The following is a 55,643-nucleotide window of genomic DNA, read 5'->3' as shown; positions in this document are numbered from 1 at the left end:
ACCGCGCCGGATTGCCTGCGGTCCTGAGCACATGTCGCGAGCGTAGGGATCTGGCTCCGGGAGGGGTCCCCACGCGCCCCAGGCTGTGTCCAGCCATGGAACCAACCTCCCGAGACAGCACACCTAGCTGTGCCATCTCATGACATTGGTTCCTCGCTGTCAGGCTTGGCGGGCGTAGGACGCGAGGCGATCGGCGAGCTCGATGACGAGGTCGCGCAGCTCAGCGGGGCGCTCGATGACGAACGGCCGGTCGAGTGAGGCGAGTACCGGAGGCAACCAGTCGAGCCGCTCCGCCCGCAGTTCGACGCGCAGCCAGCGCTCGGTTGCCCGGTCCTCGCCTGCCGCTGGCTCGTGCTCCTCCAGGCTCGCTACGCTGGCGGGAAGGTGGGCGCGGATCTGCCCGACCGTCCCGTGGATCCGCAAGGTCACCTCATGCTGGTACTCAGCCGTGGCGAAGCCTGACAACACGCGCTGTGCCGGACCGGGGCCCGCCGGCGCTTCGAATGAGCCGGGCAGGGTCCGCGCGTCTGCGATGCGATCGAGCCGGAAGGTTCGGTCCTCGCCGGTCCGGGCGTCCTTGCCCGTGACGTACCACCGGCCCGCATGGGCGACGATCCCGTATGCGTGCAGCGTGCGTTCGATGCGCCGTCCGTCGCGGTCGGTGTAGCGGATCGAGATCGGTCGGCGGTGGCGCACCGCATCGGCGATGGTGAGCAGGACCCCGGCGTCCGGGGTGTCGAACTCTCCGGGCTGTTCCGTGAAGGCGAGGGATTCCAGGAGTGTGTCGAGCCGGCGGGCGATGTGCTTGGGCAGCACCCTCCGGATCTTGGCCGATGCCGTCTCGTTTGCCGTGTGCTGCGTCGTTATCAGCCCTGCCCGGCGGCCGGCGACCAGGCCGAGCAGCACGGCCAGCGCCTCGTCGTCGCTGAGCATGAGCGGAGGCAAGCGGTACCCGGGGGCGAGCCGGTACCCGCCGTAGCGGCCGCGCACCGATTCCACGGGCACGTCGAGGTCGATCAGATGGTCCACATACCGCCGCACGGTGCGCCCTTCGACGCCGAGCCGGCCGGCGAGTTCGGCCACCGTCCGGGTGCCGCCCGACTGCAGCAGCTCCAGGAGTGTCAGCACGCGGCCAGTGGGTCGAGGCATGTGCACAACCTAACGCGAATACAGGACCGATTCTGTCCACTATTTCTCCTAGCCTGCGCAGTGCACGCCTCCAGCACAGCCAAGGAGATCCCCATGGACTTCGTCTCGATCCGCATCATCACCAGCGACGTAGCGCGTCTCGTCGAGTTCTACGAGCGAGCCACAGGAGTGCGGGCGACGTGGGCCACCGAGGACTTCGCCGAACTCAAGACCCCGGGCGCCACCCTTGCGATCGCCGGCACCCGCACCGTCCCGCTGTTCGCCCCGGGCTCTGCCCGCCCGGCGGAAAACCACAGCGTGATCACCGAGTTCCTCGTCGACGACGTGGACCGCGTTCACCAGAACCTGACCGGCTTCGTCACCGACTTCGTCAACGAGCCCACCACGATGCCCTGGGGCAACCGGTCGCTGCTGTTCCGCGACCCCGACGGTAACCTCGTCAACTTCTTCACCCCCGTCACCCCGGCGGCTGTCGAAAAGTTCGCACGCTGACGCCACGCACATCCGCTCACGCGGGAGCCCTGAGATCCCAGGGCTCCCGGTGAACGCGGCCGCCGAGTCCAGGAGCGCCACCAGCAGGGGGCACCGGAACGCACCGCTGACCCCCGAAGGACGTCTGCGCTTGTGTCTGCGGATCGACGCCGGACGTCCGATCGCGCACGTGGCTGCGGAGGCCGGGATCTCCCGCCACTGCCTGGCCAAGTGGTACGCCCGCTGGCGGGCGCACGGCGAGAACGGACTGCTCGACCACTCCTGCCGCCCGCTACCAGCCCCGCCCGCACCCCCGGGGACATCGCCGACCTGGTGGAGGCGCTGCGGCGGCAGACCAAGCACGGGCCAGCCCGGCTCGCCGCCGACCTACAGCGGCTGCACGGCGTCACACTCGCGCCGGCAACCGTCCACCGCATCCTGGTGAGGCGAGGACGTGGGCCAGCTCCGGGACCTCGATCCACCGACCGGCGAGCAGCTGCGCGAGGTCATCCGCTACGAGCACGACCGGGTCGGCGACCTGGTCCACGTCGACGTCAAGAAGCTCGGACGCATCCCGACCGGCGGCGGCTGGCGGATGCACGGCATCGGCACCGAGTCCGCCCGCGCCTCCAAACGCACCGGTCCCGGCACCGGCAAGGTCGGATACATGTACCTGCATTCGGCGATCGACGACCACTCCCGGCTGGTCTACGACCTGGGCTGACGCGCTCGCGGCGACCGGTACGAAGCACAAGCGGACCAGGCCGTACACGCCGCGCACGAACGGGAAGGTGGAGAGGTATAACGGGACGCTCTCCCGCGAGTGGGCGTACGTCCGCGACTACACAACCGAGCGTGAACGCCGCGTCGCGCTCGCGGAGTTCGTGAACTACTACAACCGCGAGCGGCCGCACGCCGCGCTCGGCGGCCGACCGCCCATCAGCCGGACCGCCGGGAGCGACTACCGGATCGTCTTTGACCAGCCGCCCGAACCACTCGCGGACATCCCGCAGCAGCTCACCTTCGAGGACTTCGTGTAACCAAGGTCCCGAGACACCACACCTAGGCCCGCAGGCGTCGTAATGCCCCGGGGTACCGCTTACTACATCCGCTGGGGTATGCCCTGTGTCATCCCGAGACTGACGATTTCAACCGCGTCGCGCGTGCACCATCAACGGCATGTACGTACCTCACCTCGGACAGGCCACGGCGGCCGGCTGCATGCAGGCGGCCCCGGGGTGGTCGGACGTCACCACGGCTCCCACCCGGTGCGCACCCGCCCCCGTACAGGTGCACCTGCGCCGGACGAGCGCGGCCGTACACGCTGCGCACCGGGTGATTCGCTGACTCGGCATGCCTGCTGCCACGCACGGCGCCTGAACCTGTACCTGTCTGACCACCTCGCCCGCCCGGAGGAACCACGCATGTTCCGTCCCTTGCACGCGGTGCTCGCGTCCATGGACCGCCTGACGGACAGGGGCGAGAGCGCGTCCATCCGCACGCCTCCTACCCGCACTGTCATCCTGGCCATGGTGGCGGCGACCGCCGTGGTGGTCGCCGTGGGCCTGCTGACCGCGAACCCAGTGTTCCTCCTCGGCCTGCTCGTGTTCCTGCCGGCATTCGCCGCGGCACTGTGCACCCCACGCCAGACGACGCTGGTCTCCGCCTGGGTGAGCGCCGTGGTCCTTGTACCCGTGGTGCTCCAGCCCGGGGGAGCACTGATCGACGATGCGGTCCTGGCACTGCTCGTCGTCGCCTTCGACGCGATGGCCGTCTACGGCTCCCGGGTGCGGATCACGCGGGAAGAGGAACTGGTGCGACTGCGGTCCTCCGCGGCCGCAATGCAACGGCAGATCCTGCAGCCGCTGCCGGTGCTCACCGACGACGTTCTGATAGACGGCGTGTACGAGCCGGTGCAGCAGGACGAGCTCGTCGGCGGCGACATCTACGAGGTCGCCGCCACCCCCTGGGGCACCCGGGTGCTGATCGGCGACGTCCAGGGGAAGGGGCTCGCCGCCATCGGTGCGGCCATCGCCGTCGTCGGCGCCTTCCGCGAAGCCGCGCATCGCGAGCCGACGCTGACCGCGCTCGTCGACACCCTTGAGGCAGCGGTCGTCCGCCACAACGACCACAGCGGACAACGCGGTGAGCCGGAGCGATTCGTCAGCGCTCTGGTCGTCGGGGTGGACAAGGGTGCCGAGGCTCAGATCGTCGTCTGCGGTCACCCCCCGCCCTATGTGCTGCACGACGAAGCCGTCACTACCGTCGCCACACAGCAGGAGCACGTGCCGCTCGGCCTGGGAGCCCTGGTTGACGAGCCGCGCACGGTCAGCTGGTTCGCCTTCCCCGCCGGGTCCACGCTGCTGCTGTGCACCGACGGCCTGACCGAGGCCCGCGCGCCCGGAGGCGGCTTCTATCCGCTGGGAGCGCGCCTCGGCGGCCGCACCGACATCACGGCCAGCCGACTCACCCGCTCTCTCGTCGCCGACATGCGCGACTTCACCGCCGGCACGCAGCAGGACGACGTCGCGGTCCTTGCCGTACGCCGCTCCCCGCATCAGCTACCGGAGCTGCAGTCTGACGGCGCTCTTCCGGTAGACGCCCTGCGATGACGCGCTGACCGCGCGCTGCAGACAGTCAGGAGTCCAGCGAATCCAGCCCGCGCCACCGGCGGACCGCCCCCACATGCCGTGGGGAGCTCAGTGCCGGCGAGCCGGCTGCCGAGCATGCTTTAGCCGAAGCACCCTGACGCCTCGACCATCCGGCCGCCATGCCCAGGACAGCGGCCGCGACCGCGCCGGACCAGCCAGTGATCACCGCCGGCCAATCAGGGCTGGTCAGCATGGGCCGACCCGATTGACGTCCGCCCGTGGGCGCCACCCTACTTCCGGGGTACCGCGTCACATACATCCGCTGGGGTACGCCTGGTGTCGTCCCGGGACTGACGATTTGGGCCTGGTCGCGCATGCACGATCAACGGCATGAACGCACCTCGCTCTTCCGGACGGGTCACGACCGCGATCGTCGGCGCTCTCGTAGGAGCTGCCGCCGGAATTCTGCTGGTCTCGGCTGCCGGGGCCCTGGCCTTGGAGATCGACGGCCTGTTCGCCGGCCTGGCGATCGGCGTGCCTGCCCTGTGCGGCGCCGTGGTGGGCGCGTTCCTCATGCCCGGCAACTCAAGCTCGAATCCGAGGTAGTCACGATGTCTCCCAACCGCGGCGCACCCGCGCCCCTTGCCCCGCCTGCACCACCAGGCCGAGGAGGCCGACGAGCCAAAGCGCGCGTCGGCCGGTTCGGCGCCCTGGCCGAGTGGGCCCAGCGTCACCGTTGGGCCGCCCTGCTGCTCTGGGTGGCCGTCCTGGCCGCCGTCACGTTGGGCTCGACGGCCGCCGGCGCCGCATACAAGAACAACTTCGCGCTGCCGGGTACCGACTCGCAGACGGCCACCGACCTGTTCACGAAGCACGGTTCGAGCCAGGCCGGGGACAGCGTCGAGATCGTCCTCAAGGACACCCAGGGCATCGACCAGCCCAAGGCCGCCGTGGAGAAGATGCTGGCCGAGGTCGAGCAGCTGCCGGGTGTCGCCGAGGTGCGCAGCCCCTACGCCGACGCCGCAGCCGTGTCCAAGGACGGCACGATCGGCTACGCCACCGTCACGCTCGACGGCAAGACCGAGGCCGTGCCGAAGGCGCAGGTCGCCAAGATCATCGAAACCGCCCAGGACATCGAGTCAGGGAGTCTCCAGGTCGAGCTCGGTGGCGAGGCCGTGCGCGGTGCCGAGGAGAAGGAAGCCCCGATCGCGGAAATGGCCGGCATCGTGGCCGCTGTGATCATCCTCGGGCTGCTCTTCGGCTCCCTGGTGGCGGCCGCCGTGCCGCTGGTCACTGCCCTCTTCGCGGTCGGCTCGGCCCTCGGGCTGATCATTTTCGCCTCGCACGTCTTCACCATCGCCGACTTCACGCCGCCCATCACGATGCTCGTCGGGCTCGGCGTCGGCATCGACTACGCCCTGCTGATCTTCTACCGCTACCGGCAGGAACTCACCGACGGCGCCGAGCCGGCCCAAGCCACCCGTAAGGCCCTGGACGCCGCAGGACGTACGGTGTTCTTCGCCGGCTGCACGGTGATCATTGCCCTGCTGGGGCTGGTCGCGCTCGGTCTCGGCTCGCTGCAGGGTGTGGCCCTTTCCCTGGCGCTGACCGTGCTGACCACCATGGCCGCCTCGCTGGTCCTGCTGCCCGCACTCCTTGCGATCCTCGGCAAGCGCATCCAGCGCCATGTGCTCAAGCACGCGGCCAAGACCGAGGCCAAGGGCAAGGCCGAAGGACGCCGTTGGAGGGCTCTGGCCTCGGCGGTACAGCGTCGGCCGTTGCCGGCTCTGGTGGCCGCCACCATCGCCCTGCTGGCGCTGTCCGCACCGGCTCTGAGCATGCGGCTCGGCTTCGCCGACGCGGGCAACGACCCGAAGACCACGACGTCCCGGCAGGCGTACGACCTGCTCACCGAGGGCTTCGGCCCGGGTTTCAACGGTCCGCTGATCGTCCTCGCGCAAGGAGACGCGGCAGCCGGCAAAACCGTGTCGGCCGCACTGGCCAAGACCGAGGGTGTGGCGGCGGCCAGCCCCGCGGTGCCCTCCGAGGATGGCGCCCTGTCCACCGTGTTCGTCTACCCGACGACGTCACCGCAGGACAAGGGCACCGCTGACCTGGTGCACCACCTGCGCGAGGACGTGGCCCCGAAGCTCGAGCAGGACACCGGTGCCAATGTCCTGGTGGGCGGCGCCGTCGCAGGCTCCCAGGACTTCTCGGAGACCGTCGCCAAGCGGATGCCGATCTTCATCGCCGTCGTGGTCGGGCTGTCGTCCCTGCTCCTGATGATGGTCTTCCGGTCGATCCTGATCCCCCTCAAGGCAGCGCTGCTGAACCTGATCTCGATCGCCGCCGCGCTCGGCGCCATGACCCTGGTGTTCCAGCACGGTTTGTTCGGGGTGCAGCCGGGCCCGATCGAAGCCTTCCTGCCCGTACTGATCTTCGCGATCGTGTTCGGGCTCTCCATGGACTACGAGGTGTTCCTCGTCGGGCGAATGCACGAGGAGTGGGAACGTACGAAGGACCATTCCCTCGCGGTACGGGAAGGACTGGCCTCCACCGGCAAGGTGATCACGGCGGCCGGGGCCATCATGATCGTGGTGTTCGGCGCCTTCATGCTGAGCGCCGACCGGATGCTCCAACAGTTCGGCCTGGGTCTCGCGGTGGCGATTTTGATGGACGCGCTGGTCATCCGCTGCCTGATGGTTCCGGCCCTCATGCAGCTGATGGGCAAGTGGGCCTGGTGGCTGCCCGCCCCGCTCGCCCGGTGGCTGCCCAAGGTGACGCTCGAAGCCCCTGCGGACAGCCCACCAGCGGCCAAGGAGACCGCCGCTGTTTGATCGGCAGATTGCCTTGATCGCCGCTACACGTTGATCAGGCTGCGCCACGTCCACGCGCTGGGCCCGGGCGGAAACCCGTCCGAGCCCAGCGCGTGCACGGGAGAGGTGCACAGCCGAACCCGGGCGCCGTGCGCTCCCAACGACACGGACATCGCGGCAGCAGGAGCGGCCTGCCGCCGGGCGAGTTCCCCGCTGTCGCGCTCGTGCGCGATCACTTGCCATGCGAGGCCGTGCCCCGCACCAAGGGTCCATCACAGGAGGACGGTCGCACATGGCCATCACCAGCCGGCACATCGCTGCCATCGCCAACTTCTTCGACGCCCGGTTGTTCCGCGACAGCGGCGGCCACGCACGCCACGATGCAGCCGCTCCCGGCGCGTCCTTCATACAAGTCGCATCAACCGGCTCGCCCACGCCACATCACGGCGCTGGTGTGGTGCGGCCGATGAACGCAAGACACGTTTCCCGCGTTCTTGCGGCCACCACCCAGGCGGGGGTGGCCGCTTGCCTGGTCGGGGCCACTGCCCTGCATGTGGGGTGGGCCCACAAATTCGACGCGGTCCGGCAGACGGTGAGCGATTACGCGCTCGACGATGATGCCAACCAGGTTTTTACAGCCACGGCGGCCTGCCTGTCAGTGGGATCGATGTCGCTCCTTGCCTCGGCGGTGCATTCCCGCTTCCCGGTGGGGGGAGCTCCGACGGTGCTGCTGGGCACCTGGTGCGCTGGTCTTGCACTGTGCGCAGCCTTCAGGACCGACCCGATCGACAGCCCGACCACGGTCGGCGGCCTGGTGCACAACTGCGCCTGTGCCGCCGCAGTCACAGCACTGCCGGCCGGCGGGCTGCTCATCGCGCGGCGGCTCGGTCGCCTCCCCGCCTTGAAGGCCAGGGCCCGCTCGCTGCGGCTGATGTCCTGGGCAAGCACCGCGGCCGGTGCATCGTTCCTGGCCACGTATCTGTGCGCCCAGGCCCCGGCCAACCCGGCTGCCCGCTGGATGGCCGGCCGGCAAGGTCTTGCCGAGCGGGTGACCCTTGCCCTGGAGCTGGGCGTGCTGTGCACCCTCGCCGACGCGGTGCGAGCCGGCCAGGCACGCACGTGACCTGGTTCGCGATCGCACTGGCGGTGCTGAACTCCTGGCTCTTCGCCGAGGGGACGCGGCTGCAGCACAGCACGTGCGCAGCGCCGCTGCCGCTGACCTCCGCGTGCCGTGAACCCCGCTGGCTCGCCGGCCTCGCTCTGATCGCCACGGGGGCGGGGCTCCAGGTCGCCGCGCTGCAGCTGGCGCCGGTGACGGTGGTACAGCCGGCCGGGGTGCTGGGGCTCGCGGGGAGCGTTGCCTGGCAGCTCAGGATGCGGGGCACGTGGCCGGGCCGACGCACCGTTGGCGCCCTGGTGGCGATCGTCGTCGGAGCCGGTGCCTTCGCTGTGCTCGCCGCCACGCACACCGTGCCCACCACGATCACCACCGTCGCGCAGGTCCAGGCCGGGGTGGGGGTCGGTGCCGTAGCGCTCACCTGCCTTCTGGCCGCACGGGTGCTCGGCGGGCGGCGCCGGTGTCTGGTGCTGAGCGTGGGCGCGGGCGCCGCCTACGGCTATGCGTCAGTCCTGGGCCGGGCCGCAATCGAGCACTACAGCGAGAAGGGCCTGTCCCTCGGCCTGCTCGGCACACTCGCCGGTGCCGTCGCGGCGGTCCTCACCGGGTTCGGGCTGCTGCAGCGTGCCTATGCCGACGGGCCGCCGGAAACCACCACGGCGAGCGTCACCATCACCGATCCGTTGGTCGCCGTCGTGATCGGTGTCGCACTGCTGGGGGAGGCCCCCGCGCTGACGGCGTCGGTCGCCGGGTCGGCACTGGCCTGCGCCGCCCTGGCGGTGGCCGGTGTGATCGCCCTCTCCCGTGACCTGCACGCCGCTGTGTTCACCCCTCACGCCCCTCCGCCAGTTGCCCACCCCCCTGCTCAGGAGCCCCGCATGTCCTTTCCTCCCCGACGACGCGTCGTCATCGCCGCGGATACCTATCCACCGGACGTGAACGGCGCCGCGAACTTCGCCCACCGCCTGGCGGCCGGTCTGGCCGGCCGGGGCCACGATGTCCACGTCATCTGCCCCGCGCCGCATGCCGGTGCCCGGGAGGTCACGGCCGATGGTGTGACCGTGCACCGGCTTGTCTCGCACCGCATTCCGTTCCATCCCACCATCCGGGTCTGTCTTCCCTGGCAGGTCCGCACACGGGTCTCCGAGCTGCTGAACCAGCTGGCGCCCGACGTAGTCCATGCGCAGTCGCACTTCTGCGTGGGCCGCACCGTGATCTCCGTTGCCCGTGCCCAGGGCGCCCCGGTCGTGGCCACCAACCACTTCATGCCGGAGAATCTGATCGGCTTCACCCGCCTGCGCGGCAGACTCGCCGCATCCGCGTGCGCATGGGCCTGGCGTGATCTGGCGCGTGTCTTTCGGCACGCGCAGATCGTCACCGCTCCCACCCCCCGCGCCGCGCGCCTGTTGGCGGAGCGCGAGCTGGGCCACACTGCGCTGGCGGTGTCGTGCGGTCTGGATCTCGCCCGGTTCGCCCAGCCCACCAGGCCCAAGTCCGATGACACCCTGCGGGTGCTGTTCGTGGGGCGGCTGGATGCGGAGAAGAATGTGCATGAGCTGTTGCGCGCCGTGGCACTGCTACCTGCCCATCACAGGGTCCGGGCTGAGATCGTCGGCGACGGCTCCTGCCGCGCCGAGCTGCAGAACCTGGCCCGCACGCTGTGCATCACCGACCGGGTCACCTTTCACGGGCTGATCAGCGACCAGGAGGTGCTGGAGGCGTACGCCCGCTGTGATGTGTTTTGTATGCCAGGCACGGCAGAACTGCAGAGCCTGGTCACCATGGAGGCCATGGCCGCCGGCAAGCCGGTGGTCGCCGCCGCTGCTATGGCGTTGCCCCATCTAGTGCATCACGGACATAACGGCCGTCTTTATCCTCCCGGTGATATATCGGCCCTGACCGCAGCTCTCGCCTCTGTCCTGGACGATGCCGAGGAGCGAGTGCGGATGGGCGAGGCAAGCCGGACCCTCATCGCCGAGCACGACATCACCCACACTCTGACCGCTTTCGAGGGTCTCTATGAGCAGGCGGTTCGAGTCCTGCGCGGCCTTCCCACGCCCCGCCTCCCCGCCACCGCTCACCCGGACCCGCATGGATACGCAGCGCATTCCGATCGTTGGTGATGAACCGAGGAGGGCTGGTGCTGCCGCCGCCACTCTTCGTCGTGGCCGGCCAGCACCCTCGGGGAAGTGCACGCGACGGTCGTTCTCCTGCTGGCGTTGGCTCACTGGTACCTCAGTACCAGTGAGCCCTCGAAGAGTGGCCCGCGGTCCCAGTGATTCGGCCTTTCCCGCCCGTAGCGTCGAAAGCAGAGGTCACGGCCCTTCCGTGGCCGTGATCGGAGTGGAGAAAGGGTGACCTCGATGATCGAAGCGCGCGAGCTGACCAAGCGCTACGGCGACAAGACGGCCGTGGACCGTCTGAGTTTTTCTGTCAAACCTGGTGAAGTGACCGGCTTCCTCGGCCCCAACGGCGCGGGCAAGTCGACAACCATGCGCATGATTGCCGGTCTCGATGCCCCGACCGGGGGCTCAGTCACCGTCAATGGGCGCGCCTACGCGGAGCACCCGGCGCCGCTGCACGAGATCGGCACTCTGCTCGAGGCCAAGTCCGTCCACCCGGGGCGCAGCGCACGTAACCATCTGATGGCGCTGGCACACACGCACGGCATCGCGCGCCGCCGGGTGGACGAAGTGATCGAGCTGGCCGGGTTGACCAGTGTGGCAGGCAAGCGGGTGGGCGCCTTCTCGCTCGGCATGGGGCAGCGGCTCGGCATCGCCGCGGCACTCCTTGGCGATCCGGAGATCGTCATGCTGGACGAGCCGGTCAACGGCCTGGATCCGGAGGGCGTGCTGTGGGTGCGCAACCTTCTTCGCGGGATGGCTGACGAGGGCCGGGCGGTGATGCTCTCCTCGCACCTGATGAGCGAAATGGCGCTGATCGCCGACCACTTGGTCATCGTCGGCCGCGGACGACTGCTCGCGGACACCACGCTGGACGATTTCACGCGGACGGCCGCCGGAGGTGGCGTGAAGGTCGTCACCGACCAGGTGGAGCGGCTGCGCCCGCTCATCGCCGGCCCGGATGTGGTGATCACCTCCGACTCCGCCGAGGAGTTGGTGATCTCCGGGCGCACCGCGCGGGAGATCGGAATGATCGCCGCCGCGCACGGGGTGCCGCTGTATGAGCTGACCCCGCAGGCCGCTTCCCTGGAGACGGCCTTCATGGACCTCACCCGCGACGCTGTGGAGTACCACAGCGCACCCGCCGACCACGCGGCCACCGACCGAAAGGCGGCATGATGACTACCTCTTCTCTTTCCGAGGCACCTGCCGCGGCGACGCCGGTGGGCAAGGTGACGCCCCGCGGGGTCGTGCGTTCGGAGTGGCTCAAGTTCTGGTCGCTGCGCTCCAGTTGCATCGCCCTGGCTGCCTCCCTGGTCGTGCTGCTCCTTTTCGCGGTGATCGCTTCCGCCACCTACAGTCCCCCCACGGCAGGGAACTCCGATCAGGGCATGTCCGACGGTTCCAGTGACGCGGTCAGCCTGGCCCTGATGGGCACGCCGTTGGTGTCGCTGGTCGTGGGCTCGCTGGGAGTGCTGCTGTTCGCGGGCGAGTACAGCACGGGCATGATCCGCTCCACGCTTACTGCGGTCCCCAGGCGGCTGCCGGTGCTGTTCTCCAAGAGTGCCGTGGTGGCGCTGCTGGTGCTGGTCCTTACCACGATCGGCGCGCTGATGGCGTTCGCGCTGGGCACGATCGGCCTGGACGGCGAGAAGATCTCCCTGTCGCTGGGGGATGAGGGTGTGCTGCGCAGCCTGCTCGGTTTCGGGGTCTATATGGCTCTCGTGGCAGTGTTCGGTGTGGCTCTGGGCGCGCTGCTGCGCTCTCCTGCCGGGGGTATCTCCTCCCTGCTCGGCATCCTGATGATCCTGCCCAATCTGACCTCGCTGCTGCCCGACTCGATGGCCGACGTGCTCGAGCCGCGCTTCCCCAGCACGGCTGGAGAGGCCATGTTCTCCCTACACCAGTCGGCTGATTCCCTCTCGCCCGGTGGCGGGTTCGTGGTCTTCGCCGGCTGGGTGGCTCTCGCACTCGCCGCGGCGGCCTTCCGGCTGAAGCGGACCGACGCCTGAGCAGGTAGGAGACATACGAACTCATGAGCCGGCACCGCGCGGTCCTTGCCGCGAACCGGGTCCGGGGGGCGGCTTCCTCGCCGCCTCCCGGACCCGAGTCCGGCGGGGGACATCCCCTGCTGGACTGGCTGCTGCGCCGCCAGCGCCGCCTCAAGCAGCTGGGCCAGCAGTATCCCTGGCTGCTCGACACGGCCGTGGTGCTGATCGTCGCGGTGATCGGCCTGACCGACCTGTTCTCCGACGGCGGCAGAGACGGCCCCTTCGGGGTGACCGATGGCCGCGACGACCTGCCGGCCGCCCTCTCCTACGTGGTGTCCGCCGCGCTGATCGTGCCGCTGTGGTGGCGCCGCCGCGCCCCGGCCCCCGTGTATTTCGTGATCGCACTGGTCGCCCTCGTCCAAGGGGTGCTGGGCCTGCAATTGGCGGCCAGCATCGCCGCGTTCATCGCTCTGTACACCATGGCCCGCTACGGTTCCCTGCGGCTGCTGGGCTGGGTCGCCGCCGTGGCCGTCGCGCAGGAAACGGTTCCGGTTCTCGTCCTGCTGCCGGCTGAACGCTGGCTGCAGAGCCTGTTCTTCGAGCTGGGGACGATGACTGCCGCTGCCGCCGTCGGGCTGATGCTCCGTACCCGCCAGCTGTATCTGACCGCGCTGGAAGACCGTGCCCGACGGCTGGAGATCGAACGCGACCAGCGTGAACAGCTCACCGTCGCCGCCGAACGTTCCCGCGTCGCCCGCGAGATGCACGACATCGTCGGCCACAATCTCTCCGTCATGATCAGTGTCGCCGACGGCGCCGCCACCCTCGCCGCCAACAGCGGCGAGCAGTCCGAACAGTCCCTGCGCATCCTCGGCGACACCGGCCGCCAGGCCATGAGCGAACTACGGCGCGTCCTGGGCGTCCTGCGCGAGAACCAGCACGGCGACCGGCCGCTCAGCCCGCAGCCCGGCATCCGCGATCTGGACGCCCTGCTGGCCCGGGTCCGCACCGCGGGACTGGGCGTCACCTACCGGAGCGTGGGCAACCTCGACACACTCGGCAGCAGCGTCCAGCTGACCGTCTACCGCATCGTCCAGGAAGCCCTGACCAACACCCTCAAGCACGCCGGTGCAGGCTCCACCGCCGAGGTCGCCGTGACCGCGGACGCCGGACAGGTCCGCATCCGGATCGCCGACACCGGAGCCCCACTGGAGGTACCCGGGCCGGGGCCGCAGCCCGACGACTCCGGGCACGGCCTGGTCGGCATCCGCCAGCGGGCCGCCCTGTACGGCGGCACCGCCACCATCGGCCCGCGCGACGACCGGCCCGGCTGGATCGTCGACGTCGTACTTCACGCATCCGACGAGCCCGCCCCGCCGGCACCAGGAGAAGAACCGCTGCCATGACCACTGTGCTGATCGCGGACGACCAGCCCCTGCAGCGCATGGGCTTCCGCATGCTCATCGAGGGCACCCCCGGCCTGACCTGTGTCGGCGAGGCCGAGCACGGCGCGGGGGCCGTCCGCATGGCAGCCGAACTGCGCCCCGACGTCGTCCTGATGGACATCCGCATGCCCGGCATGGACGGCCTGGAGGCAACCCGCCGGATCACCGCCGCCGGGGGCGGCCGGACCCGCATCCTCATCGTGACCACCTTCGACCTCGACGAGTACGCCCACGACGGACTGCGCGCCGGAGCCAGCGGCTTCCTGCTCAAGGACGCCCGCCCCGAGGAGATCGTCGCCGGCATCCACGCGGTCGCCACCGGCGACGCCGTCGTGGCCCCCAGCCTGACCCGGCGCCTACTGGACGCCTACGCCCACCAGGTCCTCGCCCCGAGCAACACCCCTGCCACCGAAGACCCCCGGCTGGCCACCCTCAGCGGCCGTGAACGGGAGGTGCTCATGGCCATCGGACGGGGCTGGAACAACACAGAGATCGCCGAACGGCTCGTCCTCACCGAATCCACCGTGAAGAAGCACGTCGGCCGGGTCCTCGCCAAGATCGGAGCCAGGGACCGCATCCAGGCCGTGATCATCGCGTACGACGCGGGACTGGTTCGGACAAAGCCGTAGCAGTCGTCACATGGTGATGACGGGTGGCAGGACGTCGGTTCTTCGAACCAATTGGCCTTCGTGGCCCGGGTGCTGAAGGTCCCGGCGCACCGGCTGGGCAGTGCGGGTGCGGGCGGAGGTGACGAAACCCGCGCTGGACACGGGCCAGGTTGAACCGGGCAGGTGGTGATCACCTCACTGCCCGATCAGCATGCCACGGTGTGTCAAACTACTTGACATGCATGACGATGAAGATCAGCCGTTGGGCTTCCTGCTCTACCAGGTGATGGCCGCACTGCGTCCGCTAGTGGCGGCGGAGCTCCAGCCGCTCGGCATCGGATTGCCGGAGTTCGTGTGCATGCGCAACTTGTCCATGTTCCCGTCTCAGTCCAACGCCGAGCTGGCCCGCCATGCCGGCGTGTCGCCGCAGGCGATGAACAAGGTCGTGCGGGACCTGCAGGAGATGGGCGCGATCGCGCGGCCGGCCACCGTGCCGTCGGGCAGGAGCCTGCCCGCCAAGCTGACACCCAAGGGCAGGGCCCTGTTCAAGCGGGCCGAAGCAGCGGTACGCGTCGCCGATGACCGCCTGATGGCCCAACTCGAGTCCGGCGAGCGCCATGAGCTCAAGAAGCTGCTCCACGCGATCGATGCGCGCAACGTCGGGGCTGGGGAATCGGCGGTTCGATCACGCCGGAACGGAACGAAGTAGCGGACCGGCGTCGCGAGTGAAGCGAGGCGTCGAGCAGACGCTTGCGGAGATCGGCTGGCCGAGGCCGCGCGACGGACGACCACGCGGTCGCGCGCTGGTCGGGCGTCGGCCAGGCGGTCTGCCGGGCCCAGAAGCGGATCGGTGTGGTGGACTCCGCTGGTAGACGCGGAGGTGAGGCGCGGGAGTGTTACTTCTTCGGGTTCTTTTCCGGTGTCACGACCTCGCCGCGGGTGAGAAGGCTTGCCTGATCAGAGTTTCCGGTCCGGGTTCGGCCGGTGAGTGTCCGATGACGCATCGGCGGGCAGTGGTTCGCGGTGGTCGGCGCGCAGGCCGTCGAGGGAGATTCGCAGCAGCCTGTTCCACATCTGCGGGCGGCACTTGTCGGTGATCTGGACGGCGTGGCCGAGTGAGACCAGCAGAAGCAGTAGGTCGTCGGTGGTCACGCCCGGGCGCAGCTGCTCCGTGGCGCGGGCGCGCAGTTGCTCGAGGACGAGGCGAAGCTGCTGGATGCCCTCCAGGTCGGGTTCCGACCAGGTCAATTCGAAGTGTTCCACGATGACGCGGTGGCGCGCGTAGCCGGTCAGTGCCTGCTGGTAGAAGTCGGTCAGTGCCGCCCAGGGGTCTTCGGCCTCGACCGCCGCCTGGCGAGCGGACTCCGCCCACCTGGAGAAGTCCCTCCGTAGGACCGTTTGGACGAGATCTTCCTTTTTCGGGAAGTGACGGTAGAGGGTGCCCATGCCCACACCGCTGCGGCGGGCAATCTCGCGCACGTCCACCGAAGCGCCCTGTGAGGCCATTGCTTCGGAGGCGACATCGAGGATCACCTCCCGGTTGCGCATCGCGTCCACACGCGGCGCGCGGCGCCTGATGGCGCCTTGCGGTCCAGTTGTAGCCATGCGACCGACCCTACCCCCTTATCCGGAGCGCTTGCTCCGGACTGGTGATACCGTGTGGAGCAAGTGCTCCGGGTAGCGAAGGGGATGTCATGACTGACGCATCCACGCCCAGTGCCAACGAGGCCGAGTCCCCTGGCATCAACGACTGGAACGAGCGGATCATCGCCGAGGTCCGGGCCAGTGGCGGGTACGCGGCTTGGAGCAGTGAGGAAGAGTTCGCTGCGGGCCGTCCCGTCCCACCTCGAGTTCCTGGCTTCGAAGAACGCCCCGGCATGCCCCTGATCCTGGTGCATAACACCGGGGCCAAGACTGGGCGTGAACGGATCAACCCATTGTTTTATCTGCCGGTTGGTGACAGCTGGGCCGTCTTTGGTACTCATGGCGGCAGTCCCGATCACCCTGCGTGGTATCGCAATCTGATGGCGAATCCGCAGACAACGGTCGAGGTGGGCAAGGAGATCGTGCCAGTCGTGGCGCGGCTCGCGCAGGGCACGGAGCGGGAGCGGATCTGGGCGCAAGAGATCGCCCTTGTGCCGAAGTTTGCCGAGTTCGAGGAAGTCTCAGGCAGGCAGATCCCCGTCGTCGTGCTGGAGCGTGTGCAGGGACAAGCCTCCACTCCGTCCAGCCGCGAGAAATGACCCCACGGCCTGATGAACCAACTGGCCAAGTCCGGCACCAACCTGCTCGCCTTGACGACTGCGGCTCGCGAACCCTCGTCGCTCCGAGGCCAGCTTGCCCGCCCGCACGACATCATGCCGACAAGGTCACTAACACCTGTGTGACGGAGACCGGTGCGTGTCACGTGCGCTGGGGCCCCGCTGTCACGCTTGGTCGACGACGGTCAGCTCGCGCCGTCGGGTTCCCAGCCGCTCGGCGCCCGTCTCGGTCACGACGACGGTGTCGCCCCACGTGACATCGTGGGTTCGCGGGGAAGGGACGGGAGCCTCGGGTACCTCAAGGAACGGCTTGAGGATGAATGTGGTGTTCGCCGTGATCGGCAACTCGGCCACGTGGGACCGGTCGCGGTTGGGAATGAGCAGTGGTCCGTCATTGCCGAGTCCACGGCCGTGGAGGAGGGTGAGCATGTGTCCGTCGTCCGCGCCCGCAACGGACTCCACGGCTGAGAAGACGTCACCCCACCGTTTCCCCGGCCGCATCGTTTCCAGGGCGATGTCGAACGCCGCTGCGTTGCGCTCGAAGATGTCGCGCGCCCGGGCCGAGGGGGAACCGACCACCAAGGGCTGGGCGACCTGGGCCTGGTAGCCCCGGATCTCGGGCATCAGCTCCGTGGCGACGTACGTGCCCCGCTCGAGGACTCCCGGCGGCGGGGTTACGTATCGATGCCGCATTGCGCCCCAGGGGCCGGGTGCCCAGGCGATGTGCAGTACGTCCGCGCCGGCCCGGACTTGCGCCAACAGCATCTGCCCGAACACCTCGGCCTGGGCTACGCCCTCTCGGGCCGAGGCCGCCATGGCAGCGAGTGATGCCTCGCCCACGTGCACGCTGGCGGCCAGGCGGGCGATCTCCTCAACGCCCTTGACGTACCGTGCGCGTCCAAGGATCGCGGTCCCGTCGACGATGTTCTCGCCGCCGACGGCTTCTGCGATGCGTGACACCGTGGTGTGTGCGGCATACCCCTCGGGCTGCCGCACTGACGAGTACTCGTCGCCGCGTAGCCCGGCGATCGCCGTACGTCGGCCGACGAGGCCGCGTCGGCGAAGCACCTCGGCGGTGACCAGCCCGTACTCGGGAGCGGTCGAGCCGAACGGTGTCGCGCTCATCCGGTCGTCGATCCAGTGTGGACGCTCCACGGCGTAGTTGCTGTGCTCACCGCCGAGGATCAGGATCGGGTCGCCCTCTCGCGGAAAGATGGTGACGCCGATCGTGTCGGCAATGTAGAGCGAGTCCGAGGTGACCCAGGCGGGCAGGACGATCAGCAGCTCCACGCCCTCCTCGTCCATCAAGGCCCGCAGGCGACCCCAGCGCCGATCCCGCTCCACCGTGCTGAACATCGGTTCGTTGATAGGTGCGGGGATACCCAAGACCCCTTGGACGCCACGCATAGCCTGCACGGTTGTCTCCTCACTTCCGGATCTGCTGACCGTCGGGTTCTGCCGCCAGTGCCGTCAGAACACTAACATTATTGTCAACAATCCTGTGGGTGATTGCACAGGAGAGATCTAGCGGGACTTTGGTCGCTCGCTCGGCTACTGCGAGAGCAGTAGGTCAAAGCCTGCTGTGAGGGGACGCGTGGGGCGTGTCCGCCGACGACCATGCATCTATAGAGGGTCTGCCCGTCTGGCCCGAGCCGCCTCCTGTTGCCCCTCCGGTTCGCCGGGAGGGGCACCCGCAGCAGCGAGTATCAACCTCGTTGACATATGTCAGTAACGTTGATAGGTCTGGAGCGTGGCCGGCGCCGCACCGCGTTGCGAATCACCCAGCCGCTACGAGAGGAAACCCCTCAATGCCCGAAAAGCCTCATGTCGATTTCTGGTTCGACTCACTGTGTCCGTGGAGCTGGATCACCTCCCGATGGCTCCTCGAGGCGCAGAAGGTCCGCGACCTCGAAGTGACGTGGCACGTGATGAGCCTGGTCGTGCTCAATGAAGGCGACCTGCCCCACCAGCTGAATGACCCGGAGATGCTGCGCAAGGTGTACGCGCCGGTGCGCGTGGCCGCGGCGGTGGAGGACGCCTACGGCCGTGAGATGCTCGGCCCGCTCTACACCGCGATCGGCTCGCGGATCCACCACGCCGGCAACAAGGGATTCAAGGACGTCGTCGCGCGCGACTTCGATGTCCTGATCGCGGACGCCCTCGCCGAGGTCGGTCTGCCCGCCGCGCTGGCGCAGGCGGCGGCGGACCCCACGTGGGACGCCGCGCTGAAGAAGAGCAACAGTGAGGGCATGGACGTGCCCGGCGGTGGTATCGGCACCCCGACCCTCCACATCAACGGTGTGGCGTTCTTCGGGCCGGTGATCGGCCGGATCGTCCCGTCGGGGGAAGAGGCCGGCAAGCTGTGGGACGCCGTCCTGACGCTCGCTTCCTGTCCGGACTTCTGGGAGCTCAAGCGCGACCGCGCAGACCTCGAGCCGGACTTCGGCTGAGCTGCGGGCCTGGGCGACTCGGAACTTGGTGGCTGAGGGCCTCCGGTAACCGAGGTGCGGAGCCTCAGCCAGTCCGCGTTCGCGTGCACGATCGTGCGCCCGCGTTGCGCCGCCGCACCGGCGGTGAAGGCGCTGACCTGCAAAACCATCCACTCGAGCACGGTCTGAACCCGACTCAAGACGTTGGGGGAGCGACCCGTGACTCGATCCCCATCGCACCCGATTTCATCTCACCGAGAGGTATGCCATGTCCGACAAGGCCCGTGCCGACTTCTGGTTCGACCCGTTCTGCCCGTGGAGCTGGATCACGTCCCGCTGGCTCCTGGAGGCGAGGGCGGTCCGTGACTTCGAGGTGTCGTTTCACCTCCTGAGCCTCGCGATCCTCAATGAGGATGACCTTCCTAAGCAGTTCAGCAACCCGAAGATCATGGCGAAGGCGTGGGCGCCGGTCCGGGTGTTGGCGGCCGCCGAGCGCGCGCACGGCGCGGAGATCGTGGAGCCGCTCTACGCCGCGTTGGGCTCGCGCATCCACAACGGCGACAACAAGGCCTTCGGCGACCTGCTGAAGAAGGACTTCGAAAAGATCATCGCGGAGGCGCTGGTCGAGGTCGATCTGCCGGCCGAGCTGGCTGACGCCGCCACCTCGGAGGAGTACCAGGAGTCGCTGCGCGCGAGTACTGACCAGGGCGTGAAGGCGCCCGGCGCCATCGCCGGCGTCCCGACCATCCACATCAACGGTGTCGCGGTGTTCGGTCCGGTGCTCTCTCGCATCCCTCGGGGCGAAGAGGCCGGCAAGCTGTGGGATGCCGTCCTCACACTCGCTTCCTATCCGGATTTCTGGGAGATCAAGCGCAAGCAGCCCGAGGACCTGACGCCTGACGTCAGCTGAAGCGGAGGGGGCTGCGAACATGAAGACTGAAGTGCTCCGGCGAACCGGGCCGCTGCAACCAGCCGAACTCGCGCACGCGGCGGTGATGGCCGCCCTCTGTAGCGCCATCGTAGTCCCCGCCACCGCGCTGCCGTTCGCAGCCCCGCTTCTGACGCTCGGCACCGTGCCGATGGCTCTGCTGGCGTTCCGCCACCGTCTTCGGGTGCTCGGAGCAGCGGCGGTCGCCAGCACCATCGTCACGTTCCTCGTCGTCAGCCTGGCAGGTCCCTGCTCGATAGTGATCTGTGTCTACATCGGTGGCCTGGTCGGCTTCGTGAAACGTCGGGGCGGAGGTATCTGGAGCATCTCCGTCGCCGCTGTCACGGCGGGCGCCGTCTTTGGTGTCGGTGTCGCAGCCCTGGTGGCAGTGCTCTCGGCATTCCGGAAGGTGATCTTCGAGCTCGTCACCGGCTACGCCGACGGTGTCGCGAACATCCTCAGCGTGGTGCCCGCGCTGGAGCCGGTCGGCGACTGGGTGCGCGACGCCGCGGCGACGCTGATCGACTACTGGCCGATCTTCGTCATCTCGACCTCGATGGTCATCATGACCATCATCAACATGGTCGCCTGGTGGGCCGTGTCGCGAGTGTTCGCCCGACTCGGCAGCGTTCCAGACGTCCACCAACTGGACTTCGTCCACGACGACCGCCCGGTCGCACCCCTGCCGGTCACCTTGCGCGACGCCTGCTTCCGCTACCCCGGTACGGTCCAGGACGCTGTCGGCCCGCTGAACCTGACCATCACGTCGGGGGAGCACGTGGCCGTCACCGGCGCCAACGGGTCCGGCAAGACGACTCTCATGCTGATGCTCTCCGGTCGTGAGGCCACCTCAGGCGCCCTCGACCGCCCCGGGGCGGTCGGTCTCGGCCAGTTCGGTGGGACCGCAGTGGTCATGCAGCACCCGGAGAGCCAGGTTCTCGGTACCCGCGTCGTCGACGACGTCGTGTGGGGTCTCCCGTGCGGCGTCTCCGTCGACGTTGACCGCTTGCTCGCCGAGGTAGGTCTTGCGGATCTGGGCGAACGCGACACCGGCGCGCTGTCCGGCGGCGAGCTCCAACGTCTTGCGATCGCTGCAGCGCTTGCTCGGGAGCCGCGACTCTTGATCGCCGACGAGATCACCAGCATGGTCGACCAGCCTGGCCGCGACACGCTCATCGACATGTTGACAGGGCTCACCCAGCGCCACGACATGGCGATCGTCCACATCACCCACTTCAACGACGAGGCCTGCACCGCCGATCGCATCGTCAACCTGACTGGCAACGAGGACAACGTCGACATGGTGATCTCGGCGCCCGTCCCGGCGGCCATGCGCGCGCCGAGCCACCACAGCGGTCAGCCACTGCTCGAGCTGCGGGGGGTCGGACACGAGTACGGCAGCGGCACCCCGTGGGCATCGACGGCCCTCCACGACATCGACCTTACGATCGGCGAAGGTGACGGCGTGCTGATCCACGGGCTGAACGGCTCGGGAAAGTCGACACTCGCGTGGATCATGGCTGGACTCGTGGAGCCGACGAAGGGCAGCTGCCTGCTGGACGGCAATCCGGTGTCAGACCAAGTGGGTGCGGTCGCTATGTCGTTCCAGGCCGCTCGACTCCAGCTGATGCGCGCCACTGTCGAAGCTGAGATCGCCTCGGCGTCCGGGTTCGACCCTGGCGACCACGGCCGCGTGGAGCGCGCCCTGGTCACCGTCGGTCTGGACCCCGCGTTGGCGAATCGCCGTATCGACCAGCTCAGCGGCGGTCAGATGCGGCGTGTGGTGCTCGCCAGCCTACTGGCCCGTGAACCGCGCGCGATCATCCTCGACGAACCACTTGCCGGCCTCGACGCCGCGAGCTCGCGCGGCCTGTTGGCGCTGCTCACCGAGCTGCGCCGGGACACAGGACTCACGGTGATCGTCATCTCCCACGACTTCTCCGGACTCGACGAGCTGTGTCCGCGCGCCCTGCAGCTGCACAAGGGCACACTCGTGCCGGCGCCCACTCACACCGGAGGCGCTCGATGACCGCGGCACAGACCGAATCCATCCGGAAGCGCAGGCGCACCAAGCCGCTGGTGCTGCTGCGTCCGGTTCCCGGGAACTCACCCGTCCACCGCTTGTGGGCAGGCACCAAGCTGATCGTCGTGGCGGTCTTCTCGGTGCTGATGGTGTCCTTCCCTACCTGGACGACGATCGGACTGCTCACCGTGTTCGTGCTGGCCGTGGGCAGGCTGGCCGGCGTCACGCGCGGAGTGCTGCCCACGATGCCGCCCCTGTTGTGGGTGCTCCTGCTCATCGGCGGCGTGGCGTTCGGCGCCGCAGGCGGTGACCCGGCCGGTCTCGGTGGCCTGCTCGGCTACCTGCAGCTCCTCCTGCTGACCGCCTCGCTGATGGGGATCTGCGCACTGGTGTCGTGGACGACCAACGTCTCGGAGGTCGCGCCCGCTGTCTCGAAGCTGGGCCGTCCGTTCAAGGCGCTGGGACTTCCGGTTGATGACTGGGCGGTGACCCTCGCGCTGACCCTGCGGGCGTTCCCGATCCTGAGCCAGGAATTCCGTGTGCTCTTCGCTGCACGGCGGTTGCGCCCACGTATTGCTGCGACGACCCGGCGGGAGCGCTGGCGCCGACGCAGAAGCGAGATGATCGACATGCTGGCCACCGCGATGACGGCCTCGCTCAGGCGCGCCGACGAGATGGGCGACGCGATCACGGCCCGGGGGGGCTCGGGCCAGATTTCAGCCCAGCCGTCGCGGCCGACGTCGAGAGACGCCGTCGCCTTCGCCGTGGTGCTGGCCGTGTGCGTGGTGCCCGCCCTGGTCCAGGGCACGACTGGCAATTGAAGGCGGTCTCGGGTTCGAGCGGATCCGGATGGCGGAAACCTGTGCCGGGCCCCCGGGCGCGTTCGAAGGAGGTTCGACCAGATGAATGTTGTTGCCGACGTCGTGAGCGCCAGCCGCGCACTCGCGACCGCTGGCCTGTCCGACATGGTGTGGGGCCACGCCTCAGTCCGCGATCCTGAGGGTCGGGGCGCCTGGATGAAAGCTTCGGGATTCGGCTTCGACGAGATCAACGAGGACCGGGTTGTCCTGGTCTCGCCGGAGGGCAAGGTGCTGCGGGGGAGCGGGGCCCGACATCTGGAGTTCCCCATCCATACCGAGATTTTCGCTCGCCGTGCAGGTGTCGGGGCAGTGGTGCACACGCACGCTCCTGCGCTGAGCGCCTTCTCCTCGCTCCAGCGCGAGCTCCTGCCCATCTCTCACGATGCAGTGCCGTTCGCCTATCCGCAGTTGCCGCGGTTCACGGTCACAGGAGCATTGATCGCGACCAGGGACCTGGGCCGAGAGCTTGCCGAGGGACTCGGCGACGCCAACGCGATACTCATGCCGCACCACGGCGCCGTGACAGTCGGCCCGGACATCGCGACGGCCGTCATGTACGCGGTGCTGCTCGAGCGCGCCTGCCACACCCAGCTCCTCGCTGAGGCTGCCGGCGGCGTACTCACCGCATCGAACGAGGCCGAGACCCGGTTCAAGCGTGAGCAGATCTGGAACCCACACCAGATCAGAGCCGGGTGGGAGTACTTGGTGCGCCGTGCGCACAGCTAGGCGGCGATGGTGACACCGGTCTGAGCACACATGCGACGGCCGTACAGGGGTCCCTGCGCCGTGGCTCCGCCAGCACTTGGTCGCCGAGATCGCAGGGCCCCCATCCCGGCCTGGTCGACCGCCTGATCCACGGTACCCACAAGCACACGACCCTCCGCGCAGACGAGTTGGCTGCCGCCATCGCCCATGTCCCTCGCGACTCGGGCCTGGAGCAAAGCCGCACGTGCCCAGGGACAGGCTTGAGGACTGCGGACCATCGAGTCGTTCCACCCGCATGGAACCCCGACAGCAGAGGAACTGGCCTCCCTCGGCGAAGGAGACAGCAATCAACATAGAGGCGCAGGATACGGGCCGGGTCGTCAGAAAACTCGGGCAGGTCCGTCGGCTGGTCGTCCATGTCGCGGCCAAGTCCTGGGCCGACTCGATCTTCATGCGCTCGGCCGCTGCCGCATTCTGGCAGATGCTGTCCTTGGCGCCGCTCCTGCTTGTCCTGCTCGGCAGCCTCGGTTACGTCGGCCACTGGTTCGGCCCGGACACCGTCGCGGTCGTGGAGTCCAAGATCATCACCTTCTCCCGAAGGCTGATCAGCCCGAGCGTAGGCGACGACCTGGTGGCGCCGACGGTCGCTGACGTTCTTCAACCGGGCCACGGCGGCGTGCTCTCGATCGGTTTCGTACTGTCCTTGTGGGCCGGTTCGTCAGCAATAGCCGCGTTCGTGGACGCCATCACCGCGGCACACGGGCAAGCATCTGCGCGTCACCCGGTCTGGCAGCGCATCTTCGCCCTGCTCCTCTGCATCGGGTTCCTCATCGCAGCTGTGCTGATTCTGCCTGTGGTGGCCCTTGGCCCCTCGCTCGCGGGCCGCGTGCTGCCGGTGGAGTGGCGCGAACCCGGCCTGCGTCTCATCGACATCTTCTACTATCCCGGGACAGGCTTGCTGCTGATCGTCGCGCTCACCACCCTGTACAAGCTGGCTCTGCAGCACACGCTGCGGTGGCGTCGCCTTTTCGGAGGCGCACTCGTCGCGGGCGTGTTCTTCATGGCTGCAAGCGAGGGCCTGCGCCGCTATCTCAGCTGGACCGCGCAGGCCGGCATCAGTTACGGCGCCCTGGCAACGGCCATCGCCTTCTTGCTCTTCAACTTCTTCCTCGGCTTCGCGGTCATCCTCGGGGCGGAGTTCAACGCGGGCGTCCAGGAGTTCTGGCCTTCTCCCGAGACTCGCTGGCCACATCCGCTGACTTGGTGGAGAACGCGCCATGAGCTCACGCCAGTTCGCAACCTGCAGACGCGTCTTCGCCGAGCGCGGGGACGGTGAACGGTGAACGGTGTGAACGTAGCCCGGCCGAGTCCAACGAGGCGCGCCGCGCTGCTGTGGTCACGACGACCTCGGCCACGGCGTGGCGCGCCTGAGCCGATCCTCTGCCGGGAGCTCGATGGCACTCCGGGGGCAAGACCTCTGATCCATCGCTCCGGGCGCAGCTGCGCTCCTCTGTGGCAGGCGACGCGAGGCGACAAGCGTCAAGTACGTAGACATATATCAACCAGGTTGATAATAATGGTGTGGGGCTCTCGCCGCGCACCGTCGCACCCCGGTGGCACGTCGTGGGTGGGGTCAGGCGGGGTCCTGGAGGCGCGCGCTCGGCGCTGAATCGCAGAGCTGCCACATCGGAGCGTCGTCCCGGCGTCACGGGGATGCTGCCGCGACGCCACCCATATTCCGAGACGAGGAGGTCTCCATGAGGGTCGTCGAAGACGTGATGACCATCGGATCTGATCGGCCGCTGCGCAGCATCGATCGTGACGAGGATCTGCTCCTCGCGTCTCCTTACCCGAGCAAGCTACCGATCAAGCTGTGGAATGATCACGAGCTCCTGCCCGTCGTTCACTTTCCGCAGAAGTACGTCGAGCAAAGGTTCGCGCCCCCGCGCGGCGTGTACGAGAACGACCAACTCCGCGTCGAGTGGCAGGTCATGAACGGTCGTCAGCCGTTCTACCACCGCAACTGTGATGTCGATGAGATCTCGTACCAGATCGATGGTGAACGGACGCTGATGACCGAGCTCGGGGTCATCGAGCACCGGCCGGGCGAGTTCTCCCGGATCCCGTGTGGGGTCGGCCACGACAACTACGGTCGGCAGGAGAGCCACCTGGTCTTGTACCTGCCCGCGCCGGTCGCCGAGCTGGTCGAGCCGATTCGGACGTCGCAGCCGGTAATGCCGCCGTTCCCCGGCTGGGAGCCGGGCGAGGTCAACGAGGCCGTCACCCAGTGCATGGGGGCGGTCGGCCACGACATCGCGGTGTTCCCCGCGGACGAGACGTGGCTCCTCGAGCGCGTGCACGCCGAGCCTGAGCGGATGCGGGTGCACTCGATCGGTGACGGTGCCGGCGCCACGTGGATCTACGCCACACCGACGATTCGACTCGGATACGCCAACACGACGGCCGGTGACGGGAGTCGGCGCTACCGGCGGATGCTCGACGCCGACGAGATCCAGTACCAGGTCTCTGGCATCCGCACCCTCGCGACGCAGCGGGGCATCGTTGAGCTGCATCCGGGCGACTTCGTGCGGATTCCGCTCGGCCTGGCCCACGCCAGCATCCCGCGCGAGCAGTCGACCCACGTCTCGCTCTTGTCGCACCTCGAACTTCCGCAGGTCATCGATACCACGCGCACTGCCGATCCCTACTCGCCTGAGCGGCTGGGTGCAGCCGTCGAAAGGAGCCAGGCATGAGCACCATGCTGGCAACGCGGGCCCACGACGCCGAGAGTGCCCTTGTCCTTGAGGAGGTCCCGGTTCCCGAACCGGCTTCAGGTGAAGTGATCGTCAAGGTCGAGTCCGCCGGCCTTGCCCCCGGGATGATGTCGCTGCTCAAGATGGGGGCCTTCAAGCAGCTGCCAACGATCCTCGGGCACGAGATGGCAGGCACTGTTTCGGAGGTGGGACCCGATGTACCGGGCTTCACCGGAGGCGAGCGCGTCCGAGTCCACCCCCAGCTCAGCTGTGGTCACTGTGTCCACTGCCGATCCGACCGCGAGAACATGTGTGCTCAGTACGCGATGATCGGCCACGCGGCGTTCAGCGATGGTCCGTTGCCGCTGTACGAGCGCTACCACGACGGAGGGCTGGCCGAGTACGTTCGCGTCCCGTTCTGGCTGCTCGACAGATTGCCCAACAACGTCAGCTTCGACGTCGGGGCGAAGGTCCACGACCTGGGTAACGCCGTTCGGATACTGAAGGAGTGCCACCTGCCACAGGCTGCGACCGTGGTCATCACCGCGGCGACCGGCACGATGGGCACCGCGAGCGTCAAGTTCGCCAAGCAGTTCGGCATTGGGCGGCTGATATTGGTGGGCCGCAGCGGCGAGCGGCTCAAGGACGTCGAGAAGCTGGCGGAGGCCGACGGCATCGCCGTCGACTCCATTGCGACCGAGAATCTACCCGAGGGCTGGGAGGCCAGCAGCGGCCTCACCGGGGCGATCCGGCGTCTGGTTCCGCAGGGCGTCGACGCTGTCCTCGACTATGTGCCGTCCAGCCCGATCACCGCTCACGCCATGGCGTCCATGACTACAGGCGGCGTTCTGGCGCACATGGGCGGCAACACCGTTCCGGTGCCCATCCCGCCGATCGCGATCATGGGTAACTGCTGGCGATTCGTCGGCACCAGGGGCGACACGCGCAACGACGTGGTGGACGTGCTGAAGCTTCTCGAGATCGGTGCCGTCACCGCAGACGACCTGATCACGCACCACTTCCCGCTCGCCGAGACCGTCACGGCGATCCAGGACATGCAGCAGCGCAGGAAGCCCATGTGGATGACGATCGTCCACCCGTAGTGGACAGCCGGCAAGGAATCTCACAATGAAGCTGACGCACTACGGGCACGCGTGCGTGCTGGTGGAGCTCTCGGGCGATGACGGCATCATTCGCTTTCTGCTCGACCCCGGTGGCTATTCCCGGGACTTCGAGCAGGTGGTCGACCTCGATGCGGTCTTCCTCACCCACGCGCATGCGGACCACGTCGACGGCGAGCGCCTCGGCAAGCTACTGGCCGACAACCCTGCGGCCGAGCTCGTGCTCAACGCTCACACACAGGCAGCCCTCGCGGGACGCTGGGACATCGCACCAAGCCGGATGCGAATCGTTGGTCCCGGGAGCACATTCGTCCTTCGACGGGTCAGGGTCGAGGTCGTCGGCGGTGACCACGCGTGTATCCACGCCGCACTCCCGATCGTGCCGAACAACGGGTACATCATCGACGGCAGCCTGCTGCACCCTGGTGACGCCTTGGATGCTCCGGCCGGATCGGTCGACGTCTTGCTGCTTCCCATCGGCGGGCCGTGGATGAAGATCGGCGAGGCGGTCGACTACCTGCGGACGGTGGCGCCCCGGCTCGCCGTGCCGATCCACCAGGCCGGCCTCGCCCCGGTCCACCAGAAGATGCATTGCGGACTGCTCCGCGACCTGGCACCGGAGGGGACCGAGATCGCGGTCCTCGAGCACGGGGTCTCTCAGGACGTCAGGACGTCGCAGTGAGCAGCTCCGTGGCGCGCAGGCTCCATGCAGCCCGATCTCGCCAAACCGTGGGGCAGACAGGGCTCGGAGCGCTGGTACGACGAAGATCACCACAATTAGCGGTTCGCCGGTCGACCAGCGTCGATCGCCACAGAATGAGGAAGACCGCCGATGATCACACTGAACGACTTCGACGCTCGGGCGCCGTTCATGGCTCAGTTGAATGAGTCCGGAGACGAGCCCGTCACGATTGTGAACACCTTCGTCACGCCTCCCGGCCTGGAGGAAGACGTCATCGAGGTATGGCGCCTGGACTCGGAGGTCATGAAGACGAAGGCGGGGAACATCTCCCAGCAGCTGTACCGCGGAGCGGCCGGCCGCATCGTCACCAACGTCGCCGACTGGGAGTCGGCGAAGGACCTGCACAACGCCTTCATGAGTCCCGAGTTCCAGGCACTGCTCCCGACCTACCCGGACGGATCGGCGGCATACCCCCACCTGGTGCGGCCGGTGGAAGTGCCCGGGGTCTGCCTGGGCGCACCGTGGGAGCAGGAGCCCGCCCAGGCGGCGGGGGAACCGGCTGTCGGCCCATCTGCGATCGAGTACGTCGACTTGTGTTCCGACGTTCCGCTCGCCGAACAGTTCCAGGCCACCCATGGCGCCTTCACGCTGCTGGACATCTTCGTCGTTCCGGATGGCGCGGTCGACCAAGCCATCCACGCGTACCAGAAGACCGCTGCCTACATGAAGGGCCGCAACGGGTTCATCCAGGCCCAGCTCTACCGCGGCATCGGGAGCAGCAACGTTCTCGTCAACCTGGCTGTCTGGGAAACCGTGCGTGCCCTGCAGGACACCTTCTTCGACCTGGACTTCCTGGACGCTCTCGCCCACTACCCAGCCGGAATACGTTGCTTCCGACAAGTGCTCCGCCGCGTCGCCGTGCCCAACATCTGTGTCGACTAGCCCAGTACAAGGAGCGACCATGTCCAAACCTGAACCGACCGTGGCGGAGATCGAGACCGAGATCATTGAGCTGCTGCGCACCGAGGAGCTCTCAAGCCTGGCCACGATCGACGCCGACGGGTTTCCGTCCTCGGCGAGGATGCACCTCGCAGGCGACGGGCTGATCGTGTACATGCACACCTTCAAGAACACACGCAAGCACGCCCACATCCAGCGCAATCCCCATGTCAGCTACGACATCGCCTACCTGCCGCCCGACGGCTTCTACGGTCGCTTCACGACCCGGTCGCTGCAGATGCAGGGGATCGCCACTGTCGTCACTGACATCGAGGAGATCCGTCACGCGTCGAAGATCAGCCTGGACCAGTTCCCCTGGGCGGCAGACACCTCCCTGTTCAACAACATCAAGCCGCCGGACCAGGGAATGCAGGTCTTCTACCGCATCCAGCCGGTGCGCGGGATGTGGGCCGATGCCCGAGTCAGCCTGGCCTACCGAGCGCTGCTCGAGTTCAGCGAGGACGGTAAGGAGATCGCCCAGGTGTCCGGCTACAAGATGGCGGCCGCGCCTCCGGCGTGAGTTGCCGGCAGCCGGACGGAGACCCGAGGGCGGGTCACAGCAGTCGGCCCCTGGCCGCTGAGTGGGCGCCGTCGCACGACGGGACTCGCTCGCGAGAGGATGGGCGCCAGAGCCGTTACCTTCGAGGCGCGGGGAGGTGGAGCCAATGGCGGCTCGCCTGGATCAGTATGCCGACCGGCGTCCATGGCTGACAGACGGGGCCATCGTGCTCGCGCTGTTGGGCGGTGCGATCCTCGGAGCCAATCTCGCCACTCCGGACGGCGACAGGCCAAAGAACGTCTGGGTCGCCGAGGTGCTGGCTGTGGTGGCGTGCCTGGCGCTGTTCAGGGCGCGTCAGCACCCACGCATCACCGTTGTCGTGACGACCGCATGTGTCGTCACCACTGGTGGGATGGGCTACCTCATGACCCCCCTGTTGCTTGCCCCGCTGATGGTCGCCCTCTACTGGCTGGCCGCCAGGACAAGCAGCGCGACGGCCTGGACGTATGGAGGTGCTGCCACGGCGCTGGTGGTGGCAGTTGCGATCGGGTTCCATATCGATGGATCGGTGCTCCTGCGCACCGTGGGACCGGCACTTTGGCTGTTGCTCCCCTTGGCCCTCGGGAGCCGATCCCAACTTCACCAGGCTTACCTGGACGCCGTCCGCGCGCGGGCCGAGTACGCCGAGCGCACGCGCGACGAGGAAGCACGGCTCCGAGTGGCCGGGGAGCGCATGCGCATCGCCCGCGAGTTGCACGACGTCGTCGCGCACCACATGGCAGTGGCCAACGCACAGGCGGGCACGGCAGCCCACATGCTCGACATCAGCACGGAGACGTCCAGAAAGCTCCTGGCCGACCTACAAGGCACCACTTCGAACGGCATGCTCGAACTGCGTGCGACCATCGGTGTCCTACGTCACGCCGACGACGCAGACGCCGACACGTTGGAACCGGCCCCAGGGCTGGCCCAACTCCCGGCCCTCTTGGAAGCCTGCCGCTCTGCTGGGCTCATCGTCGATCTGCAAACCGCAGGAGCGGCTCGAAAACTGCCGCCCGGAGTCGACCTCACCGCCTTCCGCATCATCCAAGAGGCGCTCACGAACGCGACCAAGCACTCCGCGACACCGAAAGCATCTCTGCAGCTCTCCTACGACGCTTCCCGCTTGACGATCCGCGTCTCGAACGAGACCAGCGACGCCTACTCTCGCCGGGAGGACCACGGCGGCTACGGCATCATCGGAATGCGGGAGCGTGCTCAAGCTGTGGGGGGCCACTTGGAGATCAATGGCAGCAGCACCGGTTTCGAGGTTCTCACCAGTCTTCCTCTACACATCGGACCGCCTGCACTTCCGCACATCGCAACCGAACCGGGCCGGTGACGCCAACATGACGACGAGGATCCTCCTCGCTGACGACCAAGCCCTGTTGCGAGGGACCTTCAAGATATTGATCGACTCCTGCGACGACCTTGAGGTCGTCGCCGAGGCCGAGGACGGAGCCGAGGCAATCCGCCTGGCTCGCGCCCACCAACCCGATGTCGTCGTGATGGACGTGCGGATGCCGGGCATGGACGGGTTGGCGGCCACCGAGGCCATCTGTGCCGACCCGGCCTTGACCAACACCCGCGTGCTCATTCTCACGACCTTCGAGAACGATGAGCATGTCGCCCGTGCACTGCGCGCAGGCGCCAGTGGCTTCTTGGGAAAATACGTCACGACCGACGCGCTGCTCGAAGGCATACGGATCGTCGCCGCGGGCGAGAGCATGCTGTCCCCGGGGGCGACCAAAGCCCTCATCGCGCAGTTCGTCGCCATCCCGTCGCCGGGCCAGCCGGCCGCGACGATCACAACCCCCGGCCTCGCAGATCTGACGAATCGTGAGGTAGAGGTGATGAAGTTGGCCGCCGACGGCAAGTCGAACGACGAGATCGCGGCTGAGCTGCACCTGAGCGTCCTCACCGTGCGAACCCACGTGCAACGTGCGATGGCCAAACTCGGTGCCCGCGATCGCGCCCAGTTCGTCGTCATCGCGTACAAGAACGGATTGATGTCCCCTCTACCGGCACTGTCGGCCCGGCGGGATGGTGTTCGTGAACCCGTTGATCGCCACGGCGAAGACTAGCGTCGGCGTGGCCACGGCAAAGACCTTGGTGAGGCATTTAGACATGGCGTTGAAGGCGTCACTACCGGCGACGGTCTTAGGACGGTCTTGATCACGCCGCGACGGACGGACCGCCTGCGTCGACGTGCTCGCTGAGCACCTGGCCGGACTGACCATGGTGGAGGTCGAGTTCGGCACCGGACTGCCGCCGATGAGCGCACACACCGGTTCACTGAGCCTCTTTCATCCTGTACGGCAGGGGTGCAATGGGCTGGTAAGTGAGGTCGTAACGTGGCAGAGCCCAACGCCGCCAGAGGCTATGGATCAAACTGAGAGCCGGGCCTGCCGCAGCTTCTGCGATTCCTGTCTCAACTCTGTACGGCTGCCCGACCTTCGAGGTAACTTCTTCTCGCCATCTCCATATGAAACGTTTCAGCGCTCCTTCATTTCCTTCAAGAGGCTTGACGGTGCGCCGCAGGACAGGGGCGAATGATCGCCAACCCGCCACCTCTCTTTCGAACGATTCAGCCTTGAACTCACTGATAACAGGCCCTTCCTGATCCCTGGCGAGATGTCGGCCGCCCGCAGTCACTGACAGCAGAGAGGCAGAAACATGGTGTCCCGATCAAGACATGCGCTCCCTGACTGGGGGCGCCGACAGAGCCTGGTGTTCCTGATCGTCACGGCAGTGCTCGTCTCTGGGTTCCTCGCCGCGCCCTCTGTCGGCGCTGCGACCAGTGCCAAGCCGAACAGCCAGGAACTCTCCGTGCGCCGCCTCCAGGTGAATGGTGACGCCAATCCGTTGGCCGTCACCAGTCAGCACCCAGCCTTCAGTTGGCAGTTGGCTGCATCTCGACGAAGCGTGCTGCAGTCTGCATACCGGATCCTCGTCGCTACACGTGCGGACAAGCTCTCCGCCGGCGCATCCGACGTCTGGGACAGCGGAAAGGTGGCCAGCGAAGAGTCAGTAGGTGTGCCGTACCGAGGCCGGGCGTTGAGAGCAGGGCATCGGTACTACTGGAAAGTGAAGATCTGGGACAACCACGGTAAGTCGTCGGACTGGAGCGCGCCCGCTTACTGGGAAGCCGCTCTCGGTTCCGCGGCTGACTGGAAGGGCGCCCAGTGGATCACCCCGAAGCACGGGGAGCAAGACTGGTCCGATTTCACACTGGATACCGACGTCACGATCAAGAGTGCTGCGGCTTCTGTCGTCTTCCGGGCCAAGGACAGCTCCAATTACTACCTGTGGCAGATCAACACGGTCAGTGCTGCCGACAAGGTACTGCTACGCCCTCACAAGAATGTCGGCGGCTCCTTCACCACCTTGAAGGAGGTCGACATCAGCTCCCTCATTCCGCCGGATGATGCTTCCACACAGCACCATCTGAGAATCAGGGCGGACGGCGACACCTTCACCACCTGGGTCGACGGTCAGCAGGTCGACACACTTACAGACGAGTCTCTGACCAGCGGCACCATTGGGTTCCGTGCCTCGAGCACGAACGGGGTACAAGAACGTGCCCTGTATGACAACCTGGCGGTCCATGACCTCGACGGCAAGCTGCTTTTCAGTGACGACTTCTCCGTGTCACCCGACCCGTCCTTCCCCGGCGCGCCTGTCAGTTCCGGTCAACTGGAACCGACTGGCGATCCAGTGTTGCTGAGCAATGAGAGCAACGCGCCGCTACTGCGCAAGAGCTTCACCTTGGACAAGCCGGTCGCCTCCGCCCGTGCCTACGTTTACGGTCTCGGCTTTTACGAACTGCACCTCAACGGCGGAAAAGTGGGCGACCATGTCCTCACGCCGGCCAGCACGCCGTACCAGCAGCGGAACCTGTACGACACCTACGACATCACCCGCTCTCTGCAGACGGGCTCCAATGCGGTCGGCCTGTGGCTGGGCAACGGCTACGGCCCCCGCTTCAGCCCGTACGGGTTCCGCTGGACAGGGCCGAAGCAGGCAATCATGCTGATCGACGTCGCCTTTACCGACGGCAGCCACAAGAGCATCACCTCGAACACCTCCTGGAAGTGGTCCAAGGGCCCCATCGTCGCCAACGACATCTACGACGGCGAGTTTTACGACGCACGCGCGGAACAGCGCGGCTGGGACACCGGATCATTCAACGATGCCTCCTGGCACGCGGTGACCACCGCTGATGCCCCAAGCGACACGCTCGCCGCGAACACCATGACCCCGATGCGAGTCACACAGAACCTCTCGCCAGTGCGGATCACTCAGCCCAAGCCCGGAACGTACATCTACGACTTCGGCCAGAACTTCGCGGGCTGGGCGCGGCTGACCGCCCAAGGGCAGGCCGGCACGGTCATCACCATGACAACCGCCGAGGAGCTGAACACAGACGGGACCCTGGACACAGCCACCAATCGCAACGCGGCCTCCACGGACACCTACGTGCTCGCCGGAACGCGAAAGCCAGAGGTTTACGAACCGCGCTTCACCTATCACGGTTTTCGCTACCTCCAGGTCACGGGATACCCCGGACGCCCTACCACCCAGAGCATCATCGGACGCGTCGTCCACGCAGATGTGGCTTCACTCGCCGCTTTCAAATCCTCCAGCACGCTGCTGAACCGTATCTGGCAGAACAACCGCTGGAGCATCCTGAACAACTCAATGAGCATCCCCACGGACAACCCCGTGCGGGACGAACGGACCCCGCCCGGCATGGATGTCCAGGCCTACCACGACGCATCAGTCGTGGCCTTCGACATGGATACCTTCTATGCGAAGTACCTGCAGGACATGCCGCCTGGCACGGCACTGCCCAACGACAGCCACAACGCCCAGCAGCCGGACATGGGCGGCAACCAGATCGGTCTTGCCTGGGCCCTGTACGAGCAGTACGGCGACAAGGAACCCCTCAAAGCCGCGTACGCGAAGATGAAGACCTTCGTCGACACCAATGCGGCCACGTACCCAGATCACATCTGGCCCGAGAACAAGGGGTTCGGAGACTGGTGCCCACCCTTCTACGGCCCAGGCACCAACGACGGCATGGGGAGCCCCAACGCCGGCAGTTGCACGAGCGAGGTGTCACTCGTCAACACGGCTCTGTCCTATCGCCAAGCCTCCGTCGTGGCCAAGGCCGCCCAGGCTCTGGGAGAACAAGGCGACGCCGCGCACTTTGCCGAACTGGCCGACTCCATCAAACAGGCATTTAACGACCACTTCCTGAACGCGGCAGGCGACGCGTATGGCGACGGACGCCAGACGACGAGCATCCTGCCTATCGCGTTCGGCATGGTTCCGGCCGACAGGCTCAAAGCCGTGGGCGACAGACTCATCGACACCATCGTCAATAGGAACAACTCGCATCTGGACACCGGTATCTTCGGCACCCGGTACCTGATGGACGCCCTGAAGGCCATCGGTCGTACTGATCTGGCCATCACCATGCTCAGCCAGACCACCTACCCTGGATTCGGGTTCCAGATCAGCCAAGGTGCCACCAGTTCCTGGGAGCAGTGGCTCTACGCGTCTTCGATGGAGACGCATGATCACGCGATGTTCGCGGGAATCAATGCCTCATTCATTACCGTGCTGGGGGGCATCCGACCGACGTCAGCCGGCTACCGAACCTTCCTGGTTGACCCCGAGGTGCCGAGAGGGCTCAACCAGGTCGCGGCAAGCGTCGACACGGTTCGCGGAAGGATTTCCTGTAAGTGGAATCGCAGCCGTGACGGAGGACTGCAACTGACGGTCACGGTCCCGCCAGGCTCCTCCGCCGTCGTCCGAGTTCCACTGCTCTCACCGAACGCCAAGGTCCAAGCGCCTCCTGGTGCAGCGCCTGCGCCACATGAAGGCCCCACGGCTTACGCGTTGGGTTCGGGGGAGTGGGCTTTCACCGCACGCTGACGGCGGCTGACGTGCTGTACGGCCCTGAGCCGCAAGCCTCGTGACCTTGGCCCGGGGGAGGGCGGGCAGGATTCCCAATGTGTCCCAGGACCCGGGCCTCGGTGCTCATCAGTAACCGACGCTGCCGCTCGTCCAGATGCGGGAACAACACCCCGGACTTCTCTGCGAGCCCTTACGACTCGGTCGGCGATTGGTGATCGGTGCTGGGTCGTGAAATGAGGACGGCCGAAACGGGGCCGTCGGTCTCAAGGGCAGCACGTTGGGAGCACGCATTAACGTGGTCGCATGGTGTTAAGAATCGATGTGCCGATGACCCTTGTCCGCGGCGCCGTGGATGAGGGTTACGGTGCCGTCGCGGACGCGTTCCGGCGAAACTTCGCCGACGGCCGAGAGGTCGGTGCCGCGTGTGCCGTCTACCGGGACGGGGTCAAGGTCGTAGACCTCTGGGGTGGTTACCGCAACGGCCTGACGCGAGAGCCGTGGCAGGAGAACACGCTGGTGCCGGTGTACTCCACCACCAAGGGGGTCGCGTCTCTGGCGGTCGCAGTCGCCCACGCCCGCGGACTGCTGAGCTACGACGAACGGGTGGCCGCCTACTGGCCCGAGTTCGCCGAGGCCGGCAAGAGTGACGTCACCGTGCGCCAATTGCTGTCGCACCAAGCCGGGCTGCCGGTCATCGACCGGCCGTTGAAGCTGGCGGACCTGGCGGATCCGCATGTGTTGTCCGCGGCACTGGCCGAGCAGCGCCCGGCGTGGACACCGGGGACACGGCACGGCTACCACGGCCAGTCACTGGGCTACTACGAGAGCGAACTGATCCGCCGGGTGGACCCCCGAGGACGCAGCCTGGGCCGTTACTTCGCCGAAGAGATCGCCGCCCCGCTCGACGCGGAGTTCCACATCGGCCTGCCCTCGACGGTGGATCCGGAGCTGATCGCGCACATCCACGGCTTCGCCGGTTTCGAGATGCTCCTGCACGTCGGCGAGATGCCGTTGCCGTTCGTGCTGGCGTTCAGCAATCCGCGCAGCCTCTCCGCCCGGGCGTTCAGCAATCCCCGGGAGCTGAGCAAGGTTGAGGCCTTCAACCGCCCGGAGGTGCACGCCCTGGAGATACCCGCTGTCAACGGCATCGGCGAGGTGCGTTCGATTGCCAAGCTGTACGGCGATGCCGCGACCGGAGGCAAGGCCCTCGGCCTGGACCCGGCCACGGTGGAGGCCCTCACCCGTGCCGCCCGGCCTCCTTCCGAAGGGCTGCGGGACCAGGTGCTGCGCGTCGACACCCAGTACTCCCTCGGTTACATGAAGCCCTTTCCCCGATTCCGCTTCGGTTCCTCCGCGGGCACGGCGTTCGGCACGATGGGGTTGGGTGGATCGTTCGCCTTCGCCGACCCGGACACCGGTGTCGGGTTCGCCTACGCCATGAACCGCTGCGGCTTCCACCTGTGGGACGACCCGCGTGAGGTGGCGCTCCGCGACGCGCTGTTCGCCACCGTCCTGGGCGAGGCGCCGCAGCGTCCGGACGCACGCGGACGGTAGTCCGCTGTGCCGGCCATGGCTGATCGCGGCCCGGCCGTGACATGAGGACGGCCGCGCGGGTTCATCGAGGGTGACCAAGAAGTGGGCCCGCGCAGCCTGAGTCGGCCGGCACCCACCGGAGGCGAAGTCGAACTCGTGCTCTCGGCACTGTCGGAGAACGGCGAGCGCATCGACCACGTCACACTGGCGCGAACCGGTTTCTGACGGCGCGGCCCCAGGCAACTTCCGCCGGATGGGGCCGAATTGTCGGGACATCGACCGCATGTGCTCTTGATCGGAAGGCGGGTGTCTGAGTTGGTGCCGTCCGGCTTGGTCGTCGTCAAGAGTGCAGCCCGTCGCGACCGGGGAGGCCGACACTGCGTCACTCTCGATCGCGATCGAGAGCAGCGCGGAAAACATCGACCGCCGGAGTCGCTGGGTGGCCTATGAGTCCGGCGAGGTCGCCGCTGTCGATGAACAGAGCGTCCTCGGCGATGCGCAGGTCGGCGTCGGTCAGCACCTGCGCGAATCCGGTCGGCACGCCGGCCCGCTCCAGGGCGGCGGTGAAGTCCTCCGGTGGAAGGTCTTGGTACCGCACCGGCTTGCCGGCTGCGTCAGACATGGCTGCTGCCAAGCCTGCATACGTGACGGCATCGCCCCCGAGCTCGTAGACGCGTCCGGCGTGGCCCTGCGTCGTGAGCACGGTGGCGGCCGCCGCTGCGAGGTCGGCGCGGGCGGCGCCGGAGACGCGACCGTCGCGGGCGGCACCGTACATGACACCGGTCTCCACGGCACGCGCCAGGTTCGGTATGTAGTTCTCCCAGTACCAGCCGTTGCGCAAGAACGTGTGCGGCACGTCGGCGTCGACGAGCGTCGCCTCGGTTGCCTTGTGGTCCTGAGCCATGACCATCGGGTTGCGATGCGCATTCGGGATGCTGGTGTAGGCGAGAAGCTCTAGATGCGCGCGCTCGGCGGCTCGAATGACGTTGACGTGCTGACCGACCCGGACGCCGAAGTCGCTGCCCGAGACAAGCAGGAGTCTCTGGACGCCCGCGAGTGCCTTGTCGAGCAGTCCGGGGTCGTCGTACGTCGCTTGTCGGACGTCCACGCCCCGTTCTGCCAGCTTGGCGGCACTGGCACGGTTTCGAACGATGGCTACTACCGGCGTATCCGTGAGCAGAAGCGCCTCGACGACGAGGCGTCCCAGCTGTCCGCTGGCACCGGTTACCGCGACAGTCATTACTTCCTCCATGGTGAACCGCGCTGATGTGCAGGGGCGCAGGGGGAGGGGTCTGGCTCGCGCACCAACCTGCGATCAGGGCCCCGCAAGACGGGTGGCGCCACTGTTGGAAGTGTTTCGGAGTCGGGCTTATAAATCAACCAACTTGACATGTGTGGGTGAAGCCCTTGACATGCGGCCACCGCCGCCGGGAGCATCAACAAGGTTGATATGCGGCGTGTGGATGGGAGTGGCCATGATCGACCAGCAGCAGTTCCGCGACGTGATGTCTGGTGTGTGCACTCCGGTCACGATCGTCACCTCCGCTGTCGACGGTGTCCCCTTCGGGACGACGGTGGGTTCATTCGCCTCCCTGTCGCTGGATCCGCCGCTGATCAGCCTCGCCCTGGACCGTCGCTCGTCGCTCCTCGCTCCGATCCAGACCGCCGGGCGCTTCGCGGTCAACATCCTCGGCCAGACGCAGGACGACCTCGCGGCGGTGTTCGCACGCCGGGACGTCGACCGATTCGGCGCGACTGACTGGTACTTCGAGCGCGGGCTCCCGCGACTGACCGACGCTCCCAGCTGGATGGAGTGCGGCCTGCACCAGACGGTGGAGGCCGGTGACCACTTGCTGCTGCTCGGCCTGGTGCGGTCGGCCAGGAGTCGCGGCGCCGTCGCCCCGCTCGTCTACGCGAACCGCACTTTCGGCACCCACTCACGCTTCTGCGAGCGGTCACGCCCGGACATCGTCGACCTCATCGCCGCGTGCGCCCGCTGACATCACCAACCAGCCCATCAGATCGACCGCGGGCCGACCTCGCATCCCGACTCGACGGCGTCAAAGGAGACACCTTCATGACCACTGTGACCGACCGTTCCTTCGGCACCGGTGGCGTCCCGACCACAGCCGAGCTTCTCGCGCGCATCGCCGAGATCCAGCCGCTGATACGCAAGAACGCCGCTCAAGGTGAGCAGGACCGCCGGGTCGTCGAGGAGAGCATCCAGGCTTGTCGCGACGCCGGCCTGTTCAAGATTGCGCAGCCCAAGCGCTACGGCGGGTACGAGACGTCGATGCGCACGATGCTCGACGTTTCGGCCGCCGTTGGGGAGGCTGACGGCGGAACCGCCTGGGTGGTCGCCCTGCTCAACGTGTGCGCATGGATGACGGGGCTCTTCCCGCAACAGGCCCAGGACGACGTGTGGGCCGATGATCCCGACGCTCTGGTCTCGGGCGTGCTCACTCCGTCCTCCGAGTCCCGCCGGGTGGAGGGCGGCTACCAGGTCACCGGACGTTGGTTCTGGAACTCCGGTTCGTTCCACGCCTCGTGGGCCGTGCTCGGCATCCCGGTCACCGATGACCAGGGTGAGGTCGTCGACCAGGGGCTGGTCCTGGTCCCGCGCAGCGACCTCTCGTTCGAGGAGACCTGGTTCGTCGCCGGGATGAAGTCCACTGGCAGCAACTGCCTGACCGCCACGGACGTTTTCGTACCTGACCACCGCGTGATCTCGGTGCCACAGGCGATCGAAGGCAACTACGGCACCGAGCGGACCGAGGAGGTGATGTTCAGGTCGCCGTTCGTCCCCTTCCTCGCCCTCGTGCTGACCGGCACGCAGCTCGGCCTGGGCCGCGCGGCGCTGGACATCGTCCGAGCGAATGCCGCGAAGAAGCCTGTTTCGTACACCTTCTACACCACGCAGGCGGACTCGGTCGCCTTCCAGCTCCAGCTGGCCGAAGCCGCCATGATGATCGACACCGCGCACCTCCACGCCTACCGGGCAGCTGACGACATCGACCGGGCGGCCGCGGCCGGCGAGTACCCCGACTACCTTGCCCGCGCCCGCGTCCGTGCCGACACCGGATGGATCGTCGACCACATCACGAAGGCGATCGACATCCTGCTCACCGCGCACGGCGCGGGGAGCTTTGCCGAGGCCAACCCGCTCCAGCGGATCTGGCGCGACTCCGCGGTCGCCGCCCGCCACGCCGTGGCCACCCCCGCCATCGGCTACGAGGTCTACGGCAAAGCCCTGCTCGACCGCGACGACCACATCACCCCGCTGGTCTGAGACACCACTCCCCACTCGACCTGGAGTCGTCCGCATGCGCGTTGCCAACCTGAAGGGCCGTCTCGTCGTCGTCACCGGCGATCCCGGGCACGAGATTGCCCACGACGTCGAAAAGGCCAGTGGAGGCCGGTTCGGCCCCGACCCGCAAGGCGTCTACCAGGACTGGGGTGCCTTTACCGCTTGGGCGGCGACGGCCGGCTGGGAGGAGGGCTCCCCGTTCTCGGCCGACGACCTTGGCTCGCCAGTGCCCGCACCGAGACAGGTCTTCGCGATCGGGCTCAACTACAGCGAGCACGCGGCGGAGGCCGGGTACGACGCGCCCACGACGGCGCCGCCGGTGTTCACCAAGTTCCCCAGCTGCATCACCGGACCCCGAGCCGACATCGAGATTCCGCAAGGGGGTCATGTCGACTGGGAGGTCGAGCTCGTAGTCGTCATCGGTCGCCATGCCCATCGTGTGTCTGCCGGGGATGCGTTCGACTGCGTCGCGGGCTACTCGGTGGGGCAGGACATCTCCGAGCGGGTTCTGCAGATGGCGGCAACGCCGCCGCAGTTCAGCATGGGCAAGTCACTGCCCGGCTTCGGACCCGTCGGGCCATGGCTGGTGACCTTGGACGAGCTCGCCGACCCGGACGACCTCGAGCTGGGTTGCGCGATCAACGGGGAGCCGGTGCAGCTCGGCCGTACCAGCAACCTGATCTTCTCCGTCCCGGCGCTGGTCGCCACCCTCTCGGCGAGCACTCCGCTGCTGCCCGGTGACGTCATATTCACCGGCACGCCGTCCGGTGTCGGCATCGGTCGTGATCCGCAGCGCTGGCTGGCTGACGGTGACGTACTCACCAGCCACGTAGAAGGCATCGGCGAGCTGCGGAATCGCATGGTCGCTGCCACACCGAGCACCACCTGAGTCGCACCTCTGAGAGGAGAGACCCCGATGGCTCTGCACCGCCTGACGTCCATCACCATGGGCGTCCCACGTGTGGACGAGGTCGCCACGTACTACGAGGAGTTCGGGCTCATCCCCGAGGACGTCTCGGAGGGGGAACGCTGGTTCGCCACCCGGGACGGTGGCCGGCAGCTGCACATCGTCCATGCCCCGACTCGGCGACTGGTCGACGTGCACGTCGGTGTCGACGACGAGGACGACCTCGCACGCGCCACACACAATCTGCAACGCATGGGGATCACGGTCGACCGGGGCCCTTGCTGGATCAGCGCTGTCGAGCGGGCTACAGGGACGCGCGCGTTCCTCGAGGTCGCACCCCGGGTCGTGCAGGACAGTCACCCCGCCACTCCGTACAACGGGCCCGGACGCTACGAACGCACCGGAGACCGTGCGCCGGGCGTGCTGCGGACCGATCGGGTCAGGCCTCGAAAGCTCGGCCATGCTGTGCTCGGCACAACCGACTACGCCGTCACCCAGGCGTTTTTCGTCGACGGCCTCGGCTTCAGGATCAGCGACCACATCAAGGATGCCGGCACCTTCATGCGCTGCTCGACCGATCACCACAACATCCTCGTGCTCTCCGCGCCAGTGCCGTTCCTGCACCACACCTCATGGCAAGTCGACGACATCGACGACGTCGGCCGCGGTGCGCACGCCATGCTCGAGGACCATCCCGAACGGCATGTCTGGGGGCTCGGGCGCCACTACGGGGGCTCCAACTTCTTCTGGTACCTCAAGGATCCAGCGGGCAACTTCAGCGAGTACTACTCCGACATGGACTGCATCGTCGAGGACCAACTGTGGACACCGCAGGACCTCGAGGGTGCCCAGGGCCTCTACTCGTGGGGACCGCCACCACCGCCGTCGTTCCTGCACCCGGATGACCTCGCAGCCCTGATGACCGGAGCCCACTCCGGCTGACAGTGATGGTCGACTCCGACTATGGAGCCGTGCCCTCGAAGGACGAACCGTCTTGCGTGTACTGCCACGGCAGTAGGCGACTGCCATCAGCGGCACGACGACAGGAAGGGTCCTGCTCGGGAAGCCTGATGAGGTATTCGAGACAGGCTGTGCCATGCCTTTGGCCAAGGCCTCGTGTGTCGGTTGCGCCTGGCGTCCGGCAACGGCCGACCGCTGTTCACGTGCCCGCGTGAGCTGCTCCACCTGCCTTCGCTCGGATTCCCGCACCAGGAGGCAGAACCTCAGATGAGAACTCGTACATGGCTCGGAGTGGGGACGGCCTTCGCGTGCGCCGCGCTGCTGACCGCGGTCGGAATCGGTTGGGGCGAGGGCGGTGCCGCCTCGTCGCTCTTCACACCCCCGAACGGGCCCTACGTGGCGCTGGGTGACTCTTACACGGCCGGCCCGAAGATCCCCGGCCAGACGGGGGAGCCCGCGGGCTGTGGCCGCTCCGATCGGAACTATCCGGCGTTGGTCGCGGACGGGCTCGGTCTGGAAGCGGCCGAGTTCCGCGACGTGAGCTGCAGCGGGGCCACCATGGGCGACCTGTTCGCGCCGCAGTCCACGGGCAACGGGATCAACCCGGCCCAGCTGTCGGCTGTTTCCACCTCGACCCGGCTGGTCACCCTCGGAATCGGTGGCAACGACATCGGATTCAGCTCGCTGATCACGACGTGCGTCACGGCCGGTGTCCGGGACCAGGTGGAGAACTGGCTGGGGGACAGGAAGGCGAACGAAGCGCCATGCCGGGAGCGGTACGTCTCCGCCGGTACCGACGAGGTCGGGGTGAAGATCAAGGCAGCGGGCGAGCGGCTGTCCGGCGCGCTGAACGACATCAGGCGGCGTGCGCCGAAGGCCCGGGTGTACGTCGTCGGATACCCCGCGATTCTGCCGGCCAAGGATGCCGCCTGCGGACCGGCGATGGGGCTGGTGCCGGGCGATGTGGGTTTCCTTCGACAGAAGCAGCAGCAGCTCAACGCCATCCTGCGCGCCACCGCACGCGCCGCCGGAGCCGTGTACGTCGACACCTACACACCCTCCGTGGGCCGAGACGCCTGCTCGGACCCGGACACACGCTGGGTCGAGCCTCTGATCCCGATGGCCCCGGCGGCGCCGGTGCACCCCAATGAGCTCGGCGAACGCGGGATGGCGCACGCCGTGCTGCGCGCGGTCGGGGTACAGAGCTGACGGGGCATCACGTTTCGCCAACGCTCCTTCCGTGCCTTACTTCACGTGATCTGCAAGGAAGCAGTCATCAGGGGTCAGGGAAGCAGCACGGTGAAGCGGGCACCTTCGCCGGGCGCCGTTCTGAGTTCGACGCGGCCGCCGTGGGCCTCCAGGATCGCGGCGGTGATGGCCAGGCCGAGTCCGGTGCCGCCGCGGGTGCGGGAGCGGGCCTCGTCGACCCGGTAGAACCGGTCGAAGATGTTCGGCGCGGCCTCCAACGGCACGCCAGGCCCTTCGTCGATCACTTCCAGCACGACGCGGCCGCGCGATTCCAGACTTCCCGCCACGGCCACAGGAGGTTCTGGCCGTTCGGCTGGCATGCCTACGCGGACGTGCACGGGCCTGCTGGGCGGGGTGTGGGCCATGGCGTTGCTGACGAGGTTCGTGATCACTTGGCGCATCCGGTGTTCGTCCACCGTGACCCGGATCGGTTTTTCGGCGCTTTCGAGGATCAGTGGCCGCTGCGGGTCGCGGACCTTTGCGTCGTGCACGGCGTCCTCGACGAGTGTGCGAAGGTCGAGTTCGGCCAGATCCAGGGCGCGTTCCTGGTCGAGGCGGGCCAGCAGCAGCATGTCGTCCACAAGGCGGCTCATCCGGATCGCCTCGCCCTCGATCCGGCCCATCAGCCGATCCACATCGGCCCGGTCCGGCGCGCCGCCGCAGCGGTTCAGCTCGGCGAAGCCACGGATCGACGTCAGCGGGGTGCACAGTTCGTGCGAGGCGTCCGCCACGAACCTGCGCAGCCGCTCCTCGGACCGTTCCCGTTGGCGCAGCGCAGAGGAAAGCCTTCCCACCATGGTGTTCAGCGCGCCCCCGAGCCGACCGACCTCGGTACGTGAATCAGACGCAACCCGCAGATCGAGGTGGCCGCCGGCGATGTCCTCCACGGTCTTCTCGATCTTGGTCAGGGGGCGCAGCCCCAGGAGTACCAGCAGGAACCCGACCCCACCGAGGACGAGCAGCAGAGCGACTCCGACCCCGACCTCGATCCAGATCAGCTGCGTCACGGTCGCCTCGGTGGTCTCCGTCGACTGGGCGGCCACGATGATCCGCAGTTCGTCCGACATCATCTGCTGCGTCACCATGACCCGCCAGTCGGCACCGCCCTGCTTGTCGTGGACCATGAACGGGCGCGCGTCGTACTGGTCGACGTTGGTCGAGTTGATCTCTGGCCATACCGGCCCAACCTCGCCGGCCGGGGCGGACATCTGCGGCTTCCCGTTGCCGTAGAGCACCTGGATCGCGAAATCCGTGGGCAGACCGTCAGAGTTGCGCCCTGGATCCTCCGGCGACGGCGTCGACTGTTCCGGGCGGCCGTCCAATTGGCGCACGAGGTCCCTGAGCTGGTCGTCCATCCGGGCGATCATCGACTGGCGGATCAGCACGACGCTCGTGACCGCGATGCTGCCCAGGCCGAGGGCGGCCAGCACGAGCAACGCCATGATCAGGCGCGCCCGTAGAGTCCACGGTCTGCGCTGGCGGTTCTTGCTCATCGTTCTTCCCTGGGCAGCCGCAGTGAGTAGCCGATGCCCCGGATGGTGTGGATCAGCGGCGGTTCCACCGAATCGATCTTCCGGCGCAGATAGCTGATGTACGACTCGACGATCCGGCCGTCCCCGCCGAATTCATAGCTCCACACCCGGTCGAGGATCTGCGGTTTGCTGACCACCCGCTCGGCATTGACCATCAGGTACCGCAGCAGGTTGAACTCGGTGGGCGACAGCCGGACCAGCCGGCCGGCCCGGTGGACCTCGTGGGCGTCCTCGTCGAGCACGAGATCGGCGTACCGGAGGGTGGCGTCGTCCTGCGGGACGTCGGTGCCGCTGCCTGTGCGCCGCAGGATGGCCCACAGCCGCAGCACCACTTCCTCCAGGCTGAACGGCTTGGTCACGTAGTCGTCGCCACCGGCCGTCAGGCCCGCGATCCGGTCTTCCACGGCGCCCCTTGCGGTCAGGAAGAGCACCGGCAGTCGGTCATGCAGCGTACGGAGGCTGTGGGCGAGGCTGAAGCCGTCGGTGTCGGGCAGCATCACGTCCAGAATGACGATGTCCGGCCGGACGTGCCGGGCCGTGGCCAGCGCTTCGGCTCCGCAGTTCGCCGCGTGCACGGTGAACCCGCTGAGCCGGAGCGCTGCCGACAACAGCTCCAGGATGTTCGGTTCGTCGTCCACTACAAGGACGGTCGCCTCGCCACGTTGATGCTGGTCCACTTGACCAGCATCAACGACGAACCTGGGAACTTGCTGAGAACGCTGAGATTCACGCGCCCGTGCACTCGTGCAGCGTCCCGCTCTCGCCCGCTGTGAGTACGGGTTTGCAGTTCTGCTCGATCCACTTGGACCGCTCGATGACCGTCTTCTCGTCCGTCATCATCATCCCGCCGCCGGTGAGCACGAACCGCAGCCTGCCCTCACGCACCCAGGTGGACATCTGGCCCACCGAGGGCACCGGGTCCTTGCCGTCGAACCCGCCCATGCCGACCACGGTCTCGTTGGTGGCGACGACGTACACCCCCGCGGACTGGGAGCCGCCCTCGACCGCGAGCGTGATTTTGGCTCCGGACGCATGCGACTTGGCGTAGTCCAGGACCTTGCGTTGGTCCGCGGTGAGTTTTCCGCTGTCCCAGCCGACCGGCATCTCCTCCTCCGCCGGCCCCGCGGCCGGCAGGCTCGCGATGGCGGTGGTGGAGACCGCACCGGCAGCCGACCACACGGCTGGTGCCAGCAGCACCGCGCCGAGCCCGAGCGCGAGCGCGAGCCTCGGGACCTTGCGCAGCACCAGGGCCAGGATCGCGGCCAGCGCGACGATCAGCACCGCGTACCGCAGCCAGCCGTGCCATGAGGTGTCCCGGGAGATGAGCACCCACGCCCATGCCGCGGTCACCGCGACGCCGGCGGGCAGCACGAACCGGCCCAGTCCCTCGCGCTCTTGGTACTTCTGGAACGCCCACATGGTGCCTGCGCCGACCAGTGCGCCGATCGCGGGTGCCATAAGGGTGGTGTAGTACGGGTGGAAGACGCCTTTCTGGTTGCTGAACACGAGGGCGTTCACCAGGAGCCAGCCGCCCCACAGCACCCAGCCTGCCCGGTGGGCGGGGTCCGCCGGGGCGGAGCGGCGCAGCCGCCGGAAGCCGAGCACCGCCGCGAAGGCCAATGCGATCAGCGCCAGCGGCAGCAGCCAGCTGATCTGCCCGCCGACCGCGTCGCCGAACATCCGGCCCGCACCGGGCGGGCCGCCGAACGAGGCGCCGCCTGCCCCGGGGCCGCCCCCGCCGGGGCCGCCTCCGCCGCCGGTGGCCGCCGCCCCGCCGTTGCCGTTCCCCTCACCGCCGAACACGCGGCCGAGCCCGTTGTAGCCCAGGATCAGGTCCAGGGCCGTGCCGTCGGTGCTGCCGCCGACGTAGGGCTTCTTACCGGGCCACAGTCCGCATGCCGCGACCCACCACAGCGAACTCGCCAGCAGCACCACGGTCGCACCGGCCAGGTCGAGCACCTGACGGCGCCAGTGCGCCTTGCTGCCGGCCAGGTACGCGGCGAAGAAGGCAGGAATGACGATGTACGCGGCCGCCATCTTCGCCAGGAAGCCGCAACCGATCAGGAACGCCGTGAACAGCAGCCACTTCGTCCTTGTGCGTGGTTCCAGCGCTTTCATCGCGCGGGTGAAGGTGTAAGCCGCCGCGACGAGCGTGAGGACGAGCATGGTGTCGGTGTTGTTCGTGCGAGTGATCGCCACAGTGACCGGCGTGAGCGCGAAGACCAACGCGGCGATCAGCGCGGCGTTCTCCCCCGCCCACATCCGGACCGTCCGGTGCAGCAGGAAGATCGCCGCGACGCCTTCGACCACCTGCGGCAGCAGCACGGACCACTGGTGGAAGCCGAAGATCTTCACCGAGACCACCTGCGGCCACAACGCCAGCGGCGGCTTGTCGATCGTGATCGTACCGGCCGGGTCGAACGAACCGAACAGGAAGTTCGTGAAGTTCGACGACATCGACTTGACCGCGGCCGTGTAGTACGTGTTGCCCCAGTTGTCGGTCCACATCACCCAGCCGTACAGCACCGTCCCGAGTACGAGGATCGCGATGAGCGCGTACGCCGGCCAGGGCTGGGAACGTTGCCGTGTCGGTTCGATGTGCACTGTCGGTTGGGCTTGGCCGGTATCGGCGGTGGTCATACGTTTCCCTTTTCGTGTTTGAAGACCCAGCCACGCAGCAGGACGAACCGGCCGGCCGTGCCGAGCACGGACGCGCCGAGCAGCACGACCAGTTCGAGGAGACGCGAGGGTTCGGCCACTGCCGAGTGCAGGACGAGCAGCGCGGTCGACGTGAACGCGTAATAGAGGCCGAAGACGATGAGTCCTTGCAGGTGCGCTCTGCCGGACGAGCCACGGGAGCCGAGGAACGTGAATCGCCGGTTGGCCTCGGTGTTGAATATCGTGGTGACCACGAGCGCCAGCAGATTGGCTGCCAGCGGATGCATCGTGGGCCGCAAGAGCGCGTAGAGCACCAGAGTGACCGCTGTGGACAAGAGGCCGATCGCGCCGAACGACAGCAGTTGCCAGAGCAACCCCGGGTCCCGTCGCGACAACACCGCGTCCGGGTGGGCCGCTTGGGGTTCCGGACGCCGCGGCAGGTCAGCGACTCTTGCCGTGCCGGCGGCCTTCGCCCGTGCCACCCGGATCAGACCCCGGATGTCCTCGAGCGCGGTCGATCCGATACTGACCCGGGTGTCGATGTCCTCGACCCAGTCGACCGGAACCTCGTGCACCCGCAGTCCATTGTGCTCGGCCAACAGCAGCAGTTCGGTGTCGAAGAACCAGTTGTCATCTTTGACGTGGCCGAGCAGCGGGCGAATCACCTCCGTGCGCGCCGCCTTGAAACCGCACTGGGCGTCGGAGAACTTCGCGCCGTGGCTGAGCCGGATGAGCGCGTTGTAACCCCGGGAGATCAGCTCACGCTTCGGACCGCGAACCGTCCTTGAGCTCGGGGCGAGCCGCGAGCCGATCGAGACGTCCGAGTGGCCGTTGACCAGCGGAGCCACCAGGGGCAGCAGCGCGTCGAGGCCGGTCGACAGGTCGACGTCCATATAGGCCACCACGTCGGCGTCGCTCCATTGCCACGCGGTGCGCAGAGCACGGCCACGGCCCTTCTCGTCGAGATGCAGCACACGGACCTGATCCGTCGCTTCGGTCAGCTCGTTTGCGATCGCCAGGGTGGCGTCGGTGCTGGCGTTGTCGACGATGGTGATGGTCCACTCGAAGGGCAACTGTTCGTCCAAGTAGGACTTCAGGACGTCCACGCAGCCACGCAGCGCTCGTTCCTCGTTGTACACCGGGATCACGACGTCGACCGTGGTGGTCTTGGTCGCACCGGTCAGGTCCGGCGGTGTCGCCGGGGCAGGGGTGCCAGTCATGACAACAGGTGTGCCAGGCGTAACCGCAAGCAGCCTGGACGGAACCTGAAAGAAGCCTGGGAGTCTGCGAGTTCGGCTCCCAGGTAACTCGCACAAACGCGCCCTACGGTCGCGGCGTGTCAGCAGCATTGGAATCCGTCGGCATCGACGAGAAACGAACGCAAACATTCCGCCGAGTGGGACTGGTGGCCGCAGCGACCATGCTCGCGGTCGTGGTCAGGGTCGCCATGTTCGACCACGAATCCACCGACTATAAATTCTTCGTCAAAGACTGGTATGAATTCATTTCCGCACACGGTGGATTCGGCGCTCTCAAGTACAGCTTTGCGGACTACAACGTCCCATACCTGTACCTGATCGCGGCGTTGACCTATCTGCCGATACCCGCACTCATCGGGGTCAAGATCATCTCGGTGGTGTTCGACCTGGTACTGGCGTACTTCACCTACCGCATCGTCGCGCTGCGTCACACCGGCCGCCGGTTGCCGGCGCTGGCCGCCGTCATCGTGCTGTTCCTCCCCACCGTGGGGACCAACAGCGGGATGTGGGGGCAGGCCGACTCCATCTACGCCGCGTTCGGCCTCGGCGGCGTGTACTTCCTCCTGCGCAGGCGGCCGTGGCCGGCCGGCCTCTTCTTCGGCCTGTCACTGGCCTTCAAGCTGCAGGCGGTCTTCTTGTTCCCGCTGCTTCTGGTGCTGGCATTGAGAAGGTGGATCCCGTGGCGGGTACTGCTGGCCGTCCCTGGGGTCGTCCTGCTCCTTGACGTGCCGGCGTTGCTGGTCGGAGCGCCCATAGGGCGCTTGCTGTCGGTATATGCGGACCAGACGAGCTCGTATACGCAGCTGTCCCTGCTCGCACCGTCGATCTACCAATTCCTCCCGGCGAGCGCCGACGCGGAGGTGATCCGGCCCATCGGTATCGCGGTGACCGGGCTGGTGATCCTCGGGCTGTGCGTCGGCGTGTGGCTGAGCCGAGTGCGCCTTACGACTGCGAGAGTCGTGCTGATGGGAGCAGCCTCGGCTGTCCTGGTGCCGTTCCTCCTTCCGTCGATGCACGAGCGCTACTTCTACCTGGCCGAGGTACTCACCGTGATCGCGGCGTTCTACCTGCCGCGCCGCCTCTGGTATGTGCCTGTCCTCGTACAGGTGGCCTCGTTCCTCGCCTATCTCCACGTGCTGTTCCCGGCAGCGGATTCGATGCCTCCGGGAGACCAGCCAGGAGGGCCCGGCCTTCCCGGACCAGACGGGCAGGCGAAGCCCGGGGACATGTCGGGCGGTATGCCGGGCGGAATGTCGAGCCAGTACGCGCCCACCCTGGAATTCCGGATCCTCGCTGCGCTTATGGCAGTCGCGGTCGTATCCGTGGTGTGGGCGGCATTCCGCGAGTTCCGGCGAGACTCCCCGCCGGGAGCACAGAAAATACAAATTCACGATGCGCTGAGTACGCGGTAATCCATCAGTTTCACTGCGGAATTTCCACAGCCAACCCGAGGGAGTCAGACATGTACGTGGCAGCCGCCGACCAGCCAGGAGGTCTTGCCGGCCTGGTGGTGGACATCATGGACGAGCTGGGCGGACCGGGCGCGGCGCTTCTCGTCGGCATCGACAACATCTTCCCGCCGATGCCGAGCGAACTGGTGCTGCCCCTGGCCGGTTTCGCCGCGAGCCAGGGCACCATGAGCCTGTTCATGGCGCTGTTCTGGACCACCCTCGGCTCCGTCGCCGGCGCCCTGCTCACCTACTGGCTGGGCGCGTGGCTCGGCCGCGACCGCGTCCACTCCCTGATCATCCGCACGCCACTGATGAAACCGTCGGACTTCGACCGCACCGAACGCTGGTTCCTCAAACACGGCACGAAGGCGGTGTTCTTCGGTCGGATGGTGCCGCTGTTTCGCAGCCTCATCTCGCTGCCGGCAGGCGTCGAACGGATGCCTATGTTGCGGTTCCTGTCCCTGACCACGCTCGGCAGCCTGATCTGGAACGCCGGCTTCGTCGTGGCCGGCTACCAGCTGGGCGCCAACTGGCAGGACGTCGACGAGTACGCGGGCATCCTCCAGAAGGTGGTCATCGCAGTCGTCGCATTGGCAATCGTCGTGTTCGTGGCCGTCCGGATACGCGAACGGAGACGAAGCCAGGGCACTGTCCAGTAGCAGTAGTTCGTTGAACTCGTTCGTTGCGCGGTATGACGACAGAGCGGTATTGGGAGTCAACTGCCGCGCAGAGGCCGTGATGACTGTCCGTCGTCCGTGTCCAGCCGCGCCGGGGCCGTTTGGAGGAGTAGGCGGCTCGGGTTGGATGAACCGCTTCGTCGGCCTCGCGCAGCGGCGGGGGCTTCGCGAGTACCTGACCGGGCTGCTGGTGCCGCGGGAGCACGGCATGTCATCGTCGTCCGCTACGGTTCGTTCGACGACCGGTCCACCCTCCTGCCCACGCGGTGGCCCATGAAGATCGTCGGGCACCTCGACTTCACCACGACCCAGGACCCCGCCCGACTGACCCAGGTCGGCAATCTCATCGCCGCCGGCCTGCGCTCGGGCGCCCTTCACACTCCACATCGACAAGGAGTTCACGGCCTCGACCAGGTGGCCGTTGCCCACACCAGCGCGGCTGCGGGACGGAAGTTCGGCAAGATCCTCGTGGCTGTCGAATGACCCCGCAGGCATTTCTGCCGCAGTCCTCCACGAACGGCCCGTTCGCGGAGGCCCCCTCGGGACCGCCTGATCAACGTGCCTGCCCGGCTGGCACGTTCGGCACGCCGCTTTGATCCCGTCATCCTTTCTGCGGGTGCGGTGGATCGGTGACGGCAGCCTCCGTGACGAACAGCAGACGCGCAGCGGGATCGAAGAGATGGAGCGCGCGTGGGAGGCCGAGGGCTTCGGCCTGTTCGCCGTGGAGGTCCGCTCCACGGGCGAATTGGCCGGCTTCACCGGCCTTGCGATTCCCCACTTCCTGCCGGAGCTGCTGCCGGCCGTCGATCCCGGTTGCGGCCGACGAGTACGGGACTTCGCGCTGTCTTCGGACCGGTACGTCACAGCCACTCCATAGCAGCGACGAGGATCGTGGCTTTGGACGGCTCCGGACGCTCCCGGGACTGTACGCCGCCGCTGAGGCCCTGCTAGAAGAGGCGGCGGGGGCTGACTGGCACGGTTCCCGGAAGGGGGATCGGTGACCGTCACTTTCGGGCGACTGGGACGGGTGTTCCTGGTGGCCGGTGCCACTGCGCTGGTGCTCGCGCTGATCAGCCTCGTGGTGTTCAGCGGTGCGGCGAGAACGGCAGTGTCGGTGAGCCTCGGGGTCATCGGCGTGGTCGGACTGTCGCAGGGCTTGGCCTGGACCGTGGTGCAGCATCGCATGTTCGGCAGCGTCGCCAGGCTGCGGCAGGTGGCCGCGACCGGGGTGCCGGCGACGGCCACGATCGTCGCCGTCAGGAGCACGGCAAGCGCGATCGGCGCGGAGCCGATCGTGCGACTCGACCTGGTGATCCACGGCCAGCCGGTCACCCGGCACGTGCGCGTGCCGTTCAACCACGCCGCCGAGATCCGGCCGGGCAAGAGCCTTCCGGTACGGACCGATCCCGCCGACGTGCGCGCGATGATCGTCGAGTGGGAACGCCTCCTCTGACCGTCACACCGGCGTCGGTCGAACGTACCCGTCGCCGCGCTGTACACCTTGCTGTACGGTCGGGGTATGTCGAAGTCAGTGACGATCAGGGTCCCGGAAGAGCTTCACGCGCAGCTGCAGGAGCGTGCTGAGGCCGAGGGCACCACGGTCACCGCCCTCATCACCGAGGCCGCGCGCAACGCGGTCCGCGATCCTCGCCTGGACGGCGCCGCCGATGTCTTCCGCGCGTTCGTCGCCGACAACGCGGACGCGTTCGACGCGGCCTTCCCCGACGACGCCCCAGCCCGGGTGGACGCCTCCGGACGGGCCGCTGCCTGACCGTGGAGCTGCACATCGACATCCGCTGGCTGCTGGAGCGGCAGGCGGAAGTGCTGCCCAAGCAGCCCTCGGTCCACGACTTCTCCAACCTCGTGGCCGCCGTGGCCCGCCACCGGGTCAACACCCCCCAGGTCGGCGTGAGGGTCGACAATGCCTGGCGTGCGGCGGCCCTGATGCACGCCATCATCCGGCTGCGCCCCCTCCCGGCGCGCAACGCCCTGTACGGTGCGGCGATCGTCACGGCGTACATGAACGCCACGGGCGAAGCCGTGGACCCGCCGTACGGCGCGCTGATCGATCTCGCCCGTGACATCGACGCCGGCCGCGCCGACGGGTACGACGCGGCCGACCGCATCCGCTCCTGGCGGATCTGAACTCACCCTGGCGCAGTGGGGATGTCGGCATCGACTTCGCGTGCCGGATACATCCGCAGGCTGCTCAGCCGGTGCGGCGGTTGGGCCTCGGTGGCCGCCTCGATGCGCAGGTCGGCGACGCGCGCGCGAAGGTACAGCGGTTCGGCCTGCACGTCAGCCAGGCCCTCGCGCAGCCGCTCTGCCACCGTACTGAACAGGCCGGTCACCCAGTCCGGCGGCACGAGGCTCAGGTAACGATCATCGAAGTGCCGGCGTAGCTCCTCCTCGTCGGGGGGTGTCCATCCCGGGGTGCCGGCTGCCGCGAAGCGCGACATCACCCACCGCACCTGCGTCAGGGCGTGGCTCTCCGGGTTTTCGGCCTCGATGCGTTCCTTGAGTGCGGTCCAGCTCGGCAGCCCGTGCTCGCGGGCGATGGCCAGCTGGGCTTCGTGAAGTGTTGCGAACTCCCCTGCGGAGAGGCGGCGTTTCGCCTCGATCTTGAGGTACCGGAGGCTGGGCCGGGCGGGGAGATGCCGCGATTGATCGGACAAGGCAGTCCTTCCTCGGCGCCCGCGGGTCCGCGACATCGGGCTGGAAGATCTGCCAGTGATCTTCATGCGCAACCGGTGAGCTTGCAGCTCTGCCCGCGGACCCAGAGGCGGCCGGGAAACCCGCCAGGGCACGACCGTACACCGCCACCCCGGGGTCAGAGCAACGGATTTCGCACCGCCCACGACCAGCAAGTTGGAAGATGGGCGAAGACTCCTTGTGGGGCAAACGACCGGCACACTCAGCGGCCGGGCCGGGCTAATGTGCCCCCGTCGTACGGGCACCGTCCGCGCACACCAGCCCGCCTGAACTGCACGTTTCATGATGCACAGCACTCATTGGAGAACCATGTCGTCGTTCCGAACCCGCAGCCGCGTGCTCCGCCGAGCCGCCACTCCCCTCACCGCCGCGGCCCTCGTTCTCGGCGTCAGCGCAGCCGTCACCACCCCTGCGGCTGCCAGCGGCACCTACCACGGCGGCGCCTACGTCAACGGCTTCGGCAGCATGACGGACGGCGACTGGAACAACGAGGGCGTCGTCAACGTCAGCACCCACCGGAACTCCAACGTCGCCTGCCTGTGGCAGACCGTACTCTGGGCCGACGGCTACATGTCCGCCTCTGACATCGACGGCATATTCGGCGATCAGACCCATGCCGCCACGGTCCGGTGGCAGCGTGACCGCGGGCTGGTCGCCGACGGCTCGGCCGGTAGGAACACCTGGACCAAGGCAGGCCAAAGGCTCAACAACAGCAACCCCGAACGCAGCCCCGACGGGTTCTGGTACGGCGGCTACGGTGGCAAGAACACGAGTTTCATGGTGCGCAGCAGCTCCGCCGGCAACTGGGGGTTCGCGGAGCCCGGCAGCAGCATCCGGTGGGCCACCTACAACACCAGGACCTGTAGCTGACCCCAGCCCTCGGATCGCCGGCTCCTGGGGCAGCCAGAGGGTGCCGGGTGGGGATCGGAAGCACCCACTCAGCTGAAACGGCACACATGATTCGAACGAAAACGGCCTAGGCTGGCCGGCATGAGCGCACATTTTGACGTGGTGGTCCTGGGCGCCGGCCCCGGGGGATATGTGGCAGCGATCAGGGCGGCCCAGCTCGGCCTGAGCACGGCGATCGTCGAGGAGAAGTACTGGGGCGGCGTGTGCCTCAACGTGGGGTGCATCCCGTCGAAGGCGCTGCTGCGCAACGCGGAGCTGGCCCACATCTTCACCCAGGAGGCCAAGACCTTCGGCATCCAGGTGAACGGCGACGTGACCTTCGACTACGGCGCGGCCTTCACCCGCAGCCGCAAGGTGGCGGACGGACGTGTCAAGGGCGTCCACTACCTGATGAAGAAGAACAAGATCACCCAGTTCACCGGCCGCGGCACCTTCAGCGACGACCGCACCCTCCAGGTCTCCCTCACCGACGGCGGCACGGAAACCGTCACCTTCGGCCACTGCATCATCGCCGCCGGCGCCACCACGAAACTGCTGCCGGGCACCTCGCTCAGCGAGCGCGTGGTGACGTACGAGGAGCAGATCCTGTCCGACACGCTCCCGGAGAGCATCATCATCGCGGGCGCCGGCGCCATCGGCGTCGAGTTCGCGTACGTCCTGCACAACTACGGCGTCCAGGTCACCCTCGTCGAGTTCCTCGACCGCATCGTCCCGCTGGAGGACGAGGAGGTTTCCGCGGAACTGACCCGCCGTTACAAGCGGCTCGGCATCAATGTGCTGACCTCCACCCGGGTCGAGGCGATCAACGACTCGGGCGACTCGGTGAAGGTCATGGTGACCACGGGCGGTCAGCGGCAGACACTGCAGGCCGGAAAGGTGCTCCAGGCCATCGGCTTCCAGCCGCGGGTGCAGGGCTACGGCCTGGAGAAGACAGGCGTGAAGCTCACCGACCGCG

The 55,643-nt window shown here is 67.5% G+C and carries 49 protein-coding genes and 4 pseudogenes (1 of these 53 cut by a window edge); 44 read left to right on the top strand and 9 right to left on the bottom strand.

Going from position 1 to position 55,643, the window contains the following annotated elements; translation table 11 throughout:
* Positions 1–159: 159 nt before the first annotated feature.
* Complete coding sequence (locus tag ACTWQO_RS05155; RefSeq protein ID WP_443235996.1) at positions 160–1,149, bottom strand: helix-turn-helix transcriptional regulator; 990 nt, start codon at positions 1,147–1,149, stop codon at positions 160–162.
* Positions 1,150–1,242: 93 nt separating this feature from the next.
* On the opposite strand from ACTWQO_RS05155, the gene ACTWQO_RS05150 reads away from it, so the two are divergent.
* The 12 genes and pseudogenes from ACTWQO_RS05150 (at position 1,243) to ACTWQO_RS05095 (ending at position 15,020) form a co-directional block, all read left to right on the top strand.
* A complete protein-coding gene (locus ACTWQO_RS05150) occupies positions 1,243–1,641 on the top strand; it encodes a VOC family protein (protein ID WP_443235995.1) in 399 nt (132 codons plus the stop codon).
* Positions 1,642–1,690: 49 nt separating this feature from the next.
* A pseudogene (locus ACTWQO_RS05145) lies at positions 1,691–2,660 on the top strand (integrase core domain-containing protein).
* A 384-nt stretch (positions 2,661–3,044) separates the two neighbouring features.
* Positions 3,045–4,232, top strand: coding sequence for a PP2C family protein-serine/threonine phosphatase (locus ACTWQO_RS05140; RefSeq protein ID WP_443235994.1), 1,188 nt, complete (start codon positions 3,045–3,047; stop codon positions 4,230–4,232).
* A 369-nt stretch (positions 4,233–4,601) separates the two neighbouring features.
* On the top strand, positions 4,602–4,817 hold the full coding sequence (locus ACTWQO_RS05135; protein WP_443235993.1) for a hypothetical protein: 216 nt from the start codon (positions 4,602–4,604) through the stop codon (positions 4,815–4,817).
* Between the two features lie 5 nt (positions 4,818–4,822).
* The gene (locus ACTWQO_RS05130; protein ID WP_443235992.1) at positions 4,823–7,048 is read left to right on the top strand and encodes an MMPL family transporter; all 2,226 of its coding nucleotides are present in this window, start codon (positions 4,823–4,825) and stop codon (positions 7,046–7,048) included.
* Positions 7,049–7,319: 271 nt separating this feature from the next.
* Positions 7,320–8,150 (top strand): DUF998 domain-containing protein, encoded by an 831-nt coding sequence (locus tag ACTWQO_RS05125; RefSeq protein WP_443235991.1) that lies wholly within the window; start codon positions 7,320–7,322, stop codon positions 8,148–8,150.
* Positions 8,147–10,267 (top strand): glycosyltransferase, encoded by a 2,121-nt coding sequence (locus tag ACTWQO_RS05120; protein ID WP_443235990.1) that lies wholly within the window; start codon positions 8,147–8,149, stop codon positions 10,265–10,267. Before ACTWQO_RS05125 ends, ACTWQO_RS05120 begins: the two co-directional genes overlap by 4 nt.
* A 240-nt stretch (positions 10,268–10,507) precedes the next feature.
* A complete protein-coding gene (locus tag ACTWQO_RS05115; RefSeq protein WP_443235989.1) occupies positions 10,508–11,446 on the top strand; it encodes an ATP-binding cassette domain-containing protein in 939 nt (312 codons plus the stop codon).
* On the top strand, positions 11,446–12,279 hold the full coding sequence (locus ACTWQO_RS05110) for an ABC transporter permease (RefSeq protein WP_443235988.1): 834 nt from the start codon (positions 11,446–11,448) through the stop codon (positions 12,277–12,279). Before ACTWQO_RS05115 ends, ACTWQO_RS05110 begins: the two co-directional genes overlap by 1 nt.
* Before the next feature lie 23 nt (positions 12,280–12,302).
* Positions 12,303–13,664 carry a histidine kinase gene (locus ACTWQO_RS05105; RefSeq protein WP_443235987.1) on the top strand — a complete coding sequence of 454 codons (1,362 nt, stop codon included), beginning with the start codon at positions 12,303–12,305 and terminating at the stop codon, positions 13,662–13,664.
* Positions 13,661–14,332 (top strand): response regulator, encoded by a 672-nt coding sequence (locus ACTWQO_RS05100; protein ID WP_443235986.1) that lies wholly within the window; start codon positions 13,661–13,663, stop codon positions 14,330–14,332. The genes ACTWQO_RS05105 and ACTWQO_RS05100 overlap by 4 nt, the downstream gene beginning before the upstream one ends.
* A 217-nt stretch (positions 14,333–14,549) precedes the next feature.
* Positions 14,550–15,020, top strand: a complete 471-nt coding sequence (locus ACTWQO_RS05095) for a MarR family winged helix-turn-helix transcriptional regulator (RefSeq protein WP_328352212.1) — start codon at positions 14,550–14,552, stop codon at positions 15,018–15,020.
* A gap of 248 nt (positions 15,021–15,268) precedes the next feature.
* Here ACTWQO_RS05095 and ACTWQO_RS05090 read toward each other — a convergent pair whose 3' ends face one another.
* Positions 15,269–15,916, bottom strand: coding sequence for a TetR/AcrR family transcriptional regulator (locus ACTWQO_RS05090; protein WP_443235985.1), 648 nt, complete (start codon positions 15,914–15,916; stop codon positions 15,269–15,271).
* 89 nt (positions 15,917–16,005) lie between these two features.
* Here ACTWQO_RS05090 and ACTWQO_RS05085 point away from each other — a divergent pair, with 89 nt between their 5' ends.
* Complete coding sequence (locus ACTWQO_RS05085; RefSeq protein ID WP_443235984.1) at positions 16,006–16,554, top strand: nitroreductase/quinone reductase family protein; 549 nt, start codon at positions 16,006–16,008, stop codon at positions 16,552–16,554.
* A 183-nt stretch (positions 16,555–16,737) separates the two neighbouring features.
* On the opposite strand, the gene ACTWQO_RS05080 is transcribed toward ACTWQO_RS05085, so the two are convergent.
* Positions 16,738–17,928, bottom strand: coding sequence for a M24 family metallopeptidase (locus ACTWQO_RS05080; protein WP_443235983.1), 1,191 nt, complete (start codon positions 17,926–17,928; stop codon positions 16,738–16,740).
* A 452-nt stretch (positions 17,929–18,380) separates the two neighbouring features.
* Here ACTWQO_RS05080 and ACTWQO_RS05075 point away from each other — a divergent pair, with 452 nt between their 5' ends.
* From ACTWQO_RS05075 to ACTWQO_RS05000, 16 genes and pseudogenes are all read left to right on the top strand, one after another.
* A complete protein-coding gene (locus ACTWQO_RS05075) occupies positions 18,381–19,022 on the top strand; it encodes a mycothiol-dependent nitroreductase Rv2466c family protein (RefSeq protein ID WP_443235982.1) in 642 nt (213 codons plus the stop codon).
* Between the two features lie 247 nt (positions 19,023–19,269).
* Entirely contained in the window at positions 19,270–19,911 is a 642-nt protein-coding gene (locus ACTWQO_RS05070) for a mycothiol-dependent nitroreductase Rv2466c family protein (RefSeq protein WP_443235981.1), read from the top strand.
* 19 nt (positions 19,912–19,930) lie between these two features.
* Entirely contained in the window at positions 19,931–21,958 is a 2,028-nt protein-coding gene (locus ACTWQO_RS05065) for an ABC transporter ATP-binding protein (RefSeq protein ID WP_443235980.1), read from the top strand.
* Positions 21,955–22,773, top strand: a complete 819-nt coding sequence (locus ACTWQO_RS05060) for a CbiQ family ECF transporter T component (RefSeq protein ID WP_443235979.1) — start codon at positions 21,955–21,957, stop codon at positions 22,771–22,773. The genes ACTWQO_RS05065 and ACTWQO_RS05060 overlap by 4 nt, the downstream gene beginning before the upstream one ends.
* Before the next feature lie 81 nt (positions 22,774–22,854).
* Positions 22,855–23,538, top strand: a complete 684-nt coding sequence (locus tag ACTWQO_RS05055) for a class II aldolase/adducin family protein (RefSeq protein WP_443235978.1) — start codon at positions 22,855–22,857, stop codon at positions 23,536–23,538.
* A 274-nt stretch (positions 23,539–23,812) separates the two neighbouring features.
* Positions 23,813–24,853: a YihY/virulence factor BrkB family protein gene (locus ACTWQO_RS05050; RefSeq protein WP_443235977.1), complete on the top strand. Its 1,041-nt coding sequence runs from the start codon at positions 23,813–23,815 to the stop codon at positions 24,851–24,853.
* Positions 24,854–25,274: 421 nt separating this feature from the next.
* Complete coding sequence (locus ACTWQO_RS05045) at positions 25,275–26,270, top strand: hypothetical protein (RefSeq protein ID WP_443235976.1); 996 nt, start codon at positions 25,275–25,277, stop codon at positions 26,268–26,270.
* Positions 26,267–27,373 carry an alcohol dehydrogenase catalytic domain-containing protein gene (locus tag ACTWQO_RS05040; RefSeq protein ID WP_443235975.1) on the top strand — a complete coding sequence of 369 codons (1,107 nt, stop codon included), beginning with the start codon at positions 26,267–26,269 and terminating at the stop codon, positions 27,371–27,373. Before ACTWQO_RS05045 ends, ACTWQO_RS05040 begins: the two co-directional genes overlap by 4 nt.
* A 25-nt stretch (positions 27,374–27,398) precedes the next feature.
* Positions 27,399–28,073 carry an MBL fold metallo-hydrolase gene (locus ACTWQO_RS05035; RefSeq protein WP_443235974.1) on the top strand — a complete coding sequence of 225 codons (675 nt, stop codon included), beginning with the start codon at positions 27,399–27,401 and terminating at the stop codon, positions 28,071–28,073.
* A 150-nt stretch (positions 28,074–28,223) separates the two neighbouring features.
* Positions 28,224–29,015: an antibiotic biosynthesis monooxygenase family protein gene (locus tag ACTWQO_RS05030; protein WP_443235973.1), complete on the top strand. Its 792-nt coding sequence runs from the start codon at positions 28,224–28,226 to the stop codon at positions 29,013–29,015.
* Between the two features lie 19 nt (positions 29,016–29,034).
* Entirely contained in the window at positions 29,035–29,592 is a 558-nt protein-coding gene (locus tag ACTWQO_RS05025) for a pyridoxamine 5'-phosphate oxidase family protein (RefSeq protein ID WP_443235972.1), read from the top strand.
* Between the two features lie 145 nt (positions 29,593–29,737).
* Positions 29,738–30,952, top strand: a complete 1,215-nt coding sequence (locus tag ACTWQO_RS05020; RefSeq protein ID WP_443235971.1) for a sensor histidine kinase — start codon at positions 29,738–29,740, stop codon at positions 30,950–30,952.
* 7 nt (positions 30,953–30,959) lie between these two features.
* Positions 30,960–31,694, top strand: coding sequence for a response regulator (locus ACTWQO_RS05015; RefSeq protein ID WP_443235970.1), 735 nt, complete (start codon positions 30,960–30,962; stop codon positions 31,692–31,694).
* A gap of 592 nt (positions 31,695–32,286) precedes the next feature.
* Positions 32,287–33,159 (top strand): annotated as a pseudogene (locus ACTWQO_RS05010) (glycoside hydrolase family 78 protein); the annotation flags it as partial.
* A 183-nt stretch (positions 33,160–33,342) separates the two neighbouring features.
* A pseudogene (locus ACTWQO_RS05005) lies at positions 33,343–35,553 on the top strand (family 78 glycoside hydrolase catalytic domain); the annotation flags it as partial.
* 309 nt (positions 35,554–35,862) lie between these two features.
* Complete coding sequence (locus ACTWQO_RS05000) at positions 35,863–37,089, top strand: serine hydrolase domain-containing protein (RefSeq protein ID WP_443235969.1); 1,227 nt, start codon at positions 35,863–35,865, stop codon at positions 37,087–37,089.
* 361 nt (positions 37,090–37,450) lie between these two features.
* On the opposite strand, the gene ACTWQO_RS04995 is transcribed toward ACTWQO_RS05000, so the two are convergent.
* Positions 37,451–38,320, bottom strand: coding sequence for an SDR family oxidoreductase (locus ACTWQO_RS04995; protein ID WP_443235968.1), 870 nt, complete (start codon positions 38,318–38,320; stop codon positions 37,451–37,453).
* Between the two features lie 223 nt (positions 38,321–38,543).
* On the opposite strand from ACTWQO_RS04995, the gene ACTWQO_RS04990 reads away from it, so the two are divergent.
* From ACTWQO_RS04990 to ACTWQO_RS04970, 5 genes are all read left to right on the top strand, one after another.
* Positions 38,544–39,068 (top strand): flavin reductase family protein, encoded by a 525-nt coding sequence (locus ACTWQO_RS04990; RefSeq protein WP_328352149.1) that lies wholly within the window; start codon positions 38,544–38,546, stop codon positions 39,066–39,068.
* Between the two features lie 77 nt (positions 39,069–39,145).
* The gene (locus ACTWQO_RS04985) at positions 39,146–40,357 is read left to right on the top strand and encodes an acyl-CoA dehydrogenase family protein (RefSeq protein WP_443235967.1); all 1,212 of its coding nucleotides are present in this window, start codon (positions 39,146–39,148) and stop codon (positions 40,355–40,357) included.
* 34 nt (positions 40,358–40,391) lie between these two features.
* Positions 40,392–41,264, top strand: a complete 873-nt coding sequence (locus ACTWQO_RS04980) for a fumarylacetoacetate hydrolase family protein (RefSeq protein ID WP_443235966.1) — start codon at positions 40,392–40,394, stop codon at positions 41,262–41,264.
* A 27-nt stretch (positions 41,265–41,291) separates the two neighbouring features.
* Positions 41,292–42,224: a VOC family protein gene (locus ACTWQO_RS04975; protein ID WP_443235965.1), complete on the top strand. Its 933-nt coding sequence runs from the start codon at positions 41,292–41,294 to the stop codon at positions 42,222–42,224.
* Positions 42,225–42,509: 285 nt separating this feature from the next.
* Positions 42,510–43,451, top strand: a complete 942-nt coding sequence (locus ACTWQO_RS04970) for an SGNH/GDSL hydrolase family protein (protein ID WP_443235964.1) — start codon at positions 42,510–42,512, stop codon at positions 43,449–43,451.
* Between the two features lie 74 nt (positions 43,452–43,525).
* Here ACTWQO_RS04970 and ACTWQO_RS04965 read toward each other — a convergent pair whose 3' ends face one another.
* The 4 genes from ACTWQO_RS04965 to ACTWQO_RS04950 are packed head-to-tail and all read right to left on the bottom strand — an operon-like array spanning position 43,526 to position 48,828.
* Positions 43,526–44,983, bottom strand: a complete 1,458-nt coding sequence (locus tag ACTWQO_RS04965) for an ATP-binding protein (protein ID WP_443235963.1) — start codon at positions 44,981–44,983, stop codon at positions 43,526–43,528.
* A complete protein-coding gene (locus ACTWQO_RS04960; protein ID WP_443235962.1) occupies positions 44,980–45,699 on the bottom strand; it encodes a response regulator transcription factor in 720 nt (239 codons plus the stop codon). Before ACTWQO_RS04960 ends, ACTWQO_RS04965 begins: the two co-directional genes overlap by 4 nt.
* 49 nt (positions 45,700–45,748) lie before the next feature.
* Positions 45,749–47,662 (bottom strand): ArnT family glycosyltransferase, encoded by a 1,914-nt coding sequence (locus tag ACTWQO_RS04955; protein ID WP_443235961.1) that lies wholly within the window; start codon positions 47,660–47,662, stop codon positions 45,749–45,751.
* A complete protein-coding gene (locus tag ACTWQO_RS04950) occupies positions 47,659–48,828 on the bottom strand; it encodes a glycosyltransferase (protein ID WP_443235960.1) in 1,170 nt (389 codons plus the stop codon). Before ACTWQO_RS04950 ends, ACTWQO_RS04955 begins: the two co-directional genes overlap by 4 nt.
* Positions 48,829–49,016: 188 nt before the next feature.
* Between ACTWQO_RS04950 and ACTWQO_RS04945 the strand changes: the two genes are divergently transcribed.
* The 8 genes and pseudogenes from ACTWQO_RS04945 to ACTWQO_RS04910 all read left to right on the top strand — a co-directional run bounded on the left by ACTWQO_RS04945 (position 49,017) and on the right by ACTWQO_RS04910 (position 53,212).
* Positions 49,017–50,351, top strand: a complete 1,335-nt coding sequence (locus ACTWQO_RS04945) for a glycosyltransferase 87 family protein (RefSeq protein WP_443235959.1) — start codon at positions 49,017–49,019, stop codon at positions 50,349–50,351.
* A 50-nt stretch (positions 50,352–50,401) separates the two neighbouring features.
* Entirely contained in the window at positions 50,402–51,049 is a 648-nt protein-coding gene (locus ACTWQO_RS04940) for a DedA family protein (RefSeq protein ID WP_443235958.1), read from the top strand.
* Between the two features lie 79 nt (positions 51,050–51,128).
* Positions 51,129–51,269, top strand: a pseudogene (locus tag ACTWQO_RS04935) (IS701 family transposase); the annotation flags it as partial.
* A gap of 71 nt (positions 51,270–51,340) precedes the next feature.
* Positions 51,341–51,550 (top strand): hypothetical protein, encoded by a 210-nt coding sequence (locus ACTWQO_RS04930; protein WP_443235957.1) that lies wholly within the window; start codon positions 51,341–51,343, stop codon positions 51,548–51,550.
* A 133-nt stretch (positions 51,551–51,683) separates the two neighbouring features.
* The gene (locus ACTWQO_RS04925) at positions 51,684–51,944 is read left to right on the top strand and encodes a GNAT family N-acetyltransferase (protein ID WP_443235956.1); all 261 of its coding nucleotides are present in this window, start codon (positions 51,684–51,686) and stop codon (positions 51,942–51,944) included.
* A gap of 120 nt (positions 51,945–52,064) precedes the next feature.
* Positions 52,065–52,520 carry a hypothetical protein gene (locus ACTWQO_RS04920; RefSeq protein ID WP_443235955.1) on the top strand — a complete coding sequence of 152 codons (456 nt, stop codon included), beginning with the start codon at positions 52,065–52,067 and terminating at the stop codon, positions 52,518–52,520.
* Between the two features lie 66 nt (positions 52,521–52,586).
* Positions 52,587–52,838, top strand: a complete 252-nt coding sequence (locus ACTWQO_RS04915) for a YlcI/YnfO family protein (RefSeq protein WP_443235954.1) — start codon at positions 52,587–52,589, stop codon at positions 52,836–52,838.
* Complete coding sequence (locus ACTWQO_RS04910; RefSeq protein WP_443236006.1) at positions 52,835–53,212, top strand: toxin Doc; 378 nt, start codon at positions 52,835–52,837, stop codon at positions 53,210–53,212. The genes ACTWQO_RS04915 and ACTWQO_RS04910 overlap by 4 nt, the downstream gene beginning before the upstream one ends.
* A gap of 2 nt (positions 53,213–53,214) precedes the next feature.
* Here ACTWQO_RS04910 and ACTWQO_RS04905 read toward each other — a convergent pair whose 3' ends face one another.
* A complete protein-coding gene (locus ACTWQO_RS04905; protein WP_443235953.1) occupies positions 53,215–53,742 on the bottom strand; it encodes a hypothetical protein in 528 nt (175 codons plus the stop codon).
* Between the two features lie 346 nt (positions 53,743–54,088).
* On the opposite strand from ACTWQO_RS04905, the gene ACTWQO_RS04900 reads away from it, so the two are divergent.
* Both ACTWQO_RS04900 and lpdA read left to right on the top strand, forming a co-directional pair.
* The gene (locus tag ACTWQO_RS04900) at positions 54,089–54,649 is read left to right on the top strand and encodes a peptidoglycan-binding domain-containing protein (RefSeq protein WP_443235952.1); all 561 of its coding nucleotides are present in this window, start codon (positions 54,089–54,091) and stop codon (positions 54,647–54,649) included.
* Positions 54,650–54,769: 120 nt separating this feature from the next.
* On the top strand, positions 54,770–55,643 hold the 5' portion of the coding sequence (lpdA, locus tag ACTWQO_RS04895; RefSeq protein ID WP_443235951.1) for a dihydrolipoyl dehydrogenase. 527 nt of this gene lie beyond the right edge of the window; only the first 874 of its 1,401 coding nucleotides appear in the window; it begins with the start codon at positions 54,770–54,772; its stop codon lies beyond the right edge, outside the window.

The sequence above is a fragment of the Streptomyces sp. 4N124 genome (genome assembly GCF_052245395.1).
Lineage (GTDB): Bacteria > Actinomycetota > Actinomycetes > Streptomycetales > Streptomycetaceae > Streptomyces.
Note: the sequence above shows the minus strand (reverse complement) of the source record. Positions and strands in the feature narration are given on the sequence as shown.

Coding starts and splice junctions, on each gene's coding strand:
- ACTWQO_RS05155 (WP_443235996.1), bottom strand. CDS start 1,149: ATGCCTCGACCCACTGGCCGCGTGCTGACACTCCTGGAGCTGCTGCAG.
- ACTWQO_RS05150 (WP_443235995.1), top strand. CDS start 1,243: ATGGACTTCGTCTCGATCCGCATCATCACCAGCGACGTAGCGCGTCTC.
- ACTWQO_RS05140 (WP_443235994.1), top strand. CDS start 3,045: ATGTTCCGTCCCTTGCACGCGGTGCTCGCGTCCATGGACCGCCTGACG.
- ACTWQO_RS05135 (WP_443235993.1), top strand. CDS start 4,602: ATGAACGCACCTCGCTCTTCCGGACGGGTCACGACCGCGATCGTCGGC.
- ACTWQO_RS05130 (WP_443235992.1), top strand. CDS start 4,823: ATGTCTCCCAACCGCGGCGCACCCGCGCCCCTTGCCCCGCCTGCACCA.
- ACTWQO_RS05125 (WP_443235991.1), top strand. CDS start 7,320: ATGGCCATCACCAGCCGGCACATCGCTGCCATCGCCAACTTCTTCGAC.
- ACTWQO_RS05115 (WP_443235989.1), top strand. CDS start 10,508: ATGATCGAAGCGCGCGAGCTGACCAAGCGCTACGGCGACAAGACGGCC.
- ACTWQO_RS05110 (WP_443235988.1), top strand. CDS start 11,446: ATGACTACCTCTTCTCTTTCCGAGGCACCTGCCGCGGCGACGCCGGTG.
- ACTWQO_RS05105 (WP_443235987.1), top strand. CDS start 12,303: ATGAGCCGGCACCGCGCGGTCCTTGCCGCGAACCGGGTCCGGGGGGCG.
- ACTWQO_RS05100 (WP_443235986.1), top strand. CDS start 13,661: ATGACCACTGTGCTGATCGCGGACGACCAGCCCCTGCAGCGCATGGGC.
- ACTWQO_RS05095 (WP_328352212.1), top strand. CDS start 14,550: ATGCATGACGATGAAGATCAGCCGTTGGGCTTCCTGCTCTACCAGGTG.
- ACTWQO_RS05090 (WP_443235985.1), bottom strand. CDS start 15,916: ATGGCTACAACTGGACCGCAAGGCGCCATCAGGCGCCGCGCGCCGCGT.
- ACTWQO_RS05085 (WP_443235984.1), top strand. CDS start 16,006: ATGACTGACGCATCCACGCCCAGTGCCAACGAGGCCGAGTCCCCTGGC.
- ACTWQO_RS05080 (WP_443235983.1), bottom strand. CDS start 17,928: ATGTTCAGCACGGTGGAGCGGGATCGGCGCTGGGGTCGCCTGCGGGCC.
- ACTWQO_RS05075 (WP_443235982.1), top strand. CDS start 18,381: ATGCCCGAAAAGCCTCATGTCGATTTCTGGTTCGACTCACTGTGTCCG.
- ACTWQO_RS05070 (WP_443235981.1), top strand. CDS start 19,270: ATGTCCGACAAGGCCCGTGCCGACTTCTGGTTCGACCCGTTCTGCCCG.
- ACTWQO_RS05065 (WP_443235980.1), top strand. CDS start 19,931: ATGAAGACTGAAGTGCTCCGGCGAACCGGGCCGCTGCAACCAGCCGAA.
- ACTWQO_RS05060 (WP_443235979.1), top strand. CDS start 21,955: ATGACCGCGGCACAGACCGAATCCATCCGGAAGCGCAGGCGCACCAAG.
- ACTWQO_RS05055 (WP_443235978.1), top strand. CDS start 22,855: ATGAATGTTGTTGCCGACGTCGTGAGCGCCAGCCGCGCACTCGCGACC.
- ACTWQO_RS05050 (WP_443235977.1), top strand. CDS start 23,813: ATGGAACCCCGACAGCAGAGGAACTGGCCTCCCTCGGCGAAGGAGACA.
- ACTWQO_RS05045 (WP_443235976.1), top strand. CDS start 25,275: ATGAGGGTCGTCGAAGACGTGATGACCATCGGATCTGATCGGCCGCTG.
- ACTWQO_RS05040 (WP_443235975.1), top strand. CDS start 26,267: ATGAGCACCATGCTGGCAACGCGGGCCCACGACGCCGAGAGTGCCCTT.
- ACTWQO_RS05035 (WP_443235974.1), top strand. CDS start 27,399: ATGAAGCTGACGCACTACGGGCACGCGTGCGTGCTGGTGGAGCTCTCG.
- ACTWQO_RS05030 (WP_443235973.1), top strand. CDS start 28,224: ATGATCACACTGAACGACTTCGACGCTCGGGCGCCGTTCATGGCTCAG.
- ACTWQO_RS05025 (WP_443235972.1), top strand. CDS start 29,035: ATGTCCAAACCTGAACCGACCGTGGCGGAGATCGAGACCGAGATCATT.
- ACTWQO_RS05020 (WP_443235971.1), top strand. CDS start 29,738: ATGGCGGCTCGCCTGGATCAGTATGCCGACCGGCGTCCATGGCTGACA.
- ACTWQO_RS05015 (WP_443235970.1), top strand. CDS start 30,960: ATGACGACGAGGATCCTCCTCGCTGACGACCAAGCCCTGTTGCGAGGG.
- ACTWQO_RS05000 (WP_443235969.1), top strand. CDS start 35,863: ATGACCCTTGTCCGCGGCGCCGTGGATGAGGGTTACGGTGCCGTCGCG.
- ACTWQO_RS04995 (WP_443235968.1), bottom strand. CDS start 38,320: ATGGAGGAAGTAATGACTGTCGCGGTAACCGGTGCCAGCGGACAGCTG.
- ACTWQO_RS04990 (WP_328352149.1), top strand. CDS start 38,544: ATGATCGACCAGCAGCAGTTCCGCGACGTGATGTCTGGTGTGTGCACT.
- ACTWQO_RS04985 (WP_443235967.1), top strand. CDS start 39,146: ATGACCACTGTGACCGACCGTTCCTTCGGCACCGGTGGCGTCCCGACC.
- ACTWQO_RS04980 (WP_443235966.1), top strand. CDS start 40,392: ATGCGCGTTGCCAACCTGAAGGGCCGTCTCGTCGTCGTCACCGGCGAT.
- ACTWQO_RS04975 (WP_443235965.1), top strand. CDS start 41,292: ATGGCTCTGCACCGCCTGACGTCCATCACCATGGGCGTCCCACGTGTG.
- ACTWQO_RS04970 (WP_443235964.1), top strand. CDS start 42,510: ATGAGAACTCGTACATGGCTCGGAGTGGGGACGGCCTTCGCGTGCGCC.
- ACTWQO_RS04965 (WP_443235963.1), bottom strand. CDS start 44,983: ATGAGCAAGAACCGCCAGCGCAGACCGTGGACTCTACGGGCGCGCCTG.
- ACTWQO_RS04955 (WP_443235961.1), bottom strand. CDS start 47,662: ATGACCACCGCCGATACCGGCCAAGCCCAACCGACAGTGCACATCGAA.
- ACTWQO_RS04940 (WP_443235958.1), top strand. CDS start 50,402: ATGTACGTGGCAGCCGCCGACCAGCCAGGAGGTCTTGCCGGCCTGGTG.
- ACTWQO_RS04930 (WP_443235957.1), top strand. CDS start 51,341: ATGAAGATCGTCGGGCACCTCGACTTCACCACGACCCAGGACCCCGCC.
- ACTWQO_RS04915 (WP_443235954.1), top strand. CDS start 52,587: ATGTCGAAGTCAGTGACGATCAGGGTCCCGGAAGAGCTTCACGCGCAG.
- ACTWQO_RS04900 (WP_443235952.1), top strand. CDS start 54,089: ATGTCGTCGTTCCGAACCCGCAGCCGCGTGCTCCGCCGAGCCGCCACT.